Raw genomic sequence first — 56,607 nt, 5'->3', positions numbered from 1 at the left:
GCGGTGGCGGCTGAAATACCTAGAGTATTGGAACCGGTATCGGACATTTGAGCCATCGCCGGAGCGGAAAGCAGGATGATAAAGAGGACAGCGAGTTTCATCGGTAAAGCTGCGCCTCGTTGCGGACGAACTTGTCGAGGGTGCCCTGACCCCCTGAGGAAATATCGACCAATTCCACCATGACCGAGGCATCGTCGGCTGCAGACATGACAGGCTCGGTGAGAAAGAAGCTGCCGAATGCCTCGACGGGGATTCCAACGCTGTGCCCCGAAAGGTCGTTGCCCTCGGCTTCCAGTTCGTTGCAGTTGATAATGGCGCCGTAGAGAAGCCGTCGATCAATTGAGGTGATCGCCGACGGGCATGCGTTGGCAGGCGTCCCTGTTTCGCCACCAGTTGATGACTGATTTACCAGGTTCGCCGATTGCTCATACTTGTAGACGTCATACCGCGTCGGCTTCGTTACCGACCAACTGCCAGGCATGGGAGCCGACCCGAAATTGGTGCTCCAATAGGTATTTAGCGGCCAGTTCCCATCCCCCATGCGGCCGTTCATGTAGGGGGCAGACTGGTCTCTCGGCAGCCCCATGGTGCCAGCCAGACCAAAGGTCAACTGGTTCATGGCAGGGCACTGACCGGCACCGCCAGAGGTTTTCAAGGCGCCTTTTCGGACGTTGGCGGCCGGGCCATAAGCTGCGGTGTTGAAGCCGCCACCAGTGGCCCTAATACCGAACCTGACGTTGAAGGCGTCTTGGACCGGGCCGGCATTCTGACCGGTCTTGGTGTCGACACCTTTTCGGCCGTAGCAGCCTTTCGGTTTCGATGTGGCAATGGTCTCGGCAAGCGCCTGAGCGCCGTTGCCTACGCCGTCCGGCGGTTGCAGGAACCCGAAATTTCCGGGACCTGCGGCGGCACCGTTGCCGACCTTGCGAACCTCTATCTGCCGGCGGCGCAGGTTCGGATCGGCAGCGGCTTGCTGAAGTGTGTGATCGGGATCGCCTTCATACGGGTTGCAGATGAAAACAGGCGTGAAGTCGCAGACCGCCGTCGTAAAGCCTGCAACGGCTTGAGGTTGAATGTCCATGGTATCCGTGCTGCCGACGAAACTTGCGGGGAAGATCGTCGCGAAGGAACCTGCGCCGGCCGCGTTGACAGTGACTTCCGCGAAGGACACTGCTTTGGGGTCGGTGCTTGCCCAGTTGACGCCATTGGCATCGACGCCTGCCGCACCAAGAGCCGTGTCGTCGCTGGCTGGTATCCCGGTCAGATAGGTGACGGTCATATCGGCTAAAACCAGCGGATGATCCCCCGATGTCGAAAACAGGGTGTTGTTGGTGACGAGGGTTGTCACGGCCAAGTTGGCCCGGGTGATGGAATCCGATCTGCCGTCCAGTTCCGCGGCGGCGGCAAGCGCCATCGCGTCGATGCCCTTTTGCAGATCGTTGTGGAGGCTGTTGACGCGGCTCACGTCGATGGCCAGCACCGAGAAACCGATAAGCACGGGCAGCATGATGGCCACCAGGATCATCGCTATGCCGCGTTGATCGTTCCAGAAGGCTCGAATGGTCCCCAACATGACCTTACTCTCTGCTCTCTCGCGCAAGGGCCCCTCGCATGCCCAGCGCCCTCCGCATCCTTCCGTTCAGTTCACGGCGTCGTCACACCCGATCCACCGACATTGACCGTGATGGCCGGCGGTGGCGGGGGTGGCGGCGGAAATTTGTAGTTGTGCGCGACAGCGGCGGCGCGCGTGCCGTCGCCTTCGATATGCGTGTTCCTGGATGCCGGATTGAGTGGGTCGACCGTCTGCAGCAGGGAATTGTATTTCTGCGTGTCGCCCGCGGCCAAGGTCACGGTGTCGTAGTGGTTCAGATAGTCCGCGGCGCAGCCCGAAAGCGACCCGGCGCACAGAATGAGGATCAAGGCGCTATTTCTTGACATAGAGCATCTTGTCCTTCGATTTGAAGTCCAGCATGTGGCCGTACGGGCCGGTGACGCCGTCGCCTTTTTCATATTTGCGGATCATGTCCTTGTTCACTTCGAGCTGCCCGAGCAGGAAGAGCTCCGGGTCGTTGGCGGGCCGGGTCTTGTCGAAAGGCGTCGCCAGCTGTTCGCCGGGCTTCACCGGCCGCACGAGGTGCGGCGTGACGATGACGACCAGTTCGGTCTCTTCCTTCTGGCTGCTCGAGTTGCGGAACAGCGTGCCGATGACCGGCACCTGACCGAGCCACGGCACCTGCTCCTGCAGCCTGGTGATCTTGCTGGACAGCAGCCCGCCGACGGCAAAGCTCTGACCATCGCGCAACTCGACCACGGTTGACAGTTTGCGGTTGGTGAAGATCGGATCGCCGGCGCTGGTGAAGCCGGTCAGGTCGCTGACCTCAGGGGCAAGGCTGATATGGATTTTGTCGTCGTCGAGCACGACCGGCGTGAACAGAAGATTGACGCCGAATTGCTTGTACTCGATCTGGACCTCGCCATTGGCGTCGACGCTTCGGATGGGGACCTGGCCGCCGGCGTTGAAGCTAGCTTGCTCACCGGAAAGCGTGGTGAGGTTCGGATTAGCGAGCGTCCGCACGACGCCCTTCTCTTCGAGCGCTTCAATAATCAGGTCGACCTTGATGTTGCTGTCGATGATCTGGGTGATCAGTGTCGCGAAAGGATTGCTTTTCGACAGCAAACCCGTCAGCAGGGTCCCTGGGGCCGTTCCTGTTGGCGTGGTAGCTGCGATGCCCGTTCCAAAATGAGTTGCATTGCTGTCCCTGCTTCTGAACGACACACCGAGATCGCGGCCGGCGTTGCGCTTGGCTTCCAGCACACGCACTTCGAGATTGACCTGCTGGCTGTCGTCGACAGTGACGGAATTGATGATGGCGTCGGGACCATATTGCTGGGCCACTTCCATGATCGCCGACAGCGTGGCGCCGTCCTTGACATGGCCGCCAAGCCTGACCTTGCCGTTGATCGAGCCGATTTCGATGCGCGACCTCGGCGAAACCTGACGGATCGCCGCCGCCATGTCGCTGACATCGACGCCGACCTCGATCTGGATGACGCCGAGCGAGCGCTTGTCGGGCGAGAACAGGTTGACCGTGGTGGTGCCGGCGCCCTTGCCGATGACATAGAGCGTGCGGTCGGTCATTGGCTGCGCATCGGCGATCTTCTCGTCGCCGACGACGATGTCGCCGAGATTGGCATTTACCTGGATTGTCACCGATTGCGACATCGGCAGGAAAACACGATGGACGCTGGGGTTGGACACGTCGATGAAGCGGTCAGCCGCCTCGGCCACGAGGCTCGACAGCAAAAACGCCACCAGACAGGCCAACGCGCCCGCCGCCATCCTCAACCAAGTCCCCTGCATCCCCGTCTCCCAAATGCTGCTTAAGGCAGCCACCGTGTCGCGCGGTATTATGCCGCAATACTATCATGGTTGTCGCGGCACGTCATATGTCTCGAGCTTCACGCCCCGGAACACGCCTACCGACACATTCTTCGGCGGCTCAGGCTGTACATACTTGACCACTTCCTTGACGACTTCCCGCACTTCAGCTGCCGCCGCTGGAGCGGGCTTAGCCTTGCCCAGCTCGTCAAGCCGGCTTCCAACGCGCTCCACGGCCTGGGTGAGCCCGGCAATCTTGTCCTCGGCACGCTTGCGCTCAGCTTCCGCCAATGCGTCCGCGGCAGCTTTCTTCTCGAGCTCGGCCTGTCGCTTGGCGACGTCTTCTGGCATTTCGCCGGTCAGGTCGGAAAGCGTCACCCGCTCGGTGGCCTCGCCCTTGCTGGCCGCCGCCTGGCGCAGCGCCAGAGACAATTGGCCGGCGCCGGCCGCCAGGGTCAGCTTCTGCGCGTCCTTGGTGCTGACCTCGAGCGTCACTGACTTGACGACGGTCGGGCTGTCCTTGCTCACATCTGCAACCTGGTCGATGGCGAGAACCTTCATGCTCTGCAGCAGCACGTCGACGAAACTCTTGTCCGCACCGTCGTCGCCACGCACCGTGCGCGTCAGCAGAATATCGACGCGGTCGCCGGGGAAAACGAATCCAGCCACCCCAAGCACGTCGTTGACCCTGATGGAAACGGCTTTCATGCCTTCGCCCAGCACCGCCGAGAGCGTGGCGCGCTGGCCGGGGCCGGTGATCTTGGTGGCGAGGACAGGCTCATTGGTGCCGATCGCCTGCAGCGCCTGCTTTACGCCTTCGCCAGACAGCATCTCTTTCGTTGTCTTGAAAGCGCCGGCCGGAACCGCGCCCGCCGGCCACGCGATTTCGCGCAACTTGTCGTCGGTCAGCGTGTCACCGAATTTCAAAGGTACGGCCGCCACCACCACCGTATCGTGCGGGACGTCATCCGTCCGCGCCATGGCATTGCGCTGGCTGGCCAGCCAGATATTGGCGAGCACCACCGCCAGTACGCCGAACACGCCGGCGAGGACAATCATGATAAGCGTATTAGCGCGCATCTTCCCACCCCACCATCGCCCGCCGGGCGAATGTCAGCCCCTTCAAAGCGCAGAATTCTGGGCCGAAATCGAGCGATTCCGGCCCAGAAGGTTTTTAGCAAGTGCCACCGGCACTACCATCAGCCTTCAGGCCCTTGCCGTTCAGGTTCGCGCAAAGGCCGGTGAATTGACTGCCGACCCATCCGCCGATGGCAATAACCGCAATGATCGATGCCGCCGCAATGATGCCGATCAGGATCGAGTATTCCACCATGGCAGCACCGTTCTCATCATCGCGGAACTGCCTGGCTGCAATGATAAGCCTTTTCATGGCTGTATCGCCTCAGCAGGTGCCGCCAGCGGTACCATCAGCCTTCAGGCCCTTGCCGTTCAGCTTCGTGCAGAGGCCGGTGAACTGGCTGCCGACCCATCCGCCGATGGCAATAACCGCAATGATCGATGCCGCCGCAATGATGCCGATCAGAATGGAATATTCGACCATGGCAGCGCCGTTTTCATCGTCGCGGAACTGCCGGGTCATCGTCATGAGCTTCTTCATGTCAATTTCTCCCTTTGGAGGTTTGAACCCGACGAGACAGAGCCAAGGATGAACTCCATACCCAAGCATCCCCCGTCATCTCGATCCTAGGTCCCGAGAAATTGCGGAGTCAAACGGGATTAACGGTTCCTTAACTTCCCAATACATGAACTTGCGAGTTGAGAGCGGCTTTAAATTTCAGCAAGAGCTTGATTCGTCTAATTTTTCAAGCGTCCTTAACCATTCGTTCACAATTATGCGTAAGGTCTAATAAAGTGACGGCTACTTTAGATATGTAGCATATCCCTTTATATCTAGGGGGTTATAGCCAGATATGGAGTGGATTCCGATGTCGGAGCACGCAAGGGCACAGGAGGATCTAAAGCTTAGTCGCACACTCATGTTTGGCAACGCGGGGATCATAAATAAAAACGATATTTTTTGGGTGCGCTCCTTAACTATGTTGAAAGTATTGCAGGCATGTGAGGCGCCCCGGCGCTTGTGCGTCGCTTGGTTAACGTTTAGTTTCCGCTAATATGCGCTGGAGGGGTATAAGGGATTATGCTGGGGCGGTTTATCAAGGGACCAAGCGAGCAGCAGGCCGCGACAAAGGCCGAGCCGCTGACTGTACTGCCCATCGTTCCGGCTGTTTCTCCAGTTGTTGATATAGAACCCCATGGCGACGACTTCCTGACGCTGAAAGTCGAACTGCATCGCCATTTGATTGACAGGTTCAATCTATCCGCGCTCGAAACCGCGTCCAAGGACGAGATTCTGAACGAGATCCGCCCGATCGTGCGCGAGTTCGTGCGCAGCCACAGTGTGCCGCTGAACGCTCGCGAGCTTGATCAAATCACCAGCGAGACTGCCGACGAGATGCTGGGACTCGGCCCGATCGAACCGTTGCTCAAGGATGACACGATCACCGATATCCTGATCAACACCCACAAACGCGTCTTCATCGAGCGGCGTGGCCTGGTTGAAGAGACGGCCATCCGCTTTCGTGACGAGGCGCATCTGCTGCGGGTCATCAACAAGATCGTTTCAGCCATCGGCCGGCGCGTCGATGAATCCTCGCCGATGGTCGATGCCAGGCTGGAGGATGGATCGCGCGTCAACATCGCGGTGCGGCCGATCTCGGTCGACGGCCCGCTGGTGTCGATTCGAAAGTTTTCCAAGAATCCCTATTCGCTCGAACGCCTGGTGGCGCTCAATTCGATCCGTCCGCCAATGGTCGATCTGCTGCGGATCGCCGTGCAGGCGCGCAAGTCGGTCCTCGTTTCGGGAGGGACGGGCAGCGGCAAGACGACTTTGCTCAACGCGCTGTCGAGCTACATTCCGTCCAGGGAGCGCCTGATCACCATCGAGGACGCGGCGGAACTGCAGCTGCAGCAGCCTCATGTCGGCCGGCTGGAGACACGCCCGCCCAGTGTGGAAGGAAAGGGAGAGGTTCGCCAGCGCGAGCTGGTCAAGAACGCGCTCCGCATGCGTCCCGACCGTATCATCGTCGGCGAGGTTCGCGGCGAAGAGGCCTTCGACATGCTGCAGGCCATGAACACCGGCCACGAGGGCTCGATGACCACCATCCATGCCAACACGCCGCGCGATGCGATCTCGCGGCTTGAGCAGATGGTCGGCATGGCGGGAATGCCGATGACGCATGAGTCCATCAGGGCGCAGATTGCTTCCGCCATCGACGTCATCGTGCAGACACAGCGCCTGTCCGACGGCGGCCGGCGCGTGACATCGATATCGGAGATTACCGGTATGGAAGGAAATGTCGTCCAGATGCAGGAGATCTACACCTTCGTGCGTCGCGAGGTGACGGTTGACGGTCAGATCGTCGGGGAATTTCGCGCTACCGGCGTTCGCCCACGTTTTGCCCCGGAAGCGGCGACTCTCGGGCACCATTTCGCCAAGGACGCCTTCAATCCCCAGGTTGCGCTCTAATGCCCACCGGCCAGACCTTGCTCTACTTTATTTACACGCTTACGGCCGCGGCCGTCATTCTCGCCGGCGAGGCGCTTTATCTGTCTTTCGCCGATCGCCGATCCCGTGCCGGCATGATCAACCGGCGGCTGAAGCGATTGTCCGATGAGGTTCCGGCCGAAAGGACCTTGCAGGGATTGCTGCGCGAACGCGGCCTGACGGATACCGGTGATTTTCTTTTCGGCATGGTCGGCTTGAACAGGCTCTACACCCAATCCGGCATTACCGGAAACCCGCTGACTTTCGCCGCGATGTTCCTGGTCTCAGCCCTTGCGATCGCGCTGCTTTTCTCATTCCTTCTGCGTTTTTCCATATTGCCTTGCATCCTGATTTTTCTGGTGACCGGATTTGTCCTGCCACTTCTGCTTCTGCGTCGTGCGCGCAGGAAACGGATCCAGAAATTCGCGAAACAGCTCCCGAATGCACTCGACATGATCGTGCGTTCGCTGCGGGCGGGGCACCCGGCAACGGTGGCCATAGGTCTGGTCGCGCGCGAAATGCCCGATCCGATTGGCACGGAATTCGGCATCGTCTCCGACGAAATCACCTTCGGACTGAGCATCGAACAGGCGGTGCGGAAGCTTTCCCAGCGCGTGGGCTTCGAAGGCCTCCACCTATTGTCTGTGTCGCTGTCGATCCAATCGAAAACTGGCGGCAACCTGACCGAGATCCTGGCTAATCTTTCGTCGGTTCTGCGCGAGCGTCAAAAACTCAGGATGAAGATCAGGGCGCTTTCGTCGGAGGGCCGGGTGTCCGCGTGGATCATTTCGCTTTTCCCGCTCGTAATGTTCCTGCTCCTCCAGCTCGCCGCTCCGACATATTACGGCCAGATATGGCACGACCCTTTGATCATGCCGGTGTTCGTGATCTTCGGAACATGGGCGCTGCTGGGTGACTTCATCATGTATCGCATGGTCAATTTCGATTTCTGACAGGAGCGAGCCATAAACCTGCTATCGAATATTCAGGGACTGAGTTTCCTGGTTTCCACCGCGGTGTTCGTGGCGGCTGCGTCGCTGTTCCTGTTCGGTGCGCTTGTCTTCTTGCCGGCGTTGCAGACGCGCAAGCTGGTTGCCCAGAGCCTGACGTCGGAAGGCATCGTCGACCGCCGCTCGCTCGCGGGGCAGGAACAGTTGCTCAAAATCTCGGCGCAGCGTCCAGTTGACGCCTACTTTCGATCGATGGAGAAGGAACGCAACGAGCCAAATGCGCTCGAGGCGAAGCTTTTTCGCGCCGGGTTTTATCAACCCAGTGCTCCGCTCATCTACACCTTGTCGCGGCTGGGCGCGGTCTGTATCGGCTTTTTGGTTGCCTATGCCCTCCTTGTACGAGTACTCCCGCCTCAACTCCCTGCTTTCATGGCCTTTGCCGGTTCCGCGTTGTTCGGACTCGCCTGCATCGTGATCCCAGCTATCCTGCTCGACCGCTTCGAGAATGCTCAAAAAAATATCTACCGTCGCGGATTCCCCGATTTCATGGACATGATGATCACCTGTGCCGACGCCGGCATGAGCCTGGAGGCGGCGGTCGAACGTGTCGGCGCCGAACTGGCCGGCACCCACAAATGGCTGGGCATCCAGCTTGCGATCATGAACCTGCAATTACGGGCCGGCAAACCGTTGCGGGAGGCGCTGCGTGAACTCGCGGACCGCATCGGGCTGGAAGAGGCGCGCTCCCTGGCCGTGCTGTTCCGGCAGTCGGAGGAACTCGGCACCAGTCTGACGGATGCGCTGCGCGTCTATAGCGACGAGATGCGCGGACAAAGAATTCTGAGCGCTGAGGAGAAGGCCAACGCCCTGCCTGTCAAAATGATGATCCCGTTGGGATTATGCATCTTCCCGGTGGTCATGATGGTGATCATGTTGCCGGTGATCATCCGCATGAAGGGCATTTTCTTCTAAACGGTTCTATGCTTTGATTCTAAAATAGAGTCGCCGGACTCTGGGGGATAAAATGACAGGGCCAATGCGCCTCGCAACCGTCGTCGCTGCCAGTCTCTTGATGGCAGCCCTTGCCGGCTGCCAGACAAACGGCGCCGACACCACTGGCGGTGTCGTGCGCACCAATGAACCCTCGAAAGGCGATGTGACGTCCTTTGGCGATGCGTTCGACGGATTGAAGACGGTCAGCGACGTCGAATATTACGCATCGGACCAAGCCGTGGCCGAAGCCAAGAACCAGTTCCGCGCGGAAAACTATGGCAACGCCGGCGCGCTGTTCTTCAAGGCGACGCAACTGGCCCCCAATGACGGCGGCGCCTGGATGGGACTGGCCGCTTCGTGCGACCGGATCCACCGCTTCGACCTCGCCGATCGTGCCTATGGCCGCGCCTTCAAGCTGATGGGGCCGTCGCCCGAATACTACAACAATGTCGGCTATTCCGATCTTCTGCGCGGCAAACTGCAGGACGCGCGCGGCAATTTCCTCAAGGCTTATGAGCTGGCACCAAACGATCCGACCGTAGCCAACAATCTGAAGCTGCTGTCGTCGAGCGTGCAGAACATCGAGCGCTAGCATGCTGCTCGTCGAAGCGCTGCTGTTGAAGGCCCTCGCCATCCCGCTGCTCGCCAGGATTGCGTGGCTCGACTTCACGACGCAGAGGATTGCCAATCGCGATGTGCTGCTGCTGCTCTGCCTGGGAGTGGGGTCCCTGTTGCTGCTTGTGCTCCGATCCGGATCCTGGTTGGACATGGGCTTGAGCGCGGCTGCCGGCCTCGTGCTGTTTGTAGCCTTGTTCCCGTTCTGGGTCTTGCGCAAGATCGGCGCCGGCGACGTCAAGCTGATGGCGGTCGTGCCTTTTCTGACTGGCGGCGAAGACCTCGTCGTTTTTTCCGTGCTGCTCCTGGTTTTCGCCCTCGTCACCGCAGGAGCAATGAAAAATCCATTCCTGCTGCCCGCGGGCGCCTTCCGCATCTACGTCCAGCATCTCGATCGCAAAGGCGTTGTGCCGTTTGGCGTGCCGATCTCGGTCGCGGCGATCTGCACGACAGCCCTCGTGATCTATGAAAATATGGTGTTGGCGAACAGTTCTGGAATCCTGAATCAGCTTAACTAACCCCGGCAGCGCGGGCAGCCGCCATCGACCAGAAGATTCCGGTTGTGATCGTCGATTGGATGGCACCTGCGCGATCGACTGCCAAGGGGTCAACGGACATAGGCTTGGCGCCCTTGATCTGGTCCTTGCAGGTACTTCGCTTCGTTGCCGCGCTGATGGTCGTATATGTCCACGCGGCCCAGACCGCCGTTACGGCCACCGGATCCAATGGCCTTTTGCCTCACGATTTGCAGGTGGCCGGCTTCGCAGGCGTAGACATCTTCTTTGTCATATCCGGGGTGATTATTGCCAGGACGGCACCTGGCCTGACCTGGCGATCCTTCGCCTGGAGACGGTTCCGGCGCATCGTTCCGCTCTACCTGCTGATCAGCATCCCCTATGCGATCGTCGCCTACAAAACCGGCTTCGGCTGGCGGGACGCGGTGGCGACACTCCTGCTGTGGCCCGCTACGGATCAAATGACCGCGCCAGCATTGCCCGCGGCCTGGACGCTGTGCTTCGAAATGCTGTTCTACGCCGCCGCAACCATGGTTCTCGTCGACCGGCGGCTGCTTTGGGGTCTCCTCGGTATCTTCGGCCTCGCAATGATGTTTCGCTCGGCGGGTCCGGTGCTGCAGTTTCTTGGCAACCCGCTGATCATCGAGTTCGGCTTTGGCATCGCTCTCGCCTATGCACCCAAGTGGAGACCGGCGGTGTGGTGCCTGCCGATCGGCGCCGCGGCGATGATCGCCGTGGGATTCATCGGGATGGCGCCGCAAGGGGGGACGATGGAGTTTCTCGCCGGCGATAACGGGTTCCAGCGCGTGCTGGTTTACGGTCTCCCGGCGGCGATGATCGTCTTCGGCACGATGCAGATCGACGCACAGCCGAGCGCATGGACGGTTCTCGGTGATGCCTCCTATATGCTTTATCTGATCCACACTCTGCCGATAACGCTGCTTTTGATGGTGTGGACCGTTTTTCCGATTCCTGCCGACCTCATCATCGTGATCGGCACCGCAACATCAGTTCTTTTCGCTTGGCGGATGTACATCCTGTTCGAGTTGCCGCTGCGCAAATTCCTGCGCCGGTATGATCCCCAGCTGAAGACTGGCCGCCATCCAACTGGCCTGGCACTACGGGATTGACGCATGCGCTTCGACAGAAGCTGCCAGAACTCCTGTTTTCGATAGACTGTCCATGATGATCAGGGCAGCCTGGATCACCGGCATGGTTCAAGAAATATTATGTGACGGAACATCCGGGCCGCCGGTTTCTTTGACCCCCGAGGCGGTCGTTCGCCTCGATAGCCAGCCAGCCCGCTCCGCGCGCCGAAAGCGAGACAGACTTGATGCCAGATCCGAGAGAACCCGATCCCAACCGCGATGTGCCCATGCCGGCCCCCAATTGGAAGCCCGAGCCGATCGGCGAACCGGAGCCGGACAGATTGCCCGACGAGGCGCCGCTACCCAATCCCGACGAGAATGAAGAGCCCCCGATGCATGCGGCCGGCTGACCGGATTGCGCACGTCGTTGGGGTCACTCTTCGTCGAAGCGGCCGCCTTCCCTCGAAGGATCGCGTGAAATGACCGCCTCCTCGACATCGTCGGGCAATGCCTCGTCGCTTTCCTGGTAGGGGTTGTCGTCGTCTTCCTCGGGCAAGTCGCCTTCCTCCTCGGCCCCGTCTTCCACCGCCGCATTGTCGGGAAGGATTTTCGCCCCTGCGAGCGCGTCCCAGTCCTGCTGCCCCATGGCGGGACCTTCGGTTTCGTCGGGGTCTTCGGGCTGCACCGCCGGTTGCTCTGTTTTGCGGGGGTCCATCGTCGTTCTCCGAAATCCTGAGGAGTTGCCCCGGTCGCCTGGCGCCCGGGGCACAAACTTGCCACCTAGGCGGCCTGTTCCAGGGCACGCTCGTTGACGCCGCCCTCGCCAAGGCTGGAAAGGGCCTCGTCGGTCGCCATCTCCTCCTCGAGGGTCGCGTTGAGGAGGTTGACCACGTCGCCCTTGCCGAGCTGTTCGGCCCAGGCGATCAGCGTGCCGTAGCGCGCGATCTCGTAGTGTTCGACGGCCTGCGCCGCCCCAACCAGCCCGGCGTCCAGCGCGGGGGCGCCCTTGTATTCCTCGAGGATTTCCGAACCCTCCTCGAGGATGCCGTCGATGGCGGGGCAGGTCTTGCCCCGGGCCGGCTTGTCGAGAAGCTCGAAGACCTGTTCGAGGCGATCGACCTGGCCCTCGGTCTCCGCCAGATGTTTCTCGAACGCCGCCGCAAGGTCCTCGGATTCGGCGCCCTTTGCCATTTTCGGCAGCGCCTTCAGGATTTTCTTCTCGGCATAGTAAATGTCCTTCAGCCCGTCGAGGAACAAGGCTTCAAGGCCCTTCGTTGCCGCTTTCTTCGCAGTCGCCATGATTGTCATCTCCAATTGTCGTGAAGCCCACCATCGGTGTAGCTGGGACTCAACTTGCTATCGGGACGGTTGTTCCAGCCGTCTCGCAAAGAGGCTGCCTCCGGCTCGGCCCACGCGCCGCCGCGGGGCGAACTCCCTCACTGGATCTGCCGCATGGTGCACTGGCGCGGCGCCTTGTCCGGCCGCCAGCGCAACAATTTGGTGCCATGCCGGAACCTGTCGCCGGTGACGTGATCGAAGCGGACCTCGACCACCAGTTCCGGCCGCAGGGGTTCCCATTCGCCGCTGCGCTGCGCGCTCCAGCGGCTCGGTCCGCCTGGCGCCTTGCCGGTGAAGCCAGGTCCGCCACGCAGCTTTTCCAGCTTTCGGGTGACGCCGGCCCGGTCGTCCCTGCCGATGGTCGAGGTAAAGCCGACATGGTTGAGTTTGCCGCTCTCCTCGTAGAGGCCGAGCAGGAGCGAGCCGACCTCCTTGCTGCCGGCCAGATAGCGAAATCCGCCTACCACGCAGTCGGCCGTACGCAACCGTTTGACCTTGACCATCGCGCGTTCGCCAGGCCGGTAGGGGTCGGCCAGCAATTTGGCGACGACGCCATCGGTGGGGCCGTGGCCGGCCCCTTCCAGCCAGCGCCTGGCGGCCGCCGGATCGGTCGCGCTGGGCGAGAGCCGCAAGCCGGGTTTGGCGCTATCCCGAACGAAGCCTTCGACCGCCCGGCGGCGGCTCGACAACGGTTCGTCAAGCAGGATCGTCCCGTCCGGCGCAACCGGCATGTCGAACAGGATCAGCCGCGCCGGCGTTTGCACGCTCAGCTTGCGGATACGGCTTTCGGCCGGGTGAAGCCGCATCTGCAGTGCGTCGAAGGAAAGCTGGCCTTCGAGTTCGATGACGATTTCGCCATCGACAACGAAGTTGCGGGCCTCGACCTGCTGCAGCATGGCGACGAGCTCCGGGAAGTAACGGCCGAGAGGTTTGCCGGATTTCGCGCGCAGGTCGACATCCCTGTCGCCTTTGAAGGCGAGGCAGCGAAACCCGTCCCATTTGGGCTCGTATTGCCAAAGGCCTTCGCCTTCCGGGAGGGCATCGGCGGCCTTGGCCTCCATGGGAGGCGTGTCCAGGGGGAGGGCAAACCTGTCCTTCATTGAGCCGTTCAGTGGGCGTGGTGTTCGGCATTCCTCTTGCGCGTCGCCGCCGCCTTCTTTGCCGATTCGGACCGGCTCGCGGCCGATCGGGAAGCCGACGCCTTTCCGCCGCTCTTGCCGCCCTTGTGCGCTGCTGGATGGCCCGTGTGCTTGCCACGCCCGGAGCCGCCTTCCTTCTTGCCGCCACCATCGTCCTTGTTGACCGTTGCCCATGCGCGGCGCTCGGCTTCCTTGTCGGAGACGCCACGCTTCTCATAGCCTTCGGCGATATGGTCGGCCTTGCGTTCCTGCTTGTCGGTGTATTTGGATTTCTCGCCTCGTGGCATGATCGCTACTCCTTCTCGCTGGAGGTTGAACGTTAGGCCGGCGCCCGGGTTCCAACGCGGTCGGCGAACCGCCGTTCCCGGCATCGCCCATGACCGCGGCCTGGCTGCTACTCCTCGGGCGCCGTCGCTGGTGCGGTGTAGCGCCGCCGTACGGCATCGAGCACCCGTTTGCGGCTCTCTTCCGCCGAAAGCTTCCTGTCGTTTTCCGCCTCGGCGGTTTCGCGGGCGAGGTCCTTGTCCCTGATCTGGTGGCGGAACCATTTCGAATAGTCGCCCGCGCGCAGATGGAACTCCCAGGTCTTGTCGTCTATGCCTTCGGCCATCTGGGCAAAGATCATCAGATTATGGGCCCTCAGGTTCATTGCATCGTCGGGACCGCGGAAATAGAAGCTGCCGGTCTCATCGAGTTGGCCCTCGGCATATTTGCGGCTGTGGCGCTTGAGAGACTGGCGAGGTTCGATCACCTTGACCGTCGTGAGTTTTTTGCGCACCTGCGGCCGCCAGAAAAGAACCCGGTCGCCCTTGGGCGTGGGAATGTCCTTCGGTGGCTCGATGCCGGTCTCGCGGCAGAAGGCCTTCACCACGTCCTTCGCCGTCGGTCCAAGGGCGATAACGGCCGTAACCAGGCGCAGGGCGTCGGTCGAAATCGCTTCGGGATGGACGGTGATCAGGATTGTGCCCGGCAGTTCCAGGGAGAGCACGGAGCGCGTATCGTCGCGGCGCTTCGGAAGAAGATGGTGCGCTTCGTCGATGACCAGCCAATGCGGTCTCGCGGTGCGGCGGCGGAAGCTGCCAAGGCCAGGCAGCAGGTCGGCAAAGAAATCAGGCCGTTCGTTGACACGCAGCGAAAGCCCGTTGACGACGACATTGCTGTCGGCCTTGGCGACCAGATCCAGCACCTGCGCCTTTGTGGGCGCGCTCGATCCGTCCCCCAGCCGAACCGCACCCTCGAGGCCATCATAATCGCCCTCAGGGTCGAAGACGCAAAACTGAAATCGGTTCTCGACGAAGCGTTCCGTCAGCGCGGTGGCCAGGGTGGATTTGCCGATGCCCGAACTGCCGGCGATGAGCACGCTGTCGGTCGGCGACAGATAGATGTCGTCGCCACCTGACGATCCCAGAACAATGCCGTCGTGGCGCCTCGGCACGATCCCATGGTCGCGCTTGATCAGCTTGGCGATCAGTTCCTCGACGCCTTTGCCGCGTGCACCGCGCGTGACCAGGGTTGCGGTGCTCTTGACCGCGGGTATGGCATTGTCGACCGCAACGCTGCAGCCGCAGGCCTGCAGGAAGGCATGATCGTTCTCGGCGTCGCCGATACCCACCACATTATGCGGCGACAGGCGAAGATCCTCGAGCGCGGCAGCCAGCCCGGTGGCTTTGTTGACCCCGCTCGGCAGGATCATCACCGCACCCTTGTTGAAGATGATTTCGAGCTCGAGCCCCATCTTCTTGATGACTTCGAGCACGGTCGCCTGGTGTGGCTCCCAGGTGGCGACGATCGAACGTCCCACCGAAAGTGGCTTCACCCCCTGCTTTTTCAGTCTGGCGACGAATTTGGGCTCCGGCGATAGCGAGATCACCCGCTCCTCCTCGCTCGCCGGGGTGTAGATCAGGGCGCCGTTCTCGGCGACGACCTTGTCGAACAGGCCGACATCGGGAAACACGCGCTTGAGGTCGGGCAGCTCGCGTCCGGTGACCAGAAGCAGTTTACGGCCACTTTTCTTGAACCGCTCCAACGCGGCGAGCGTCTTCTTGGAGACAGCCCCGTCATGCGCGAGCGTCCCGTCATAATCGGTCGCCAAGGCAATGAAATACATTGCGATGACCTCAGTAGCCGCCGACGATCGGCAGGATCTCGCCGGTGATGTAGCTCGAGCAGTGCGGAGAGGCCAGGAACACATAGGCCGGAGCCAGTTCCTCCGGCTGTGCCGGCCGTTTCATCGGCGTGTCCGCGCCGAATTTCGAGACGTCGCCGGCTTGCTTGTCGGACGGATTGAGTGGCGTCCACACCGGGCCAGGCGCGACCGCGTTCACTCTGATGCCCTTGGCGATGAGATTGCCCGAAAGCGCGCGCGTGAAGGCATGGATGCCGCCCTTGGTCATCGAATAGTCGACCAGTTGCTTCGAGCCGTCTATGCCGGTAACCGAACCGGTGTTGACGATCGCCGAGCCCGGCTTCATGTGCGGCACCGCTTCCTGCGCCATATGGAAATAGCCATAGAGATTGGTCTTCAGCGTCGTGTCGAAATGTTCTTCGGTCAGGTCGCCGAAGTCGCTGGAATGGACCTGGAAGGCGGCGTTGTTGACCAGCACGTCGATGCGGCCGAATGTTTTGACCGTGGCCGCCACGGCATCGTGGCAATCCTGCCGTTCGCTGACGTCGGCCTTGATCAGGATGCAGCGTCGACCTTCTTTTTCGACGGCGGATTTCGTCTCTTCGGCGTCCCTGTCCTCGGCCAGGTAGACGATCGCGACATCGGCGCCTTCGCGGGCGAACAATACCGCCACCGCACGACCGATGCCGGAATCGCCGCCGGTGATGAGAGCCACCTTCTCCTCGAGTTTCCTTGATCCGAGATAATAGGGAGCATCGTAGAGCGGGGCAGGTTCGATCGCCGCTTCATGCCCGGGTTTGGCCTGATGTTGCTTGGGGAAGGGCGGCTCGGGATAGGTGCGCGCGCCTGCCTGCATGGCGTGCTCCGCCTTGCCGTTGCGCTTCGATTTGTCCTTGGCATCGACGCCGCGCTGGATATGGCGCTGCTTGGCGGCTTCACCGGCGGTCCGGGATTTCGTCTCCATGGCTGTCTCCTCGGCTGAAGAAAGTTCGCGCGCCAAACCGAAAGGTCAGCGCGACGCATAAGCTTGTCGAAATGTGTCGCCGCCCGTCCGCGTCAGTCCTTGACATAGGCGCCGGGTTGGCGGCCCGATTTTGGAGACTTCGCGTCCTTCGAACGTTCGGAGATCGCCGGGCCCGCACCGGATGTCTTTTCGGTTGCAGGGCTGGGTGTCGCCTTGCCAGGCGGGTTCTGGCCTTCGGACTGATGTGTTTTCTCATTTGTCTGATCCGCCTGTCGCGTGAGCCCCATCCCGCCTGCCGGCGGCTTGTTGCCCGCCGCATCGGGCGAGAAATCGTCGCTCGGATCCGGGCCGGTCCTGGCGGGATACTTCCGTGCGCCGGTTTCATATTCGGTCCTGTCGCGTGCCATGGCTGCCTCCGTGTTTGCCTGAACGCAAAACAGCCGCGGGCCGATCAGGTTCCGAACAAACGCCTTTGAACCGCCATGCAGGCTGTGCCGCCAGGGCAAGTGTTTCGCATCGGTCGCCAAAAACAGAATGTCGTTCCTTACGGATCGCATAGGTGCGATATAAATATCGGCTACTGGCGATATACGGGGAATTCATGGATCACGATGCCATCCTGAAGGCGTTGGCCCATCCGGTTCGGCGCCAAATGTTGAACTGGTTGAAAGAGCCGGAAATGCATTTCACGAGCCAGGAACATCCACTGGCCATGGGCGTTTGCGCGGGGCAGTTCGAACGTTGCGGTCTGTCGCAATCAACCGTGTCGGCCCATCTCGCCACGCTTTCATCGGCGGATCTGGTGACCACACGCCGCCTTGGTCAATGGGTCTTCTACAGGCGGAACGACGAAACGATCGCCGCTTTCCGCGCTTCGCTCTCCGATATCTGAACCTGCATTTGCTTGAGTATGAAAGGCCTTCCGATGACCACACTTTTCGACCCGATAGCGGCCGGCGACCTCGCCCTCGCCAACCGCATCGTCATGGCGCCGCTGACGCGCAATCGCTCGCCGAATGCGGTTCCAGGGGATCTGTCCGTCACCTATTACCGCCAGCGTGCCACCGCGGGCCTGATCGTGACCGAAGCGACCGCGATCACTCATCAGGGCCAGGGCTATGCGAACGTGCCGGGTCTTTACGCGCCAGAACAGCTCGCCGGGTGGAAGAAGGTCACCGACGCAGTGCACGCCGAAGGCGGCAAGATCGTCGTTCAGCTCTGGCATGTGGGTCGGATTTCCCACACATCGCTGCAGCCGGGAGGCGGCATGCCAGTTGCGCCGTCGGCGATCCGCGCGAAGTCGAAGACGTTCCTGGTCGCAGCCGACGGCAGCGGCAGCTTTGCCGAGACGTCCGAGCCGCGGGCGCTGGAGGAAGGCGAGATCCAGGGCATCGTGCAGGATTTTCGGCGCGCCGCGAAAGCGGCTATCGAGGTCGCCGGTTTCGATGGCGTCGAGATCCACGGCGCCAATGGCTATCTTCTTGACCAGTTCCTGCGTTCGGGCAGCAACCATCGTACCGACGCCTATGGCGGTTCGATCGAAAACCGTGCCCGCTTCCTGTTCGAGGTGGTGGAGGCGGTCGTCGATGAAGTCGGCGCCGGCCGGACCGGCATCCGGCTCTCGCCGGTGACACCGGCCAATGACTCCTCCGACCCCGAACCCCAGCCCTTGTTCGAACACGTGGCCAGGGAACTCGGCCGCTATGGATTGGCCTATGTCCACGTCATCGAAGGCGCGACGGGTGGAGCGCGAGATTTTCAGCAGGGCGAGCGGCCGTTCGACTACGCCTCCTTCAAGGCCGCCTATCGCGATGCGGGCGGCGGCGGCGCCTGGCTGGTCAACAATGGCTATGACGGGGAACTCGCGGAAGCCGCGGTGCGGTCCGGGCGTGCCGACCTGGTTGCATTCGGCAAATTGTTTATCGCCAATCCGGATCTCGTCCGCAGATTGCGGGGCGGCACCGCGTTGAACGCACCGGACAGCAATACATTCTACGGCGGCAGTTCGAAGGGATATACGGATTATCCGACGGCGGCCTGACAGTTGGAGCGGTTCGGCGATTGTGTGAAACGCCGAACCGCCCCGCCTGTCGCAGCGATGGATTGAACAATGCCGCTCGGGATGCCTTGCCCATGACAGACAAAAAGCAGTTGCGGCTCGGCGCGTTCATGCGCCCGGTCAGTTTGCACACAGGCGCCTGGCGTTATCCCGGCGCCTATCCGGATGCCAATTTCAACTTTGCCCATTTGAAGCGCTTCGCCCAGACGCTGGAGGCGGCGAAGTTCGACGCCTTCTTCATGGCCGACCATCTGGCCGTGCTAAACATGCCGATCGAAGCGCTGCGGCGCAGCCATACGGTGACGTCGTTCGAGCCATTCACCTTGCTGTCGGCGCTGGCCGCCGTCACCGATCATATCGGGCTGGTCGCCACGGCATCGACGACCTTCGACGCGCCCTATCATGTCGCGCGCCGCTTCGCCTCGCTCGACCATATCAGCGGCGGCCGCGCCGGCTGGAATATCGTCACCACATCCAATCCTGACGCGGCGCTGAACTTCGGTCTCGACGAACATGTCGAGCATGACGAGCGCTACCGGCGGGCGCGGGAATTCCACGATGTCGTGACCGGGCTGTGGGACAGCTTCGCCGACGACGCCTTCATCCGCGATCCCGAGAGCGGGCTTTATTTCGACCCGGCCCGGCTGCATGTGCTGGATCACAAGGGCGAGCATCTTTCGGTGCGGGGCCCCCTCAACATCGCCCGCCCGGTGCAGGGCTGGCCGGTCATTGTCCAGGCCGGCGCGTCGGAAGCCGGGCGGCAGCTGGCGGCCGAGACCGCGGAAGTCATCTTCGCCGCCCATGCCGACCTCGCCGCCGGCCAGCGTTTCTTTGCCGACGTCAAGGGCCGGGCGCAGAAACTCGGCCGCTCGCGCGACGACATCAAGATCCTGCCTGGAGCCTTCGTCATCGTCGGCGACAGCGTCGAGGAAGCGCAGGCCAAGCGGGCCAGGCTCGACAATCTCGTCTACTACGAAAGCGGCATCGCCTCGCTGTCTGTCGCGCTGGGGCATGATGCATCCGGCTTCGACCCGGATGCCGCCTTGCCGGAAATCCCCGAAACCAATGCCAGCAGGAGCGGCCGCGAGCGCGTCATCGAGCTGGCGCGTCAGGAGAAGCTCACCGTCAGGCAGCTCGCGCAAAGGCTGGGTGGCTATTCCGGCCTGGCCTTCGTCGGCACGCCAGGGACCATCGCCGACGAAATGGAGGAATGGCTTGTCGCCGAAGGCTCCGACGGGTTCAATGTCATGTTTCCCTATCTGCCTGCCGGGCTTGACGATTTCGTCGGAAAGGTTGTGCCCGAACTGCAGCGGCGGGGCATATTCAGGCGGCAATATGAAGGATCGACGCTGCGTGAGAATCTCGGCCTGAAACGGCCTCCCAACCGGTTCTTCGCTTAGAACGTCTGTCGAGAGGAGCCAGGCAATGTCGACGCTGACCAACACCCGCATCGTGCTTGCGGCGCGGCCGCAGGGCCGGCCGGAACAAAGCGATTTCCGCGTCGAGACCGTTGCTGTCGGTGAGCCGGGGGAGGGCGAACTGCTGCTGCAGATACTCTATCTGTCGCTTGATCCCTATATGCGCGGCCGCATGAACGCGACCAGGTCGTATGCGAAGCCGGTCGAGATCGACGGCGTGATGGAAGGCGGCACCGTTGCGCGTGTCGTCAGATCCCGCCATGCCGGCTTCGACGAGGGCGATATCGTGCTGTCTCACTCGGGATGGCAGAGCTTTGCCCTGTCCGACGGCATCGGGCTGCGCAAGCTCGATGCCGCGGCGGCGCCTGTCACCACCGCGCTCGGAGTGCTTGGCATGCCTGGCTTCACCGCCTATGCCGGCCTGCTTACCATAGGACGGCCACGGGCCGGAGAGACCGTGGTCGTGGCGGCCGCCAGCGGCGCGGTCGGATCGGCGGTCGGCCAGATCGCGCGCATCAAGGGCGCCCGTGCCGTCGGCATTGCCGGCGGCGCCGAAAAATGTGCTTTCGTGCGCGAGGAGCTCGGCTTCGACGCGGTCGTCGATCACCGCGCCGAAGATTTCGCCGAGCAATTGAAGGCAGCCTGCCCCGACGGCGTGGACGTCTACTTCGAGAATGTCGGCGGTCCTGTCTGGGACGCGGTGTTTCCGCTGCTCAACGAGTTCGCGCGCGTTCCTGTCTGCGGGTTGATCGCGCAGTACAACATCCCTGCCGATTCCGGCGCCGACCGGCTGCCGGTGCTGATGCAGCAAGTGCTGCATCGCAGCTTGACGATCAGGGGCTTCATCCAGCGCGAATTTGTCGACCAACGCCCGGCCTTCTATCGCGAGATGGCCGAATGGATAGCGTCCGGGCGTGTGCGCTACCGGGAGGATATCGTGGACGGCATCGAGAATGCGCCGCGGGCCTTTCTTGGGCTTCTCGAGGGAAAGAATTTCGGCAAGCTCATCGTTCGGGTCGCGGGATAGTCATTTCCGGGATTGGGCCAATTCGAAAGGCAGCCTTTCAGGGATGAGAGCATGGCAATGCGGTTCCGCGCCTGCCGCCGCTTCGTCCTCCGCCCGCGCCTCGCCAGGCACCGCCATGCTTCTTCTTCAGGGGTGGCTCGCATGAAGAAAAATCTTCTCCGATTTCGTCCAACGGCGACCGTCAATTCCTTTCGTTCAGCAGCAATGTCTATAAAAACTATGGACATTCTGGCAGACCGGTTCGAACAGATCACAGGGCATCCATCATGACCAATCCGGCCATTGTCGGCTTCTCCGGCAATTTCACGCGGCCCTCCAAGACCCGCGGTTTCGTGGACCATATCGTGACGGAGATCGCCGGGCGATACGGCCTCACCGCCAGCACCCATGACATCGTCGATCTCGGCCCCAGCCTCGGCAATGCCAAAGGGACGCGCGACCTTGACGAACGGGCTCGCGCCATCCTCGAACGGATCCTGGCCGCCGATGTCCTGGTGGTCGGCTCGCCCACCTACAAGGGCAGCTATACCGGTCTGTTCAAACATTTCTTCGATCTCGTCGATCCGGCGGCCCTCAGGGGCAAGCCGGTGCTGCTGGCGGCGACCGGCGGCGGCGATCGCCATGCGCTGATCGTCGAGCATCAGTTGCGGCCGCTGTTCGGCTTCTTCGAAGCCTTTGCGCTGCCGACGGCCGTCTATGCGTCGGAGAAGGATTTCGTAGACGGCGTGCTGGCATCCGAAGCGATCCGGTCCCGCGTCGGCCTTGCGGTGGACGATGTCGGCCTGGCGCTGTTCGGCCGGCAGCGCGCCAGGATCGCCGCCGAATAGCGCTCCGCGAGATCTCCAACACTGCTCTTGAGGTGCCGGCGATCGATCGCACCGGCCCGAGACCGATATCCAACCCGCCGAGGTTGCCGTGGTTGCGGCCGATGCCGTAGACAAGCGGCGGTGAGTCCTGTTGGCGGAGAAGAAGCATGTCGGATCGGATGAAAACCATCTCCACCGCGAGGTCGCATGGCGGCGTGCAGGGCGTCTATTCCCATGCCTCGGACGCCTGTGCCTGCGACATGACTTTTGCCGTCTTCGTGCCGCCACAGGCCCGTGACAGGCCGTGCCCTGTCGTCTGGTATCTCTCCGGCCTCACCTGCACCCATGCCAACGTCATGGACAAGGGCGAGTACAGGCGCATGGCCGCCGAGCTTGGCCTGATTGTCGTCTGTCCCGACACCAGTCCGCGCGGCGCCGATGTTCCCGACGAGAAGGACAATTGGCAGTTCGGCTGCGGCGCCGGTTTCTATCTCGATGCGACGCAAGCACCCTACGCCAGCAATTATCGCATGTATTCCTATGTCTCAGAGGAATTGCCGGCGCTTATCGCGGCGGAATTTCCGGCCGACATGACGCGTCAGGCGATCTTCGGCCACTCGATGGGCGGCCATGGCGCATTGACGATAGCACTGAAGAACCCCGAGCGCTTCAGGAGCTGCTCGGCCTTCGCGCCGATCGTGCAGCCCGGCACCGCCGGCTGGTCGAAGCCGGCCTTCGAAAAATATCTCGGTGCGGACGAGAAATCATGGCGGAGCTACGATGCCACCTTGCTCATCGAGGATGGCCACCGCTTCCCCGAGTTCCTCGTCGATCAGGGGACCGCGGATGGATTTCTCGATGACGGGCTGAAGCCCTGGCTCCTGGAAGCAGCTTGCGCCAAGGCCGGCATTGCGCTGACGCTGCGCATGCAGGACGGCTACGATCACTCGTATTTCTTCATTTCGACATTCATGGACGACCATCTGAGATGGCACGCCCAAAGATTGTCCGACGCCAAAGCCGCGGCATAGGGCTTTTTTGCTGTTCGGTCCGCGACCCGGCAATCCGCCGGGCGGCGAGAGCCCTTCCTCGTGGTCCCCAGACCGGTTCGGCGTTAGAGCAATTCCAGGAAAAGTGTGAGCGGTTTTCCGTCAGGAATTGCGTTAAAACAAAGAGTTAGAGCATTTCACCGTTTCCGTGAAACGGTGAAATGCTCTAGGCAATCCCGGACGGAAAACCGCTACGCACTTTTCCCTGAATTGCTCTAATCCCGCAGCAGGTCGAACATAAGCTTGAAGAAACGGTCCGCGTCGACTTCGTGGGCGATGCGGGCATTGTCCTTTTCACCGCGCTCGCCCCAGAAATCGGCAACCGTCGCGCCAAATGCATAGGTTCCCGACAGATCGACGCCGATATGGGCCGGACGCGTGCGCACCAGCGTCGGGTCGATGGCGAGCGCCAGCGCCAACGGATCGTGCATGGCGCCGCCGACGCCCATCGAGTTGCGGTGCAGCTTCTCGTAAAACAGCAGCCAGTCGTTGACGAGCTTGCCGAGCGGCGTGTCGATCGTGGCGAGTTCGGCATATTGCGGCGCCTCGATCAGCACCTGCATGGTGACATCGAGGCCGACCATCAGGATCGGCACGCCGCTGTCCAGCACGATCTTCAGCGCTTCCGGGTCGCAGAAGGCATTGAACTCCGTCGGCGTGATGATCTCGCTCTTGCGGTAGAAGACACCGCCCATCCAGATCAATTCCTTGATCTTGGGCAGCACGTCGCGATGCTTGAGGATCAGGAGGCCGATATTGGTCAGCGGTCCCGTGGCGACGACCAGGATCGGCTCGGGCGCGGCGCGAAGCTTGTCGGCCAGGAAATCGACGGCGTGCCGGTCGACCGGCTTGATCGTGGCTTGCGGCAAATAGGGCGAGCCCTCGAGGCCGCTCGGGCCGTCGGCGGTGCCGAGCACCAGCGGCCGCGCCAGGGGACGGTGACACCCTTGAGCGACCGGCACGTCGCCGGCGCCGATATATTCCAGGATGCGCAAGGCGTTGGCGGTCGTCTTCTCGACTTCGGCATTGCCGCACGTCGTGGTGACGCCGATGAGGTCGATGGCCGGCGAGCGATGCGCCATGACCAGCGCGATGGCGTCGTCGTGGCCAGGGTCGCAGTCGAACAGGATGGGAGTTGCAATGGTCATTTTGTCGGTCCTCACGCCGCTTGTTCGTAGCGCGCGATGGTTTGCTTGAAGATGTTCAGGAAGCGGCGCCCGTCGAGATCGGTGCAGATGCGCGTGGTCCTGGGTCCGCCGCCCGGGAGCAATTGCCGGCCGCGATGGGCAACCGTCTGTCCGCGTGCGAGGCGCCCGTCCAGCACGACGTCGACGAAGAGTGGCTCGGTCATCGTGGCAAGCGCCGGGTCGAAGGCCAGCGCCACGGTGATCACGTCATCCATCGGGAAGCCGACGAGATCGAAGAATTCGCGCCAGATGTCGATGTAGATCGGAAAGCTGTCGGCGATCATCTCGAAGACAGGATTCTTTCGGGCAACGGCCCGCATGTCGGCAAGGTCGTCGCGCGTCAGCATCGAGGCGGCGACGCGGTTGTCCTCGCAGATGTCGAGCGGCACCAGAATCTTGTCGACCTCGGCGTTGAGCACGATGCGCGAAGCCTCCGGATCGGCCCAGATATTGTATTCCGACAGCGGCGTGATGTTGCCGGGCGTCTGGAAGTTGCCGCCCAGCACCAGCAGGCGCTTCAGCGCCGCCGTCAGACGCGGCTCCTGCAGCAGAGCCATCGCCGCATTGGTGAGTGGTCCGGTCGTCACCAGCGTGATCTCACCTGGATTGGCCATCACCGTATCGATGATGAAATCGACCGCGTGTCCCGGCGTAGCCGGGCGTGAGGGAGGCGGCGCCGGCGGATTGAATTTCTTCAGCCGGTCGCCGAAGCGGGCAACGAGCCGTTTCTCGAAATGGACCGGCGCTTCCATGTCGGCCTTGGAATTGCCGACGATCGGTCGCCACGCGCCGGCATGAACGGGGATGTCGTCGCGCCCGGCAAGCGTCAGCGTGTTGAGGACGACATTGGTGACCTGCTCGATCGGGCCCGCCGCGCCGGTCACGGTGGTCACGCCTTCGAGCCGGACATTGGGGTGAGCCGCGGCAAACAGCACGGCCAGAATGTCGTCGCCGGCAGAATCCACGTCGAGGATTATGCGTTCCATGAGAATTCCTTCATTGGGGATTTTTGTCGGCGGGGGCGCTGTTCCTGTCCACCGAAAGCAGTTTCTGCATCGATGCCAGCGTCTCCTTGATGATTTTTGGCCGCGCCCGGTAGGAAAGTGCGAACAGGGCCGTCAGGGCCACGACGTAAGGCACGGTCAACACCAGATAGGACGGAAAACCAAAGGTCTGCAGGCGCAGCGAGAAGGCGTCGGCGAAGCCGAACAGCAGGCAGCCGGCCAGAACCTTCAGCGGATCGCCGTTGGAGAAGATCAGGATCGCCACCGCCATGAAGCCGCGGCCCGACGACATGTTCTCGGTGAACATGGTGATGTAGCCGAGTGACAGATGGGCGCCGGCCAGCCCCGCCAGCAAGCCGCACAGCAGCGAGGCGGTGTAGCGCACGCGGGTGATCGAGATGCCGAGCGCCTCGGCGGCCTCGGGCTTCTCGCCGACGACACGGATGTAGAGCCCGAGCCGGGTGCGGTTGTAGAACAGCACCAGCAGCGGCACGGCGATGAACGCGACATAGACGATCGGCGTGAATCCCGAGATCAGCGGTGCCCATGAACCAAGCAGCGCCTGCGCACCGGGTATCTGTACCTTGGGCAGGCCGACAATGCCGTGACCGACGATCGATCCGCGCGTGCCGAAGATCGCCTTCATCAGCGAGATCGTCATGCCGCCCGCGAGGATGTTGAGCGCCAGCCCGACGACCACTTCATTGGCCCGGAACGTCACAACCAGAACGGCGAAGGCGAGCGCGAACGCAAGAGCCGCGGCGACACCGCAGGCGACGCCGGCGAAGGCCGAACCCGTCCAGATCGAGCCGATGACGGCGAAGAAGGCGCCGGCCAGCATCTGTCCTTCGAGACCGATGTTGAAGATGCCGGCCTTGGTGGTGAACGACCCGCCAAGCGCGACCAGCAGAATGGGCGCGGTGGTGCGAAGCGTCGCCGCGATGAGCGCGACATTGATGAGCTTGTCTAGAATTTCCATCGCCGCTCCCCCGCCTGGCTGTCGCCGCGGCGCCTGACCAGAACCTGCGCCGATACGCTGAGGATGATCAGCGCCTGGATCACGGTGATGATTTCGCGCGAGGCGGTGGTATCGACCTCGAGCAGCAGCGAACCGCTGCGCAGCGCGCCAAAGAACAGTGCCGTGACGATGGTGGCGACCGGCGAGCCGTTGGCGAGCAGAGCGGCGATCAATCCGTCGAAGCCGAAGCCGGGAGCAAAGCCTTCCATGAACCGGTGATGCACGCCGAGCGTCTCGACGCCACCGGCCAGTCCGCCGATGGCGCCCGAAAGCAGCAGGACGACAAAGCCCTGGCGCTTCACGTTGACGCCGCCATATTCGGCGAATTTCGGTGCTGAACCGACCATCGTCACGCCGTAACCCCAACTGGTATAGCGGAAGACCAGCGCGGCACCGACCGCGAGCAGCAGGCCGATCGCCAGCCCCCAGTTCAGCCGCGAGAATGAAAAGATCTCCGGCAGATAGGCTGTCGCCAGGATCGGCGGGGTCTCCGACCAGCCGCCGGGCCGCTTGAACAGGAAGATGGTGAAATAGGAGGTGAGCAGCACGGCGATGTAGTTCGACAGGATCGTCGAGACCACTTCGTTGGTGTTGTAGCGGGCGCGGAAATAGGCGGGGATGGCGACCCAGGCGGCACCCGCAACGATCGCCAGCGCCAGCGCCGCCAGCGTATGGATGCCCGCCGGCAGGGAAAAGGTGAAGCCGACCCAGGCGGCGGCAAATCCGCCAAGGAAAAGCTGGCCCTCTATGCCGACATTGAACATGCCGCCGCGCAGGCCGATGCAGGCGGCGACGCCGCAGATCAGGATCGGTGTCGTCTGCAGCAGCGTGCCGGCAATCTTCACCTGATCGCCGAAGGCGCCGCGCAGCAGCGTCATGAAGACATGGACCGGGCTTTCGCCGACCATGACGATGATGATCGCCCCCAGCAGCAGGGCAACGCCAACGGCGATGACCTGACCGGAAACGGCGCGCAAACGGTCACTCATCATGCGGACTCCAGCTCAGGCGACACGCCCGCCATCATCATGCCGATCCTGTCCTCGTCGGCATCGTCACCGGCGACTTCACCCATGATCCGCCCGTTGAACATCACCAGGATGCGGTCGGCGAGTGCCGCCAGTTCGTCGAGCTGCACGGAAATCAGCAGGATCGCACGGCCGGCCGCGCGCTGGCGCATGATCTCGTCGTGGATAGCCTCCTGGGCGCCGATGTCGACACCGCGCGTCGGCTGGTCGATCAGCAGGAAATCGGCACCGTTGGTGAATTCGCGCGCCAGCACGACCTTCTGGATGTTGCCGCCCGAAAGCCGCTTGACGGGATCGCCAGACCCTTGCGCGCGAATATCGAAGCTCTTGATCAGCGCTCCCGCATTCCCGGCGATCGCCTTCCAGTCGAGCACGCCGCCGCGGCTCCACGGCGAACGATGCTGGCGGCCCATCAGCGTGTTTGCCGCGATCGACGCGTTGCGATCGACCCCGCGCACCATGCGGTCGCCCGGAACATGGGCAAGGCCCGCCTCGCGTATCGCGGCGGGGGAAAGGGAGGTGAGGTCCTGGCCCTTGAGCCATGCCTCGCCATGGCTTGCCGGTCGCAGGCCCGAGAGCACCTCCGCCAGTTCCGTCTGCCCATTGCCGGCCACGCCCGCGATCCCCACCACTTCACCGGCGCGGACGGTGAAATTCACGTCGCGAACAGCCGGCAGCCGGCGGTCGTCACGCGCCCACAGGCCCTTGACCTCAAGAACGGCTTCGCCGTGCAGCGCGGCGCGGGGCCGACGGTCGAAACTGACCTCGCGGCCGACCATCATGCGCACCAGTTCGTCCTTGCTGAGTTCCGATGTCGGACGGGTGGCCACCTTCCTGCCGTTGCGCAGCACCGTCACCGTGTCGGACACCTCCATCACCTCTTCCAGATGGTGCGAGATGAAGATCACCGTCATGCCTTCGGCCACGAAACTGCGCAGTGTCTGGAACAGTTCACGGCTTTCCTGCGGCGTCAGCACGGCGGTCGGTTCGTCGAGGATGATGGTGCGGGCGCCGCGCACCAGAACCTTGAGGATCTCGATGCGCTGCTCGATGCCGACCGAGAGCAGTCCGACGCGTTCGGTCGGGTCGACAAGCAGCCCGAAACGCTTCGACAAGTCACGCGTGCGCGCGATCTGCGCCGCATGATCGATCAGCCCGCGACGGCGGATTTCCATGCCGAGAAAGACGTTGTCGGCGACCGAGAGCGAAGGCACCAGCTTGAAATGCTGATGCACCATGCCGAGGCCGGCCCTGATGGCGGCGGCCGGGTCGGCCATCACCGTCGTCTCGCCGTTCAGCCGGATCGAGCCCTCGTCGGGCTGAAGCAGGCCGAACAATATGTTCATCAGCGTCGTCTTGCCGGCGCCGTTTTCGCCGATGATGGCGTGAATCTCGCCGCGGCGCACGGCAAGGTCGATGCCGTCATTGGCAATGAAGGTGCCAAAACGCTTGGTGATGCCCGTCAGCTCGACGGCCATTGCGGCACTGCTTTGTGGGGTCGCTGACCCCGGCGCGTTCGACACGATGCTCTCGCAGATTAGGGGCTCTCGCAGATTGGGGACCCTCGCGGGTTACACGCTGATCCGTCGCGGCAGGGCGCGACGGATCAGCTTAGCGCTTTCTTGGGAGAGATGCGCTGGTGCTGGCTTATTTCGCCTTGGTGATCGCGATCTTGCCGTCCACGATGCCCTTCTTGATCTCGTCCAGCTTGGCGGTCACGTCAGCCGGGATCTTGGGGGCGATATCGTCGCACACCTTGAACTCGACACCGCCCGAGGCCAGGTCGAACGTGCGGGTGCCGGCAGTCACCTTGTGGCCACCGACCTCGTCCTTGATCAGCGTGTAGACGGCGATGTCGCCGCGCTTCAGCATGCTGCCGAGCACATTCCCGGGAGCCGAGCCGCACATGTCGATATCGACGCCGATCGAATATTTGTCGGCGGCGGCGCTTGCCTGCATCACGCCTTCACCCGTGGGGCCGGCAACGTTGTAGACGATGTCGGAGCCCTGGCCGTAAAGCGCCTGGGCAAGTTCGCTGCCCTTGGCCGGGTCGTCGAATGTTCCGGCGAAGACCGAGTTTACCTTCACATCCGGCGCGGCGTGCTTGGCGCCCTGTTCGTAGCCGCCAAGGAAGTTGCGGATCACCGGGATGTCGCGGCCGCCGACGAAACCGATTGCCTTGCCGTCGCCGATCTTGGGAAATTCGCTGCCCTTGGCCTCGATCATGCCGGCCAGCGCGCCGGCGACGAACGAGCCCTGCTCCTCGGCGAAGTTGGCGTAGATCATGTTGGGATTGTCGAGCACGCCGTCGATGAACACGAAGCGCTGGTCGGGATACTCCTTGCTGACCTTCTGCAGCGAGTCCACCAGCTCCCAGCCCATCACGAAGATGAGGTCGTACTGTTTTCCCTTGGCGAGGTTCTCGAACTGCTCCTCATAGTCGAGAGCACGATTGCCGGTGTCGACCAGTTTGAGGTCGATGCCGAAATCGGTCTTGGCCTTGTTGAGGCCGTTGACGATCGAAACGCCGAAACCCTGTGCGAAATATCCCGAGATGGCGGCCACGGAAACCTTGGACTGTGCGGCGGCCGATCCCAATGAAATGGCAAGCATCGTGCCGGCCAGAAATAAACTCTTGAGCGCCCTTGTCATGTCATTCCCCTTCAGCTTTTTCAGCTTTTGAAGCCACGCTTTGACCATCCCCCATATATCGCCGGAACACCGGCGAGTTCGTTGATGGTCATATGAGTTTATGAGCGCCCAAACAGGCTGTCAATCGTCCGCCGGTGCAGTTTTCTTGGCGCTTTGTGCGCATCGCCGATGTCGGCGCTTGACAAACATCGGCGATGCATAATTGTTGGTACTCTAACGAGTTTCATTAGAATGACGGGACGAAGGAAACGCGCCATGCCGGCTGTTGTGGTCAGGAAATTTCTGGTTCAGGTCGAGGAGATCTTCCATGAGGGCGGCCCCCTCGCGGCGCGCCCGCCCAAGCGCGGCGCGATCGTGGCCGTCATCGCCAACCCTTTCGCCGGACGCTACGTGGAAGAGATCACCGGATTCATGGAGGATCTGAAGCCGCTCGGCCTCGACATGGCGCGACGCCTGATCGATGCCATGGGCGAGGGGGTCGCCGCCATCGAAGGTTATGGCAAGGGTGCCGTCGTTGGCGCCGCCGGCGAACTGGAACACGGTGCGCTGTGGCACAATCCCGGCGGCTACGCGATGCGCGAGCTTCTCGGCGACGCCAGGGCCATCGTCCCCTCGACCAAGAAGGTCGGTGGTCCCGGAACGCGCATCGACATTCCGATCGCGCACATAAACGCTTCCTATGTACGCAGCCATTTCGACGCCATCGAGATCGGCGTTGCCGATGCGCCGCGCAGCGACGAGATGGCGGTCATCCTGGCGATGACCACCGGCGCGCGTGTTCACGCCCGTGTCGGCGGCCTGGCAGCGGCGGACATCAAGGGCGAGGACGGATTGCGATGAACCCGGAAATCCGCCGCATCATCACCGTCGTCGAGGAGACCCTGATCGAAGGCGGCCGCCCCGTCGATCCGCCGACCCGGCGCGCCGCGGCGATCGCGGTGATCCGCAACCCCTACGCCGGGACTTTTGTCGAGGATCTGTCGGCGCTGAGCGCCGTTGGCGAGGCGTTGGGCGACATCCTGCCGAGGCGGGCCGTCGCCGCCCTCGGCATTGCCGGCGATCAGGTCGAGAGCTTCGGCAAGGCCGCCGCCGTCGGCGCCGACGGCGAGCTTGAACACGCCGCCGCCATCCTCCATCCAAAGCTCGGCGCCCCATTCCGCGACGTGCTCGGCAAGGGTGCGGCGCTCATTCCGTCCTCCAAGAAGCGCGGCGGCCTCGGCGTGCCGCTCGACATTCCGCTCGGCCACAAGGACGCGGCGCGGGTGCGCAGCCATTTCGACGGCATGGAGGTCCGCGTTCCCGATGCGCCGCGCGCCGACGAGATCGTCGTCGCCATCGCCGTCACCGATTCAGGCAGGCCGCATGCGCGTGTCGGCGGGCTGACCACGGACAAGATCGTCGGCAAGGACGGCGTCAGCTAGAGCAGTTCACCGTTTCACTGAAACGCCGAACTGCAATAACTCTTTGTTTCGACGCAATTCCCAAGGGCAAGCGCCACGCGCTTGACCCGGGAAAACCGCTCACACCTTTCCTGGAATTGCTCTAGCCGATGCTGATATTCAGATGATGCCGGGCCTGCGAGCGGCTCGACATGACCTCAATCTCAGCACGGCCCGGACGACCTCAGGCGGCCCGGATTTCCGGCACCCGCATCGCCGGCGGGGTGTTGCGGCTGCGGCCGGTCCGCACCTCGCCATCGATGACCACCATGCCGATGCCCGGCAAATTGCCGAGCGTCACGCTGTCCAGCAGCCCGTCGCCGGCGCCCCCGATCGCCTGATCGATGAAGATGAGGTCGGCGGCGCGGCCGACCTCGATGATGCCCCGATCAGCCAGTCCGCGCACCCGCGCGGTGTTGCCGCTGGCAAGACAGAACGCCACTTCCGGGGCGATGCCCCCCAGCGATGCCAGCATTGTCAGCGTCCTCAGGATGCCGAGCGGCTGCACACCCGATCCGGCCGGGCTGTCGGTGCCGAGGATGACGCGCGAAAGCTCGCCGCGCTGCCTTGCCAGCTCGAGCACGAACAGTCCGGTGCGCAGGTTGCCGTTGTGGACGATTTCCAGCGCCCGCGAGCCGTTCTCACAGATCCGCCGGATCTCGGCTTCGGGCAGTGCCGTCGGTCCGCCGTTGACATGCGCGACGATGTCGGCGTCGACCTCCAGCACGACATCGGCGCCAATGCGGCCGGAGCCGGGCAGGGATGGACCGCCCGTATGGGTCATCGAGGTCATGCCGTATTTGCGCGCCCAGCCGATCATCTGCCGGCCGGTCGGACCATCCTTGACGCCGCCGAGCCCGACCTCGCCGACAAGCGTCACGCCGGCTTCGGCGAGGGCATGGAAATCCTCCTCGACCAGGCCGTGCTCCAGTATGGGGGCGCCCGCCAGGATCTTCATGCCGTTGGGGCGGAAGTTGGAGAAGGTGCGCTGCGCCGCGATCGCCAGCGCCTTCAGCCCGACCAGGTCGCGCGGGCGGCCTGGCGTGTGGACCTCTCCGGCCGAGATGATTGACGTGACGCCGCCATGCACGGTCGAATCCATCCAGCCGATCTGGTTCTGCCGAGGCGTCCAGTCGCCCGCGACCGGGTGAACATGGTTGTCGATGAGCCCCGGCGCCACGGCGCAGCCCATCGCGTCGATGATCGTCGCCGCTTTGCCGTCGTCGACCTCGCTTGCCTTGCCGATGGCGCTAATGCGCCCGCCGGCAACGACAATGGTGTCGGCGTCGATGATCGGCCGGCCGAGGTCACCGCTCAGCATCAGGCCGATGTTGCGGACGACGAGCGTGTTGGCAGACGACTTGGGGTCGGACGACATCGGTTCTCACTTCTGCTGGTATGGAAAGGTCCGGACGCGGTCTATTTGCCGCTGTCGCCGTTCGATGGATCGTCGTCGTTGATGCGCTTGAGCAGGCGAAGCAATGTCGCCTGCTCGGCGGGCGAAAGCGGCGACAGGAAGCGCCGCCCAACCTCGACGCTGCGTGCGAGCCGCTCGAGCGTGTATTCGGTCCCCTTTTCGGTCAGTGCGATCATCGACAGGCGCTGGTCGGTGTCGGAAGCGCTGCGTGTGATCAGATCGTGTTTCAGCAGCTTGCGCATCACGATGCTGATGGTCGACGGGTCCATCGCCGTCAGCCGGCCGAGGTGGTTCTGCGAGACCTCGCCATGCTTGAGGATCGTGGCAAGCGCGGCGAACTGGGTCGGCGAAAGGTCTTCACCGGCCATGACCTGCTGGAAACGCAGCGTCGCGCGCTGATGCGCCTTGCGGATGACGTGAGCCGGATGGAGGTCCAACGCGTATCCGGTCTGCGCGTATTGCTGCAGCACCTGCTCGCGGCTCAGCGGCGGCGCCTTGCCGCGCTGCCGCTTCTGTGTCGCGTCTTTCTCGGATTTCTTTTCGGTCGTCAAACCGGACTCCTGTTGCCTGTCTTGGATGTTGCTCACTCCAGGGCTCAAGCCGCAACTTCAGCCGGTTGCAGTGAGGCTCCATCGCGAAGAGCCGCGACGACATCAGCCGAACCGCTGACCACGCCGAAATGAGTCGCTATATCGTAGAGCGAGCTTTCCTGCTCGCGCGGTCCCGTCGCCGCGCAGCAATCGCTCGGCACCACCACTTCATAGCCCTGGAAAAAAGCGTCGTGGACGGTCGAGCGCACGCAGATATTGGTGACCACGCCGAATATGACCAGCTGGTCGACCTGCATGTCCTTGAGCGTCAGGTCGAGGTCGGTCTGAAAGAAGGCCGAGTAGCGGCGCTTGATCACGTGGATCTCATCGTCGCGGGCACCCAGGTCCTCGATGATTTCAGGTCCCCAGCTTCCTTCCACGCAATGCGGCGTGCGCTTCACCCATTCGCGCTCGCGGCGCATGCCCGGCCGGTGCGCGTCGTGAACCCAGATCACCGGGACGCCGGCGGCGCGCGCAGCCTCGATGACAGCCAGTTGGGGTGGGACCAGCGTCTCATAGCCAGGCAGGACCATGGCCCCGCCGGGCTTGCAGAATTCATTGACCATATCGATGACCACGATCGCCGCACGGTGCCGATCGAGGCGCATCGCGTCGTCGTGCCGGTGCGAGGAAAAGACGTCCACGGCCATGGCGGTCTCCTTGGGTCGATCGTTGATGCTCATACAAAAAACCCTGGCGAATGCCAAGTCAATCCCGTTCGACGCAAAGCGGTGACCGCCAGCCTTGCGCACGTTGGTCGCACCAGCGTATGCGCTATTTGTCCGGCGCGACATGGCCTTGACAAGAGGTGGCAATCATGTGCTCGATTTGTATGACCATCAATGATAGTCAGATCGCCAAGTTTGCCGGCCGAGGGCTGTGATATGAAGACAATCATCACCGGGGCCAGCGGTCTGCTTGGGCGCCATGTGGCCGAGGCCCTGGTTGCGGCCGGCCACGATGTGCTGGGCATCGACGCGGTGGCGCCCGCCGGCGCGGCATGGCGGCACGCCACCGCCGATCTGACGGATCTGGGATCGACCCTGCAGCTGGTACGCGATTGCGATGCCGTGGTGCATGTGGCGGCGATCCCGCGCCCAACCGGGCGGGCCGGCGGCGAGGTGTTCAAGACCAACATCGCGACCGCCTACAATGTCGTCGAGGCCGCTGCCCTGGCCGGCGCCAGGCGCCTCGTCTATGCCTCGTCCTTCAGCGTCTTCGGCTATCCCTTCTTCGAGAAGACGGTCATTCCGCCTTATCTGCCGGTCGATATGAACCATCCGGTCGGTGCGCAGGATCCCTACGGCCTGTCGAAATGGCTGGGTGAGGAGATCGTCGACGCCGCGGTGCGCCGCGGCGCGTTTTCAGCCGTCAGCATCCGCATGCCGTGGATCCAGACCCCGCAGTCCTTCTTCGCCGGCGTCGGTCCTCGCCGCGCCACCGCCGACAGTGCCCGCGACCTGTGGAGCTATCTCGACGCGCGCGATGCCGGTCAAGGCTTTCTGCGGGCGCTCGAGTGGCAAGGCAGTGGCCATCTGCGCGTCCTGCTCAGCGCCGCCGACACCTTCATGGAGGAGGAAAGCGAGCCGCTCGTGCGCCGGGTCTATCCAGCTGTCCCGCTGTCGCGGCCGATTGCCGGCTTCGGTTCGGTGCTCGATACGGCCCATGCGCGCGAAACGATCGGCTTCGAGCCGCGGCACTCATGGCGTTCCTATCCAAAGCCGGAGACCCAGGGATGAAGCGGTTCGACCGGAAGAAAGTCCTCGTCACCGGCGGTGCCGGCGCCATTGGCAGCGCCGCGGTCCGGCGTTTTCTCGACGAAGGCGCGCGGGTCGCGATCGTCGACCGCAACGGCGCGGCGGCGCGGCAACTGGCCAGCTCGCTTGGCAAAAAAATCATCGCCATCGAGGCCGACGTCACCGACGAGAACAGCGTGCGCGGCGCCGTCGAAACGGCCGTCGAGGCCTTCGGCGGGCTGGATGTGGTGTTCAACAATGCCGGGATTTCCGGTGTCGTCGCTCCCGTGCACGAGCTGCCGGTGGAGGATTGGGACGCCGTCATCCGCATCAATTTGCGCGGTATCTTCCTCGTCTTGCAGGCATCGCTCCAGGCCATGATCAAGGCCGGAACCGGCGGCTCGATCGTCAATATGGGATCGTCGATGGCCGGTTGGGACGTCCTGTCAGGCGGCGCCGGCTATGTCGCGTCGAAACATGGCGTGGTCGGACTGACGCGGGTCGCGGCGCTCGATGCCGCGCCTTACGGCATCCGGGTCAACGCCATCTGTCCGGGTGTCATCGAGACGACGCTCGGCGTGCCGGCTTCTGGGGAGGGCGATTTCAAGAGCAGCGTCCAGCATTTCGCCGACCGGATTCCGTTGCGCCGCATCGGCCAACCGGACGATGTCGCCGCGGCGGTGGCTTTCCTCGCCTCGGACGAGGCAAGGCACGTCACCGGCGTCGACTGGCTGATCGACGGCGGCCAGACCCTGCAGAGTTGGGCCAACGCGCCGGCCGGCGACACGTTTCCGAAGGTTCGCTGAAGCAATTCCAGGAAAAGTCTGGCGGTTTTCCCGGGAAAACCGCGTAGCGCTTTCCCCCGGGAATTGCCTCGAAACAAAGGGATGGAACCGGTCGGCGTTTCCGTGAATCGATGGACCGTTCTAAAGCCGCTTTGGCGGCATCGCCTGGATGATCTGGACGGCCAGGTCGAGATCGGCGAGGCCGCCGGAAAGCGGCGTGCGTGGCTTTGCTGCGGCCAGGATGCAATCGGCGAAGTGTTGCCATTCGCGGCGAAACGAGGTGTCGGGGAGTCCCGGTATGACGCGCTCCGATGCCGTTTCGCCCGTCGCCTCGCGCAGGCGCACGGTTGCCGATGCATTGCGGTAATAGGGATTCTGGAACTCGATCCGCACCTCCTCGCGCTCGCCATGCACGTGGATCCACTCGTCCCACCATTCATACTGGGCGAGTGCCATGTCGAAGAGGCAGGGGACGCCGCCATAGTCGAGCACGGCCAGCAACTGGTTCGGGCCGGTCTGCCGCGCATGGACCACGCGATCCGGCGTGCCGAAGGCGCCGCGCATGACCGCGAGGTCGTGGCTGCTGAGGCCGAGCAGCAGCAGATAGAGGTCGCGGTAGCCGGCATGATCGGCGCCGAGTGCCGCCTCGACGCGTCGGGCGACCGCGTCGCGTCCCGCCGCAAGGACGTCCGCGGGCACGTCGCCGATGCGTGTCTGCGTGTAGAGCTTGCCGTAGCGGTCGAAGCGGCCCGCAAAATCATGGACATGGATGGATTTCGGTCGGCCGATGGCGGCGATGCGCTCGAGCCCGGCCTCATAGCCTGGATCGTAGAACTTCATGTAGCCGACAAGGGCGACAAGGCCGCTCCGCTCCGCCTGTTCGACCAGCGGGCGGGCCTCCCGCGGCGTGAAGGCGAGCGGCTTCTCGACGATCAGGTGCTTGCCGGCATCGATCGCGTCGGCGACCATTTCGCCATGGTCGTAGGTGCAGATCACCACCGCATCGACATTGGGATCGGCGAGCAGGGCGCGATGGTCCGTGTAGCGCGCGCTGACGCCATAATGGTCGGCGACCGTTTCGACCGTGCCCGGCGAGATGTCGCACAGGGCGGCGATGCGAAACGCCGGCAGTTCCATGAGATATGGCAAATGCATCAGCTGGGCGATCTCGCCGCACCCGATGACGCCAACGCCGATAACGCGATCCTGCATGTCAACCCTTCACTGCCCCGGCAGTCAGACCGGCGATGAACTGCCGTTGCATGGCGATGAAGACGACGATCACCGGCAGTGTCGCGATCGTCAACGCGGCGAAATAGAGTGTCCAGAGCGAATCATACTGCTGGAAGAAGGAGACCAGGCCGAGCGGGATGGTCTGCACGGAGGGGTCGCGCAGCAGCAGGAAGGCAAGGAAGAAATCGTTCCAGATCTCGATGAAGCCGAAGATCACGATCAGCGCGACGCCCGGCCGGATCAGCGGCAGCATGATGTGGATCAGGATTTCGAGCCGGCTCGCGCCGTCGATGCGCGCGGCGTCCTCGAGATCGGCGGGCAGCGTGACGAAGAAGCTGCGCAGGATGAAGACCGACAGCGGCAGCGACGTCGCCGCATAGACGAAGGCAACGCCGAGCCGGTTGTTGATCAGGCCAAGGTCGCGCGCCACCATGAACAGCGGAATGGCCATCACTTGCGGCGGCACCAGCATGGCCGCCACCGCCACCGCGACCATCAGGCCGCGCCCGGGAAACCGCAGCCGCGCCAGGGCATAGGCGCAGGGCGTTGCCACGGCGACCAGGATGATCAGGGCCGAACCGGTGACGAGGATGCTGCTGAAGATGCGCGACCCCATGCCGGCGATGCGCCAGGCATCGACATAGTTCTGAAACACCAGGCTCGACGGCGGGCCCCAGATGTTGCTCAGCATCTCCTGCTTGGTCTTGAGCGAGCCGAACAGCACCCAAAGCAGGGGATAGAGTGTCTCGATGAGCACCAGGGCGAGCGCGGCGTAGAGGCCGGCGACTTCCAGCAGGCCGCGCGCGCCGAGGCGCTTGGGACGGCGGCCCGCGTCATCGTGCAGGATGGGCGAAGGGTTGGCCGCGCCGCTCATCAGACGTCCAGCCTTTGTCGGCGCATCAGGGCGAGCAGGCCGACGCTGACCAGCCCGACGATCAGGAACAGCACATAGCCGATCGCCGCGGCATAGCTCATGGCACCGTCCTGGAAGGCCTTGCTCATCATATAGGTGAGCACCACTTCGGTGGCGTGGTTCGGGCCGCCCTTGGTCAGCACATAGACGATGTCGAAGTTGCGCACGAAGGCGCCCGAAAGGCCGAGAATGGTGTTGATGAAGACGATCGGCATCATCATCGGGATGGTGACGTGCCGGAAGCGCTGCAGCGGACCGGCGCCGTCCATCTTGGCCGATTCATAGAGTTCCGAAGGGATCGTCTGCAGCCCCGCCAGATAGATGACGGCATGGAAGCCGAGCCATTTCCAGACGTCAACGACGATGATCGAGTAGAGCGCGATGTCGGCGTCGCCGAGCCAGGACTGTTTCAGGCCGCCGAGGCCGAACAGATCGAGCGCGCCGTTGAGCAGGCCGAAGACCGGGTTGTAGATCCAGGACCAGAGCAGACCGACGGCGACGAAGGACATCGTCACCGGGACGAAGGCGGCGGCGCGAAAGAATGCGCGCCCGACCAGCGCCCGGTCGAGAAGCAGCGCCAGCCCGAGGCCCAGCACGTTCTTCAGGACGACGACGGCGACGACGAAGATCAGATTGTTGCGCAGCGCGCCGAGGAAGATGCGATCATGCGCGAGGCGTGCATAGTTGGAAAAGCCGGCCCAGGTCGGATCGGAAAACCCATCCCAATTGTGCAGGCTGAGCCAGAAACCGTTGACGAAGGGCCACAGGTAGAAAAGGCAAAAGAGGATCGCGGCGGGCAGGATCATCAAGAAGGCGACCGCGCCGTCCCCGGCATCGAAGCGCCAGCTGCCGGAGGGGCCTGAAGCGGGAGCCGCCTCTTGTGATCGCGCGATCATGCGGCCCTGGCGCCTTGCGGTGTCAGCACCAGCCCGAGCGTGTCCCTGACATAGGCGATGCTTTCCAGCGTGCTTTGCTCCGCCGTCTTCTTCGACGCGTCCAGTTCGATGATGGCGAGGCCGTCGTAGTTTGCCTCCAGCAGGACGTCGACGATGCCGGCAAGGTCGACAACGCCGGCGCCGAGTTCGCAAAAGGCACCGTAGCGGTCATAGCCCTTCAACGCCGGATCGACCCTGGTGTCCTTGAAGTGCATGTAGCGCACGGCCGACATGTAGGTCCTGACCGCGTCGACCGGATCGGAGTTGGTGTGTGCAAGATGCGCCGGATCGATGCAGAGGCCGGCGAGATCCCTGTCCAGTTCGTCCATCATGCGGTCGAGCTGGTCGCGCCGCTCGATGAAGGTGTCGAGATGCGGGTGATAGACCGTCTCGATGCCGAGGTCCTTGGTCCGCCTGCCGATATCCTCCAGGGCCCGGCAAAAGGCGCGGTAGTCGTCGGCCGTGTGAGGCCCGGCCATGGCTTCCGAGGGGCCCCCGCCGAGAACCAGGACTGGTGAGCCGAAACCCTTGAGCATCCTGGTCAGCGCCACCAGCACGTCACGCTCATAAGGCCAGGCGACCGGATTGGTGAAGATCGCGTTGACGTAGAAGGAGGAGAGCTTGATGCCATGCTCGCTCTGACCTTCCGAAAGCAGTGCGTAGCGCCGCAGGATGTCGGTGTCGGTGGTGACCCCCATCGGCGGCTGGTTGCCGAGCTGCATGTATTTGCGGGCGTACTGGTCCGAAAGGCTGGTGAAGGCGAGGATTTCGAACCAGCCAAACCCTTGATCGGCCAGGAACTTGATGGCCGGCCTGAGCGGAAGGCCGGTCAGGTCCCAGCTGTTCAGATGATAGCCGATCGAGAAGCGCTGCCGTTCGGCGCGAGTTTGCGTCATATTTTCTCTCCGATGAGCGAGGCTGCCCGCAGCGGGCGGCCCCGGTTTGTCACGCCGCGCAAATCAGCTTGGCCGGATGGGCGTGCTTTGCGCTTACTTCGGCGGCCAGTTGCCCTGGGCCTTGAGGTCGTCGAAGGTGGTCTGGATCGAGGCGGCGGCATCCTCGGGCGTCGTCGTCCCGCCGACGATGCCGGCGATGGCCGAGGCAGTGGCCGTCGCGACTTCCGACGGCCAGATCCAGTCGAGGAACTTGATCGTGCTCGGGAAGGCCTGCTTGCGCAACTCGACCGCATAGGCATCGTCGACCTGCGGGACGCCTTTGATCGAGGCGGCGATCGGCTGCTCCGGTGCAAGATAGAGCGTCGCGACCTCCGGCCTTGTCAGATATTCGATGAACTTGACCGCCGCATCGAGCTTCTCGGGCGGTATCGAAGAGGAGACGCACATGCCGTTGTCGGCGCCGCCGCCATGGCCTGGCGCTCCCGGCGTTCCGTCCATCTTCGGGAAGGCAAAGACACCCCATTTGAACGTCTTGACGCTGGTTTGCAGCGAGGGGATTTCCCAGGTTCCACCATAGTACATGGCGCTCTTGCCGGCGGCGAAGGCGGCCCGCATTCCGTCCTGGTCGACCGAAAGCGAATCCTTGGAGAGGATACCGTCGTCCACCCACTGCTTGATCAGCTTGAACCCTTCGACATCGGGCGCGTCGGTGAACTTGGCCGTGCCTTCGAGGTTCTTCTGGGTCTTGCCGACGGCGTCGCCCGAGGCCTGCGAGAAGGTCTCGAAGTACCACATCGGCCACATCACGGTGTTCGAACCCTGATGCAAAAGCGGGATCACACCTTCAGCCTTGAACTTCGGCACCGCTGCCTTGAGGTCGTCATAGGTCGGCGGAACCGGCACGCCGAGCTTCTGGAAGAGGTCGACATTGTAGAAGATCGTCGATGTCGAGAGCGTCGAGATCGGCACGCCGTAGACCTGGCCGCTGATGGTGAAGGCGCCGAGCGCCGCGGCGTCGATACGGTCCTGGAACGGCTTGATCTTGTCAGTGATCGGCATGACCAGCTTGCGCCGGACATAGGCGCCGTTGGTGTAGAAGGCCGGGCAGGCGATCAGGTCCATTTCCTGGTTCGCCAGCTTGGCGGTCATCAGGCGCTGGATCGAATCGGTCTGCGGCCCTTGCGCGTCCCATTCGACCGCGGTCACGTCGGGATTGGCCTTGAGGAAACCGTCGATGACCTGCTGCTGGATCTTCTTCTGTTCGTCCGGCGGCTGGCGCGGCGCGAGTTCGTCAAGGGCCGAACCGCCGAACACCTTGAGCGTGATCCCGTCGGCATGGGCAATGCCTGGCCCTGCGATCAGGCCGAGGCCTAACAGCGCGGTGGCAAGGATGGAGTTGGCGGGGCTTTGTTTCGAACGATGGGTCACTCTCTGCTGAACAGGCATCTGGCTCTCCTTTTCGCCAATGCCGAGGGGCAACCTCGGGACCAAGATCGTTGATGGTCATATGATCTTGGTCGCCTGTTATGATTTTTGTCAATCGGCAAGTGTGCCTATAATTTGGCCGGTCGGCAGAGGCGCCTGAAGGAGCGAAAAATGGCCCGGCCTGGCGTTCGCCTATGAAAACGACGCTCGAGCAAAAACCGATCGCCGCCTTGCCGGCTTGGCGATCCCACGGGCCGTCAGGCCGGGCGGGCTCTTCTCGTCAGAGGCCGAATCGGTCCTTCACCCGGCCCGAAAGGATCGCCGCCTTGACGCCAAGCGGCCAGAAGCGATGGAACCGGATTGGCTTCAGCCCCGATATCGGCATCGGGAAGGGCGTGGTCGCGTCGCCGCGAAGGCGATTTGCCAGCGCATTGCCCATCGCAGAGGCCATGGCGACGCCACGGCCATTGTAACCAAGGCAAATCAGGATGCCGTCCTCCGGCTCGTGAACGTGCAGGAGATGATCCTTGGTGATGGCGACCCGGCCGTTCCAGCCATGTGTCCACGCGGTTCCAGCAAGCACCGGCCAGAGCCGTAGCGCATAGTCGGTAAGGTAGCGGATGGCGGAAGCATCGCCGATGGGTCTCATCGGTCCCCGGCCGCCCATGAGAAGCCGGTTTTGCGCATCGACGCGGTAATAGACGGTGATATTGCCGGCTTCGTAAACGACGGGCCTTTGAGGGAGGATTGCGGCCGCGACCGTTGGTGACAGCGGTTCGGTCGCCGCGATGGCGCTGAACACCGGAACGAGCGACTGCTCCAGGCCCGGCCACAGGTCGCCGGTATAGCCGTTGGTCGCGACAAGGACCTTCTCGGCGCTGACAGAGCCGTCTGCCGTCTTGAGGACCCAGCGTCCGGCCTGCCTGTTCAGCGAGAGGACTTCGCTGCCGCCGAATATCCGCGCGCCGGCCTTCCGCGCGGCGGCAGCCAGGCCGAGCGTGTATTTCAAGGGATGAAGGTCGCCGCCGCGGGCATCGAACATGCCGGATATGTATCTGTCGGTGCCGGTTCGCGCCGCCATCGCCGTTGCGTCGAGCAAGCCGACCGGCATCCCCCGCCGCTTGCATTGCGTTGCCGTGGCCCGCACCGCGGCTGCCGGCTTCGGCCGGATGGCCGCGCGTATGGTGCCGTTTTGCCGGGCCTCGCAATCGATCGACAGGCGCTTGATGAGGCCGAAGGTGAAATCCGGCGCACCGTAGGAGAAGTCGATCATCCGCTGCCCGAGATCGGGGCCGAACATCGCCTCGATCGTGTCGGGATCGTATTTGAGACCGGGATTGACCTGGCCGCCATTTCTGCCCGACGCCCCCCAGCCCGGCTGATGGGCTTCGAGCACGCAGACGTCGTCGCCGGCTTCCGCCAGGTGCAAGGCGGTGGAAAGGCCTGTGAAGCCACCGCCGACGATGGCGACCCTTGCCCTGTGCGCCCCGGAAAGGGCAGGGTAATTGGCTGTGCCGCCGGCCGTATCGCGATAGAGGCTCCTGGGCGGGCTGCTTGCGGGCATGGACGAGGCTCTTACGACAAGGCGGCTGGCTTGAGATATCTGGCTTTCAATTGCCCGATATCTTGCGCGCGCGGCAGACCCAGACTTTGGTGTCGGGTACGCCAGGCAATTCTGCGTGGCGTCGGGAAATCACAACAATTGCGACAGGGCGGCCATGAAGTGGTCGTTCTCCGACGGCGAGCCGATGCTGACGCGCACATAAGTGTCGAAGCCTGCCTGTTTCCATGGCTTGACGATGACGCCGTTCCGCAGCAGCCCTTCGACGAAGGCAGTGGCATCTTGCCGGCAGTCGAAGAACAGGAAGTTGCCTCTGGACGAAGCGACTTCGAGGCCCTTGCCCGCCAGGAAACGCTCGACGCGTGCCCGCTCCGTCCTGGCCAGCGCGACGACCTTGGCCAAGTGCTCCTCATCGGCGAGCGCCGCAAGCGCGGCGGCCTGCGCGACGCCATTGACATTGAAAGGCGTGCGCACCCTGTCGAGCAACGCGCGCAATTGCGGGTCGCCGACAATGCCGAAGCCGATCCGCAGCCCTGCCAGTCCGAACGCCTTGGAAAATGTCCGCAGCACGATCCAGGGTTGATCGCGTTTGCTCAGACAGGGCAGGGACGAGACATAGTCGTCGCCTTCGGCATATTCGGCATAGGCTTCATCCACGACGATCAGCGTCTCGTCGCTGACAGCGTCCAGGAGCCTCGACAGATCGCCGCCGGAGAGCCAGCTGCCGGCCGGGTTCATCGGATTCGAGAACAGCAGCATGCGAGGCCGTTCGCGCACCGCCTCGATCAGCGCGTCGAGATTGATGCTGAGATCGCCGTTGACGGTTACACGGTTGACGCTTGCACCCATCAGCGTCGCATAGTCCTCGTGCAGCGGGAACGATGGATAGAGCGTGACGACGACGTCGCCGGGCCGCAGGACGGCACGGCTGATGACGGAGAGGAGATCTTCCGATCCGTTGCCGAGGATGACCTGATCCTCGCCGGCCGCATGTCTGGTGGCGATGGCCTGCCGCAGTTCGCGCCCGGCCGGATCCGGATAAAGGCGGAACATTTCGGAGCCGCCCTGCATCATCTTGGCCAGGGTCGGGCTAGGGCCGATCGGGTTTTCATTCGAGCCCAGTTTGGCGATCCTGGCCGGGGCGTATCGCAGCATGACCTCGGCGATGGTCAGCCCGGAATTGTAAGGCGACAGGCGTGTGACTTCGGTGCGGACCATGTCTGAAGCGTTGGACATGTCTGGTCTCCTCCATCGCCGGCCGATTATTGTCGCCAGACAAACCTCGAACAATCGCCGCCCGTGGCATCTCGTATTAAAGAGCCAGCTATGTGGTCGCGCGTGCGGCGGACGACGTCACCACTATCGCACTCGAGGCTGTTTGTATATGCTTGTATATGTAAGTCGATCTGATAGTCTCCGTGCCACGCAACCGGAGCGGCCAAGGAGGATCACATGCGCAACGCTGCTCTTTTCGACCTCTCTGGCAGGAAGGCGCTGGTCACCGGTGCCAGCCGCGGCATTGGCCGCAGCATCGCCGAGGCGCTGAGCGCCGCCGGCGCCGACGTCGCGGTCACGGCGCGTAGCGTGGACTCGCTTGATGAGACAGCGGCGGCCATTCGCGCGGGCGGCGGGGTTGCGCACGCCATTGCCCTTGACGTGACCGATGTCGGCCAGTGCCGCGCGGCTGTTGCCGAGGCAGCCCGCCTGCTTGGCGGCCTCGACATTCTCGTCAACAATGCCGGGGTGGAAGAGGTCCGGCCATCGCTCGATGTCGACGAGGCGCTGTGGGACCGGATCGTCGACACCAATCTCAAGGGGGCGTTCTTCTGTGCCCAGGCGGCGGCGCGGCAGATGCGGGATGCTGGCCGGCCCGGCGCCATCATCAACCTCTGTTCGCTGACCTCAGAAGTCGGCATTCCAACGGCGGTGCCGTATGGCTCTTCCAAGTCGGGTCTGCTCGGCATGACACGGGCTCTCGCGGCGGAGTGGGCGCAGCTTGGCATCAGGGTCAACGCCATTGCCCCGGGCTATTTCAGGACGGCGATGACGGAGGTGTTTTACGGCAATGAGGCATGGCGGCAATCCATGCTCGCCAAGATTCCGCAGCACCGTTTCGGCGATCTGCGCGATCTGCACGGCATCGCCGTGTTCCTTGCCTCCGATGCCGCCGCCTACATAACCGGCCAGTCCATTCCGGTGGACGGCGGGTTCCTTGCCTCGGTCTGACGTAGATCGCCGATGTTTCGAATTGAATGTCTTGCGCAGATGTGACCGGTCGGCACATTGCGCTCTGAACTGAAGGAAAAATCCATGTCCGACATCAGCTTCCACGATCTGTCATCCCTCGATGCCACTCGGCGGGCCGGGCTGCTGAAACGCGCCGAGGGCGATCTGTCGGTCTTCATCGAAAAGGTTCGTCCGATCATCCAGGCGGTCAGGGACGAGGGTGACGCCGCCCTGATCCGCTTCGCCAGGGACCTCGACAAGGCCAATGTGGCCGAAGGCGGACTGAAGGTGTCGGAAGCGGAGTTCGACGCGGCGTTCGACAAGGTCGAGAAGGATGTCGTCGAGAGCATCAGGTTCGGCATCGACAACATCCGGCATTTTCATGAAGAGCAGAAGCCGGAAACCATGTGGCTCAAGGAAGTCCGCCCGGGCGCCTATGCCGGCGACAGGTACACGCCGATCGCCTCCGTCGCGCTTTACGTGCCGCGCGGCAAGGGCGCCTTTCCGTCTGTGACGATGATGACGTCGGTACCAGCCGTCATTGCCGGCGTGCCGCGGATTGCCATCGTGACGCCGCCAACCCCGGATGGTTCCGTGGACGCGGCCACACTGGTCGCCGCTCGTCTTGCCGGCGTCCAGACCGTGTACAAATGCGGCGGCGCCCAGGCCGTCGCCGCGGTCGCCTACGGCACCGAGACGGTGAAGCCGGCACTCAAGATCGTCGGCCCGGGCAGCCCCTGGGTGGTGGCAGCCAAGAGCGTTCTGTCCTCGATCATCAACACGGGTCTGCCGGCCGGACCGTCGGAAGCCATCATCTTTGCCGACGACAGCGTCGACGGCGGCCTTGCCGCGCTCGATTTGCTAATCGAGGCCGAGCACGGGCCGGATTCCTCCGCCTATCTGGTGACGCACAGCCGCAAGGTTGCCGAGGCCGCCCTGGCCGCTATCCCGCAGCACTGGTCGCGCATGACCGAGCAGCGTGTGGAATTCTCGCGCGCGGTGCTGACGGGAGAGCGCGGCGGCATCGTGCTGACCGGGTCGCTGGAAGAGTCTTACCGCTTCATCAACGACTATGCGCCCGAACATCTCGAGATACTCTCGAAGGAGCCGTTCGCGCATCTCGGCCACATCACCGAGGCGGCGGAAATCCTGATGGGTCCGCACACGCCGGTGACACTTGCCAATTTCGTCCTTGGGCCGAATGCGGTGCTGCCGACCAGCCGCTGGGCGCGCACCTATGGGCCGCTCTCGGTGACGGATTTCGTCAAGCGCTCGTCGGTTGGCTATGTGACCTCGGCCGCCTATCCGGAACTGGCGCTGCATGCCCGCCGGCTCGCCCGCTACGAGGGCTTCAGCTCGCATGAAAACGCGGTTTCGGAGATCCGCGACCGCTATCTCGCCGGCTGAGGGGGACCATCGCGATGAAGGCGGCACGGCTTTATGGACCGGGGGATCTGCGCGTCGAGGATGTCGCCGCGCCAGGTATCCCGGATGCCGGCTGGGCAAAACTCAGGATCGATGCCGCCGGAATCTGCGGTTCGGACCTGCACAATTTCCGCACCGGCCAATGGATAAGCCGTTCGCCTTCGACGGCTGGCCACGAACTGACCGGCACGGTGATCGCGCTGGGCGAGGGCGTCGACACAATCGCTGTCGGCGACAGAGTCGTCGCCGATTCCCGTTTCTGGTGCGGGGATTGCGCGCAATGCCGTGCCGGCAAGCGGCATCTCTGCGCTGCGCTGGGCTTCGTCGGCGAAATATGCGACGGCGGTTTCGCCGAACAGGCGGTGTTGCCCGCACGTTTGCTCCATGTCATCGACGCCGGCCTTGACGAACGGGTCGCCGCCATGGCCGAACCCCTCGCGGTCGCGCTGCACGCGGTGCGGCGTCTGCCGAAAACGGTCGGTTCGGTTCTGGTCGTCGGTTGCGGGCCGATCGGTGGTCTTGCCGCGCTGCTGCTCTCCCGAACCTTCGCCGGAACCGTGCTTGTCGCCGACCGGAACCAGGCGCGCTGCGCCCGCGTGGCGGGAGTGACGGGCGCCACGACCGTCGATCTCGACCGCGATGCCATTGCCGCAGCCACCGCCAAGGCCCCGCTGCTGGCGGCCGTCGAGGCGACGGGCAGCATCGCTGCGTTCAACCAGTTGCTCGGTGTTCTCGATCCCGGTGGCGCGGTGGCGATGGTCGGGATATTTCATGGCCGCCTCGACATCGACCCCAATCTTCTGGTCGAGCGCGAGATTGCATTGCTGGGATGTCACGCCTTCGCCGACGAATTGCCCGACGCTGTCCGCATGCTGGGTGAACTCAGCGAGCCGCTTCTGGCCTTGGTCGACCGCGAGATAGGCCTGGACGATATTCCAGCCGCCTATGAGCGGCTGTTGGCCGGGAAGAGCGATGGCTTGAAAACAATCATCCGCATGCGGCAACCTGCCGGAAAGGATTTTTGAAATGATCGATTTGCCCGATACGGCGAGCCCCCTTTACGAGAAGGTGAAGGACTACATCCTGACCAACATCGGAACGGGCAAATGGGGCAAGGACCGCAAGCTGCCGTCCGAGAACGAGCTGGTGGTTTCGCTGGGTGTGTCACGGATGACGGTTCACCGGGCCTTGCGGGAACTGACCGCCGCGGGATTCCTGATCCGGCTGCAAGGCGTCGGAACATTCATCGCGCCACCCCGGCCGCAATCGACTCTGATCGAGATCAACAACATCGCCGCCGAGATCGTCGAGCGCGGCAACAGGCATCGCTCCGAAGTCCTGGTCCTCGAAACCATCGTGCCGACGAAGGAACTCGCGCTGTCGTTCGAGTTTGCGAAGCGCACCTCGATCTATCACTCCGTCGTCGTCAATTTCGAGAACGACCTGCCGGTGCAACTGGAAGAGCGCTTCGTCAATCCGGGCCTGATCCCCGACTATGACAAGCAGGATTTCACCAGGACGGCGACCTATGACTACCTGATGCAGAAGACCCCGGTCACCGAGGTCGAGCATATCATCTCCGCCGTCCCGGCCGACAGGGAGTCGGCGCAGCATCTGGGCATCGATGTCGGCAGTTGCTGCCTTCTCCTGCATCGCCGGACATGGACTGGGGCGGTCGTGGCCACGATCAGCAAGCTGACCTATGCCGGCAGCCGCTACTCGCTAGGCAGCCGCTACTCGCCTTCCAGGGCAAGCTGACTTCGACGAACCAATGCAAGCCGAGGCTTCGTTCAAATGTATATACATGTATCGATAAGAGTGCTTCGGCTGGTGGACGCACGGGCTTGCGGAGTCTGGGGATGACGGCGACACCGAGCCGCACGGCCCGGATACGGGCTCTCGCGCAGCATGATGTGGCCGAAGCGCAACGCGCGCTGACTGCGTTGCTGGCCGACTTGTTCGGGATGAACCCCGGCAACGTCCGCATCAATGTCGACAAATACAGCCTCAACTCCCTGAATGGCTTCTTTGACAGTGACGGCCAACCGTATTTCTTCAAATTCCATCAGGAAGAACGGGAAGAGGCGATGGCCGGCGAGTATTACCGGGCCGAAATCCTGTCGCGCGCCGGCTTGCCGGTCGACCAGCCCGTGCATATGTCCGCCCAGCCCGGCGAGCAGATCCTTGTCTATAGCCGCCGCGTGGATCCTCGATTTTCGGATGTGCTGTTCGCGCTGGACACCAAGGACGATGCCGGCAGGCGGCGCGAGGCGGTTCTTGCCGAGCGTGACCTGTCCGCCAGGCTGCTCGATGTCTATCTCGAAACGCTGCATCCGGTGACCGTCGCGCAGGTGTCGGCCGAGCCGATCCACCGGTTGTTTCATGAGCGGCTGATCGACGCCGATACGCGTTTGTCGCCAGGTGGCCGCCTGGCCGATTTCTACGTCGGCAAGTCGTTTGTCTTTCCCGGCGCGGAACTGGATTGGGATCGGTTTTCCCGGCTGAAATTCGTCATCAACGGGCAGCGCTACATCAGCAGCATCGGCGAGCTCTTCGACGCCGCCGCGGAGCGCCTGCGGCCGGACCGGCTTGCCGATGCCGGCGGCGTGGTCGCGCATGGCGACGCCCACAATGCCAATGTCTGGTACGTGGAGACGGCGGGACGGGCGGAACTGTCCTTCTTCGATCCGGCCTTTGCCGGCTCGCACATCCCGACGCTGCTGGCCGAGGTGAAGGCGACGTTCCACAACATCTTCGCCCATCCCTTCTGGCTCTACGATCCGGCCATGGCGACCCAGGCTTTTCAAGCGCGGGCGCGGCTGGATGGCGACTTTCTGTATGTCGACACGGACTGGGATTTGAGCCCGATCCGCCGCGACCTTCTGGAGGTGAAGGCGATGGAGCTGTGGCGGCCCTTGCTGCTGGAACTCAAGCGTCGCGGCATGCTGCCGGCGGATTGGCGAACGGTGCTGCGCTCTGGGCTGTTCCTGTCGCCGACCCTGGTGATGAACCTGCGGGCCGGCGCGCGCAGCCACACGCCGGTCTCGTCTCTCATCGGGTTTTCGGTCGCGGTCATGGTCGGCAGCGAGCCCGATGGCGGAACCGACCGGATGACCGGTTTTCTCGATCGGATCGATCCTGAAAAGCATGCGTAGTCAGGCAGGGGACGCGCCGGATCAACGCAAAATTTGAGTCACTTCAACTTGTATATGCATGTATGTATTTTAGCCTTGACATCCGCTTCCGCTGACGCTGAAATGTGCCAGCACTTCAACCACGAAGTGGCGGGCAAGACGCCGAGGCACAGTGCCGCAAGAGCAGAACCCGCAGTCTCACCAGACCGGATGCCTGGGTAAAAAAGCGGTCTGATCACCAAGGGGAACGAAAGATGACGCTTAACCTAGCAGGACAATTTCGCGCGTTGGTGATGGCCGTTGCCGTCGGGCTCACCGCCGCCCCGACAGCCCATGCCGCCGATGCGGCCATTCCCACGACGCCCGAGGCCGGATCGTTCAAGATCGGCATCGAGCCCTGGCTTGGCTATGGCCAGTGGCACGTCGCCGACGCCAAGGGCCTGTTCAAGACGAACGGTCTGTCGGATGTCCAGATCGTCAATTTCGCCGAGGACAAGGATATCAACGCCGCACTGGCCAGCGGCCAGCTCGACGCCGCCAACATCGCCACCCACACGGCGATGGGCATGGTTGCGGCCGGCCTGCCGGTGAAGATCGTGCTGCTGCTCGATGTCTCCATGACGGCAGACGCCATCGTCGCCGGCAAGGACGTCACCTCCATCGCCGATCTCAAGGGCAAGCAAGTCGCCTTCGAGGAAGGCACGACGAGCGACATCCTACTCAAATACGCGCTCGCCAAGAACGGCATGTCGATCGACGATGTGAAGGCCGTTCCGATGCCGGCGTCCGATGCCGGCGGCGCGCTGATCGCGGGTCAGGTGCCGGTCGCGGTCACCTATGAACCCTATCTCACCGTCGCCATGGCGCAGAACAAGGACGTCAAGCTGTTGTTCACCGCCGGCGAGGATCCCGGCCTGATCAGCGACGTGCTGGTGGTGCGCGACGAAGTGATCAAGTCGCGGCCCGGCCAGGTGCTGGCCATGATCAAGAGCTGGGACGCCGCGCTCAAGGACTACAATGCCGATACATCAGGCGGTCGCGCCATCATCGCCAAGGCGGTCGGTTCCGACGTCAAGGACCTCAACACCGCCTTTGACGGCGTGCGCTACTATTCCCTGGCCGAAAACAAGACGGCGCTCACCGGCGATTTTACCACCAAGACATTCGCCGATGTCGAAGCGGCGGCGAAGAACGCCAAGCTGCTTCAGGCCGATGTGACGCCGGAGCAGATGATCGACCCGTCCTTCGTCAAGGCGGCGGAATGACGAAGGCCGGATCGCGGTGGTAACGCAGATGTCGGGAGAACCCACCGCGAAAACCGATCTGGCCCGTTCCGCAGCGAAGCCAGTCACGAAGAAGGCCACGCGTCGCCGATCCTCCGGGATCGGCGTGCCGATCGCCCGGTCACGTTTCCTGGCGATAGCGGTGGCCGTCTTTGTCGGCCTCGGCCTCGCCTGGTGGGCGGCGACCGGGCTGGAATGGGTAAAACCCATCTTCCTGCCGTCGCCGGGCAGCGTCGCGACCCAGATCGCCAAGCTCGCGGCCGACGGCACCTTGTGGCTGGACCTCCGGGCCTCCATGTACCGCATTTCCATCGGCTTTCTTCTCGCCTCGGCACTGTCCATCCCGATCGGCGTGCTGATCGGCAGTTTCCGCTCCTGGGAGGCTGCGATCGAGCCGCTGGTGGATTTCATCCGCTATATGCCGGTTGTCGCTTTCGTACCGCTCTCCATCCTGTGGGCCGGCACCGGCGATACCCAGAAATTCCTGATCATCTTCATCGGCACCTTCTTCCAGCAGGTGCTGATGATCATGGACAATGTGAAACGGGTCCCCGCCGACTTCATCGGCCTCGGGCGCACGCTCGGCCTGCCGGACCGCAAGATCCTGACGCGCATCGTCGTGCCCAGCGCCTTGCCGGGCATCTGGGACACGCTGCGCATCAGCCTCGGCTGGGCATGGACATGGCTGGTTCTGGCCGAACTCGTCGCGGCGACATCCGGTCTGGGCTATCGCATCACCGTATCGCAGCGCTATTTCCAGACCAACACCATCATCGGCTACATCCTGCTCCTGGGCGTGCTTGGCCTCATCACCGACCAGGTCATGAAGGCATTGGAGAAGGTGCTGTTCCGGCAGGATGGCCACTCGCAATGAGGAACCGCCGATGACTGTTCCCAAATTGCGCATTGCGGGTCTCGACAAGAGCTTCGGCGCCGGCGAGCGGCGCACGGAAGTGCTGCGGGACATCAATCTAGACCTTGCCGACAACGAGTTCGTCTCCCTCGTCGGCACGTCGGGATGCGGCAAGAGCACGTTGCTGTCGATCGTCGCCGGACTGCAGGATTTTGACGCCGGCGATCTCAGCATCGATGGCGCGCCGATCGTGCAACCGGGTCTCGACCGTGGTGTCGTCTTCCAGTCCTACACGCTGCTTCCCTGGCTGACGGCGCGGCAGAACATCGAGTTTGCCCTCAAGGCCGCCGGCTATGATCGCTCCGCCTGCCGCGAGATCGCGCTCGAGCATCTCGACCTCGTCAAGCTGTCCCAAAGCGCCGATCGCTTCCCGTCCGAACTTTCGGGCGGCATGAAGCAGCGCGTCGCCATCGCCCGCGCGCTCTCCTATCGCCCCAAAATGCTGCTGATGGATGAGCCCTTCGGCGCGCTCGATGCCTTGACGCGGCACCAGATGCAGGAACTCCTGACCCAGATCTGGGAAGAGCATCGTCTCACCGTGCTGTTCGTCACGCATGACGTCGAGGAGGCCGTCTATCTGTCGGACCGCATCGTCGTCATGGGGATCGGCCCGGGACGCATCATGCAGACCTTCAACGTCGACATCGAGCGCCCGCGCCGCGAAGAGGTGATGGAAACCCCGGCTTTCATGGATTTGCAGCGCGGCGTGCACAAGGCGATCCGCGAGGCCTCAAGACGTCCCGAAATGGCGTAGTGCCGGCAACCTTCGCCGGCGCATTGGCGTTGTCGCCGATCCAACCGCTACCGATCCAACGGTGTCCGTGTTCGCGGTTCGCGGCGTGCGTGTGGCCATTATGACGGCGGTGACGCGGCATAGGTGGTGCCTTGGTGACGGCGGCATCCGCGACAGTCGCGTCTTCTCGGGAAGGACATCGAAGCAATCTTTCGTTCGAATCCGCCAGCACCGGCTCACGTCGCCTTGCCGGCCGCCGCATCCATTCCCATCTCTTCGTCGGAAATGTCGTCGAAGGAAGCGTAGTTCATGTTGTAGAGGCGGGCGTAGAGACCTTTCGTCTTCATGAGCTGCTCATGGTTGCCGCTTTCGACGATCTCGCCATTCTGCAGGACGATGATGCGGTCTGCGCCGCGGATGGTGGCCAGGCGATGCGCGATGACCAGCCCGGTACGCCCTTCGAGCAGTTTGATCAGCGCCTTCTGGATCAGCATCTCGGTGTAGGAATCGATGCTGGCGGTGGCCTCGTCGAGCACAAGGATTTTGGCATCGGCCACCAGCGCGCGCGCAAAACTGATCAGCTGGCGCTGGCCGAGCGAGAGATTGCCGCCGCGCTGCTCGAGTTCGGTGTCGTAGCCGTCGGGCAGGTCTTCGATGAAGTCGTGCGCGCCGACGGCAACTGCTGCGCGCACCACCTCTTCGCGGCTGGCGCCGGTCCTGTGATAGCGGATGTTCTCCAGCACCGTGCCGGAGAACAGGAACGGCTCCTGCAGCACCATGGCCACCTGGTCGCCCAACGAATCCTGCGTCAGGTCGCGCACGTCATGGCCGCCGACCAGGACCTCGCCCGACCAGACATCGTAGAAGCGGTGCACCAGCGCCATCGAGCTCGACTTGCCCGATCCGGTCGGGCCGACAAGCGCGACTGTCTCGCCCGGATTGACGCGGAAGGAGATGTTCTTCAACACCGGCTGATTTTGACGGTAGCCGAAGGTGACGTTCCTGAACTCGACCGAACCATCCATGTTGCGCGACAGCGCGATGGCGCCGTCCTTGTCGCTGACGTCGACGGGCACGTCGAGCACTTCGGAGATGCGCTGGCCCGAAGCCATGGCCCGCTGCATGACGCTGTACTGCATGGTGAGCGAGCGGATCGGATCGAAGAAGCGCTGGATGTAGAACAGGAACGCCACCATCACGCCGATATCGAGACTGTGCGACAGCACCATCGACCCGCCGACGACGATGACGGTCGCCATGGCGATGCCGGTCAGCGTGTCGACGATCGGCACCATCACCTGTGCATATTTCGCCGACCGCAGATGGGCGTTGAGATTGGCCATCACCTTTTCGTCGTAAAGGTCGAAATTGACATGCTGGCGCTCCAGGCTCTGCACCGTACGCACGCCGTGGATGCCTTCGGCAAGCGCGCCGTTGGCGATCGAGTTGGTTTCGTGCGCGGCCATGAAGGCGACCTTGGCCCGCGGCAGCCAGAACAGGCGCACGATGAACAGCATCGGCATGGTCGACAGCGTCAGCAGGCCAAGCCGGAAATCGAGCCAGAGCAGGACGGTGACGATGCCGAAAAGAAGCACGATATCGCCTACTGACATGACGGATGTTTCGAGGAACTCCTGCATCGAATTGACGTCGCCCTGCAGGCGCGACATCAGCCTGCCGACCTCGGTCTTGTCCATGAAACTCAGCGAGACGCGCTGCAGGTGGCTGAACATGGCGCGGCGCAAGTCGGACAGCACGTTCTCCGCCACCTTGCCGACGACGCTTTCCTGTACATGGCTGGCGGCATAGTTGATGAGGATGATCACGGTGAAGGCGGCGATCGCGGAGATCATCACCGAGCGGTCGAGCCTGCCTGGCGCCATGCCGTGATCGATGGCGTAGCGGATGACCAGCGGGATCGCCAGCTGTGTCAGCGTGAACACCAGCACGGCGGCGACCGAGATGAAAATCCGGCCCTGATACGGTCTGACGAAGCTCCAGATGCGCCTGACGATGCGCGGGTCGTAGGCCTTGCCGAAGACCTCTTCCTCATCGCGGTGCGAGCCGACGACCGCCTTGGTCGGGCGTCCGCTTGTGTCTTCCTTCTCGTCGTCGTCCTGCGTCGACATCAGGCGGCTCCCTCGAGCCGATCGTCGTCCGGCCGTAGCTGCAGGTCGTAAAGCGCGCGGTAGCGTCCGCCGAGCGCCAGCAATTCCTCATGCGTGCCGCGTTCCACGATCCGCCCGCCCTCGACGAACAGGATCTGGTCGGCATGCATCAGCGAACTCAGCCGATGCGAGATGATCAGCGTCACGCGATCCCGGGCGAAGCGCTTCATCGCCGCTCGTATACGCTGCTCGGTGCCGGCGTCGACGGCGGCCGTGGAATCGTCGAAGACCAGCACCGATGGCCGCAACATCAGGCTGCGCGCTATGGTCAGGCGCTGCCGCTGGCCGCCGGAAAGCGACGCGCCACGTTCGCCGACGACCGTGGTGTAGCCGGCTGGAAGGCCGATGATATAGTTGTGCAGCTGGGCATACTCGGCGGCCTGGCCGATGCGGGTCTCGCGCGCCCAGGGATTGCCATAGGCGATGTTGTTCTCGATCGAGGTGGTGAACAGGAACGCGTCCTGCTGGACGACGCCGACCGCCTTGCGCAGCGACTGCAGCGTGACCTTGCGGATGTCCTGTCCGTCTATGGTGATCGCGCCCGACGTCACGTCGTAGAAGCGCGGGATCAGATGCGCGATGGTCGACTTGCCGCTGCCGGGCGGGCCGACGATACCGACGGTCTCGCCCGGCCTGGCTTCGAACGAAACGCCCGAAAGCGTCGGACGCTCGCCCGCGCCCTCATAGCGGAAACCGACATTGTCGAAGCGCAGTACGCCGTCGGTGATGACGAGCTCCCTGGCGTCGGGCGCGTCCTTGATGTCGAGTTCGGCATCGAGTAGTTCGAACAGCCGGGTGCCACAGGTCGAGGCGCGCGCGAAGGAGTTGACCATCAGGCCGAGCTGGCGCACCGGCATCTGCAATATGGTCATGAAGGTGAGAAACTGGGCCAGTGTGCCGACGCTGATCTGCCCCGCGATCACCTTCTGGCCGCCGAACCAGAGAACCAGGCCCATGGCGGCCAGGAAGGAAAAGTTCATGGCGCTGGTGTTCGAGACGCGGATGTCGACGCGCTCATTGGCGAGTTCCAGCGCATCCTGCTTGGCGCGGTCGAATTTTGCCAGCTCATGCCGCTGCGCCGCGAAGGCGCGCACGACACGGATGCCGCCGAGATTCTCATCCATCACCCGGCTCAGCACGGACAGCCGCTCCTGCAGCGTCAGCCAGGTGCTGCGCAGTCGGAGTTGCGTCACCGAGGAGCGCCAGGCGACGAACGGCACGAAGCTGAGGCTCAACAACCCGAGCACGAGATCGGTGCTGATCAACAGATAGGCGCCGACGCCGATCAGCACGCCGAGCAGCACCACGCGCAGGATGCCGGTGGAAAAGAACATGCGCACGCCGTCGAGGTCGAGCAGTCCGAGTGTGATGAGATCGCCGGTATGGACCTTGTCGTGGAAGGAAAAGCTGAGCCGCTGGATCTTCTCGTAGAAGGCGAGCCGCAGCTCATAGCCGGTCTGATGGCCGACGGCCTCGCCATAGTAGTTCTGCGCCATGGTGAAGAGGCCGCGCAGGATGCTGACGGCCAGCAGTGTCAGGGCCGTATTCCAGAGCGCCTGCTCGGCCGCGGTGCCGGCCCCCGCGGCCATCACGCCTTGCGCCTGATCGATGGCGCGCCCAAGGAGGCGCGGAATGAAGAGCTGCAGCGTCGCAGCGATAAAGGTCGAGACGAGGGTGATGGCAACCTGCCAGGGATGGCGCAGCGTCATGCGCACGATGCGCAGCAAGGTGCTGAGGCCCTTGCCCCAGGAGGCTTCCGCCACATGGGCAAATGATTTGCCGCGCCTGGCCGCGCTGGTTGCATCCGTGTGCAAGGAAAATACCCAGACCGATCCGGACATTAGCCCGAACGAATGTAGCAGACTCAATCAGATAG

At 63.1% G+C, this 56,607-nt stretch carries 57 protein-coding genes (1 of these 57 cut by a window edge); 25 read left to right on the top strand and 32 right to left on the bottom strand.

The window, feature by feature from the left end:
• The 7 genes from EN850_RS17870 to EN850_RS17840 all read right to left on the bottom strand — a co-directional run.
• Positions 1-101, bottom strand: the 5' end (the start) of a protein-coding gene (locus EN850_RS17870; RefSeq protein ID WP_135881762.1) for a hypothetical protein. The gene continues 283 nt to the left of window position 1, outside the view; the window shows 101 of its 384 coding nt (coding positions 1-101); the start codon lies at positions 99-101; its stop codon lies off the left edge, out of view.
• Positions 98-1,573 (bottom strand): pilus assembly protein TadG-related protein, encoded by a 1,476-nt coding sequence (locus EN850_RS17865; protein ID WP_135881761.1) that lies wholly within the window; start codon positions 1,571-1,573, stop codon positions 98-100. Before EN850_RS17865 ends, EN850_RS17870 begins: the two co-directional genes overlap by 4 nt.
• 71 nt (positions 1,574-1,644) lie before the next feature.
• Positions 1,645-1,920 carry a hypothetical protein gene (locus tag EN850_RS17860; protein ID WP_245525071.1) on the bottom strand — a complete coding sequence of 92 codons (276 nt, stop codon included), beginning with the start codon at positions 1,918-1,920 and terminating at the stop codon, positions 1,645-1,647.
• A 4-nt stretch (positions 1,921-1,924) separates the two neighbouring features.
• Positions 1,925-3,361, bottom strand: a complete 1,437-nt coding sequence (locus EN850_RS17855; RefSeq protein WP_135864972.1) for a type II and III secretion system protein family protein — start codon at positions 3,359-3,361, stop codon at positions 1,925-1,927.
• Positions 3,362-3,424: 63 nt separating this feature from the next.
• A complete protein-coding gene (gene cpaB / locus EN850_RS17850) occupies positions 3,425-4,459 on the bottom strand; it encodes a Flp pilus assembly protein CpaB (RefSeq protein ID WP_136091916.1) in 1,035 nt (344 codons plus the stop codon).
• Positions 4,460-4,553: 94 nt separating this feature from the next.
• The gene (locus EN850_RS17845) at positions 4,554-4,769 is read right to left on the bottom strand and encodes a Flp family type IVb pilin (protein ID WP_135864977.1); all 216 of its coding nucleotides are present in this window, start codon (positions 4,767-4,769) and stop codon (positions 4,554-4,556) included.
• A 12-nt stretch (positions 4,770-4,781) separates the two neighbouring features.
• On the bottom strand, positions 4,782-4,997 hold the full coding sequence (locus EN850_RS17840) for a Flp family type IVb pilin (protein ID WP_135864980.1): 216 nt from the start codon (positions 4,995-4,997) through the stop codon (positions 4,782-4,784).
• 540 nt (positions 4,998-5,537) lie between these two features.
• Between EN850_RS17840 and EN850_RS17835 the strand changes: the two genes are divergently transcribed.
• From EN850_RS17835 to EN850_RS17805, 7 genes are all read left to right on the top strand, one after another.
• Complete coding sequence (locus EN850_RS17835; RefSeq protein ID WP_127870465.1) at positions 5,538-6,926, top strand: CpaF family protein; 1,389 nt, start codon at positions 5,538-5,540, stop codon at positions 6,924-6,926.
• Between the two features lie 167 nt (positions 6,927-7,093).
• Positions 7,094-7,897, top strand: coding sequence for a type II secretion system F family protein (locus tag EN850_RS17830; RefSeq protein ID WP_246689235.1), 804 nt, complete (start codon positions 7,094-7,096; stop codon positions 7,895-7,897).
• A gap of 18 nt (positions 7,898-7,915) precedes the next feature.
• Positions 7,916-8,866: a type II secretion system F family protein gene (locus EN850_RS17825; RefSeq protein WP_135864984.1), complete on the top strand. Its 951-nt coding sequence runs from the start codon at positions 7,916-7,918 to the stop codon at positions 8,864-8,866.
• Between the two features lie 52 nt (positions 8,867-8,918).
• Positions 8,919-9,479, top strand: coding sequence for a tetratricopeptide repeat protein (locus tag EN850_RS17820; RefSeq protein WP_167531359.1), 561 nt, complete (start codon positions 8,919-8,921; stop codon positions 9,477-9,479).
• A 1-nt stretch (position 9,480) separates the two neighbouring features.
• The gene (locus EN850_RS17815; RefSeq protein ID WP_135921402.1) at positions 9,481-10,020 is read left to right on the top strand and encodes a prepilin peptidase; all 540 of its coding nucleotides are present in this window, start codon (positions 9,481-9,483) and stop codon (positions 10,018-10,020) included.
• A 104-nt stretch (positions 10,021-10,124) separates the two neighbouring features.
• On the top strand, positions 10,125-11,147 hold the full coding sequence (locus EN850_RS17810; RefSeq protein WP_246689234.1) for an acyltransferase: 1,023 nt from the start codon (positions 10,125-10,127) through the stop codon (positions 11,145-11,147).
• A gap of 203 nt (positions 11,148-11,350) precedes the next feature.
• A complete protein-coding gene (locus EN850_RS17805; RefSeq protein WP_127281181.1) occupies positions 11,351-11,515 on the top strand; it encodes a hypothetical protein in 165 nt (54 codons plus the stop codon).
• Between the two features lie 23 nt (positions 11,516-11,538).
• Here EN850_RS17805 and EN850_RS17800 read toward each other — a convergent pair whose 3' ends face one another.
• From EN850_RS17800 to EN850_RS17770, 7 genes are all read right to left on the bottom strand, one after another.
• A complete protein-coding gene (locus EN850_RS17800; RefSeq protein WP_136091915.1) occupies positions 11,539-11,820 on the bottom strand; it encodes a hypothetical protein in 282 nt (93 codons plus the stop codon).
• A gap of 65 nt (positions 11,821-11,885) precedes the next feature.
• On the bottom strand, positions 11,886-12,404 hold the full coding sequence (locus EN850_RS17795) for a ferritin-like domain-containing protein (protein ID WP_127281179.1): 519 nt from the start codon (positions 12,402-12,404) through the stop codon (positions 11,886-11,888).
• 137 nt (positions 12,405-12,541) lie between these two features.
• Positions 12,542-13,543: an ATP-dependent DNA ligase gene (locus tag EN850_RS17790; protein WP_136091914.1), complete on the bottom strand. Its 1,002-nt coding sequence runs from the start codon at positions 13,541-13,543 to the stop codon at positions 12,542-12,544.
• Between the two features lie 8 nt (positions 13,544-13,551).
• Positions 13,552-13,869: a hypothetical protein gene (locus tag EN850_RS17785; protein ID WP_023771230.1), complete on the bottom strand. Its 318-nt coding sequence runs from the start codon at positions 13,867-13,869 to the stop codon at positions 13,552-13,554.
• 107 nt (positions 13,870-13,976) lie between these two features.
• Positions 13,977-15,689, bottom strand: a complete 1,713-nt coding sequence (locus EN850_RS17780) for an HAD-IIB family hydrolase (RefSeq protein ID WP_136091913.1) — start codon at positions 15,687-15,689, stop codon at positions 13,977-13,979.
• 10 nt (positions 15,690-15,699) lie between these two features.
• On the bottom strand, positions 15,700-16,671 hold the full coding sequence (locus tag EN850_RS17775; RefSeq protein WP_136091912.1) for an SDR family oxidoreductase: 972 nt from the start codon (positions 16,669-16,671) through the stop codon (positions 15,700-15,702).
• 92 nt (positions 16,672-16,763) lie between these two features.
• Positions 16,764-17,198 carry a hypothetical protein gene (locus tag EN850_RS17770; protein ID WP_245464446.1) on the bottom strand — a complete coding sequence of 145 codons (435 nt, stop codon included), beginning with the start codon at positions 17,196-17,198 and terminating at the stop codon, positions 16,764-16,766.
• A 74-nt stretch (positions 17,199-17,272) separates the two neighbouring features.
• Here EN850_RS17770 and EN850_RS17765 point away from each other — a divergent pair, with 74 nt between their 5' ends.
• The 6 genes from EN850_RS17765 to fghA all read left to right on the top strand — a co-directional run bounded on the left by EN850_RS17765 (position 17,273) and on the right by fghA (position 23,012).
• A complete protein-coding gene (locus EN850_RS17765) occupies positions 17,273-17,563 on the top strand; it encodes a metalloregulator ArsR/SmtB family transcription factor (protein WP_127279601.1) in 291 nt (96 codons plus the stop codon).
• Between the two features lie 33 nt (positions 17,564-17,596).
• Positions 17,597-18,712, top strand: a complete 1,116-nt coding sequence (locus tag EN850_RS17760; protein WP_136091911.1) for an alkene reductase — start codon at positions 17,597-17,599, stop codon at positions 18,710-18,712.
• 92 nt (positions 18,713-18,804) lie between these two features.
• Positions 18,805-20,130 carry an LLM class flavin-dependent oxidoreductase gene (locus EN850_RS17755; protein WP_136091910.1) on the top strand — a complete coding sequence of 442 codons (1,326 nt, stop codon included), beginning with the start codon at positions 18,805-18,807 and terminating at the stop codon, positions 20,128-20,130.
• Positions 20,131-20,155: 25 nt separating this feature from the next.
• Positions 20,156-21,175: an NADP-dependent oxidoreductase gene (locus tag EN850_RS17750; protein ID WP_136091909.1), complete on the top strand. Its 1,020-nt coding sequence runs from the start codon at positions 20,156-20,158 to the stop codon at positions 21,173-21,175.
• A 266-nt stretch (positions 21,176-21,441) separates the two neighbouring features.
• Positions 21,442-22,002, top strand: a complete 561-nt coding sequence (msuE, locus tag EN850_RS17740; RefSeq protein ID WP_136091907.1) for an FMN reductase — start codon at positions 21,442-21,444, stop codon at positions 22,000-22,002.
• 146 nt (positions 22,003-22,148) lie between these two features.
• Complete coding sequence (gene fghA / locus EN850_RS17735) at positions 22,149-23,012, top strand: S-formylglutathione hydrolase (protein ID WP_136091906.1); 864 nt, start codon at positions 22,149-22,151, stop codon at positions 23,010-23,012.
• A 233-nt stretch (positions 23,013-23,245) separates the two neighbouring features.
• Here fghA and EN850_RS17730 read toward each other — a convergent pair whose 3' ends face one another.
• The 6 genes from EN850_RS17730 to EN850_RS17705 form a co-directional block, all read right to left on the bottom strand.
• Positions 23,246-24,178, bottom strand: a complete 933-nt coding sequence (locus EN850_RS17730) for a nucleoside hydrolase (protein ID WP_136091905.1) — start codon at positions 24,176-24,178, stop codon at positions 23,246-23,248.
• 11 nt (positions 24,179-24,189) lie between these two features.
• A complete protein-coding gene (locus tag EN850_RS17725) occupies positions 24,190-25,203 on the bottom strand; it encodes a nucleoside hydrolase (protein WP_136091904.1) in 1,014 nt (337 codons plus the stop codon).
• A 10-nt stretch (positions 25,204-25,213) separates the two neighbouring features.
• A complete protein-coding gene (locus EN850_RS17720) occupies positions 25,214-26,200 on the bottom strand; it encodes an ABC transporter permease (RefSeq protein WP_136091903.1) in 987 nt (328 codons plus the stop codon).
• Positions 26,188-27,228: an ABC transporter permease gene (locus EN850_RS17715; protein ID WP_136091902.1), complete on the bottom strand. Its 1,041-nt coding sequence runs from the start codon at positions 27,226-27,228 to the stop codon at positions 26,188-26,190. Before EN850_RS17715 ends, EN850_RS17720 begins: the two co-directional genes overlap by 13 nt.
• Positions 27,228-28,745 (bottom strand): ABC transporter ATP-binding protein, encoded by a 1,518-nt coding sequence (locus tag EN850_RS17710; protein ID WP_246689233.1) that lies wholly within the window; start codon positions 28,743-28,745, stop codon positions 27,228-27,230. The genes EN850_RS17715 and EN850_RS17710 overlap by 1 nt, the downstream gene beginning before the upstream one ends.
• 169 nt (positions 28,746-28,914) lie before the next feature.
• Entirely contained in the window at positions 28,915-29,919 is a 1,005-nt protein-coding gene (locus EN850_RS17705) for a BMP family ABC transporter substrate-binding protein (protein WP_136091900.1), read from the bottom strand.
• Between the two features lie 255 nt (positions 29,920-30,174).
• Between EN850_RS17705 and EN850_RS17700 the strand changes: the two genes are divergently transcribed.
• Both EN850_RS17700 and EN850_RS17695 read left to right on the top strand, forming a co-directional pair.
• On the top strand, positions 30,175-30,759 hold the full coding sequence (locus tag EN850_RS17700; protein ID WP_136091899.1) for an amino acid synthesis family protein: 585 nt from the start codon (positions 30,175-30,177) through the stop codon (positions 30,757-30,759).
• Positions 30,756-31,340 carry an amino acid synthesis family protein gene (locus EN850_RS17695; RefSeq protein ID WP_136091898.1) on the top strand — a complete coding sequence of 195 codons (585 nt, stop codon included), beginning with the start codon at positions 30,756-30,758 and terminating at the stop codon, positions 31,338-31,340. The genes EN850_RS17700 and EN850_RS17695 overlap by 4 nt, the downstream gene beginning before the upstream one ends.
• 202 nt (positions 31,341-31,542) lie before the next feature.
• Here EN850_RS17695 and EN850_RS17690 read toward each other — a convergent pair whose 3' ends face one another.
• The 3 genes from EN850_RS17690 to EN850_RS17680 are packed head-to-tail and all read right to left on the bottom strand — an operon-like array spanning position 31,543 to position 34,015.
• The gene (locus tag EN850_RS17690) at positions 31,543-32,736 is read right to left on the bottom strand and encodes an amidohydrolase family protein (RefSeq protein WP_136091897.1); all 1,194 of its coding nucleotides are present in this window, start codon (positions 32,734-32,736) and stop codon (positions 31,543-31,545) included.
• Between the two features lie 41 nt (positions 32,737-32,777).
• A complete protein-coding gene (locus tag EN850_RS17685) occupies positions 32,778-33,326 on the bottom strand; it encodes a MarR family winged helix-turn-helix transcriptional regulator (RefSeq protein WP_136091896.1) in 549 nt (182 codons plus the stop codon).
• Positions 33,327-33,370: 44 nt separating this feature from the next.
• Entirely contained in the window at positions 33,371-34,015 is a 645-nt protein-coding gene (locus EN850_RS17680) for an isochorismatase family cysteine hydrolase (protein WP_127276138.1), read from the bottom strand.
• Between the two features lie 234 nt (positions 34,016-34,249).
• Here EN850_RS17680 and EN850_RS17675 point away from each other — a divergent pair, with 234 nt between their 5' ends.
• Together EN850_RS17675 and EN850_RS17670 are read left to right on the top strand one after the other, a co-directional pair.
• Positions 34,250-35,104, top strand: coding sequence for an NAD(P)-dependent oxidoreductase (locus tag EN850_RS17675; RefSeq protein ID WP_127870484.1), 855 nt, complete (start codon positions 34,250-34,252; stop codon positions 35,102-35,104).
• Positions 35,101-35,907, top strand: a complete 807-nt coding sequence (locus EN850_RS17670; protein WP_127870485.1) for an SDR family NAD(P)-dependent oxidoreductase — start codon at positions 35,101-35,103, stop codon at positions 35,905-35,907. The genes EN850_RS17675 and EN850_RS17670 overlap by 4 nt, the downstream gene beginning before the upstream one ends.
• 120 nt (positions 35,908-36,027) lie before the next feature.
• Here the strand turns inward: EN850_RS17670 and EN850_RS17665 are convergent, their stop codons facing one another.
• From EN850_RS17665 to EN850_RS17635, 7 genes are all read right to left on the bottom strand, one after another.
• Positions 36,028-37,098 carry a Gfo/Idh/MocA family oxidoreductase gene (locus EN850_RS17665; protein WP_136091895.1) on the bottom strand — a complete coding sequence of 357 codons (1,071 nt, stop codon included), beginning with the start codon at positions 37,096-37,098 and terminating at the stop codon, positions 36,028-36,030.
• Between the two features lies 1 nt (position 37,099).
• Positions 37,100-37,993: a carbohydrate ABC transporter permease gene (locus tag EN850_RS17660; protein WP_136091894.1), complete on the bottom strand. Its 894-nt coding sequence runs from the start codon at positions 37,991-37,993 to the stop codon at positions 37,100-37,102.
• The gene (locus EN850_RS17655; RefSeq protein WP_136091893.1) at positions 37,993-38,928 is read right to left on the bottom strand and encodes a sugar ABC transporter permease; all 936 of its coding nucleotides are present in this window, start codon (positions 38,926-38,928) and stop codon (positions 37,993-37,995) included. Before EN850_RS17655 ends, EN850_RS17660 begins: the two co-directional genes overlap by 1 nt.
• Positions 38,925-39,863 (bottom strand): sugar phosphate isomerase/epimerase, encoded by a 939-nt coding sequence (locus tag EN850_RS17650; RefSeq protein ID WP_136091892.1) that lies wholly within the window; start codon positions 39,861-39,863, stop codon positions 38,925-38,927. Before EN850_RS17650 ends, EN850_RS17655 begins: the two co-directional genes overlap by 4 nt.
• A 93-nt stretch (positions 39,864-39,956) precedes the next feature.
• Positions 39,957-41,309 (bottom strand): extracellular solute-binding protein, encoded by a 1,353-nt coding sequence (locus tag EN850_RS17645; RefSeq protein WP_136091891.1) that lies wholly within the window; start codon positions 41,307-41,309, stop codon positions 39,957-39,959.
• A gap of 259 nt (positions 41,310-41,568) precedes the next feature.
• Positions 41,569-42,852 carry an FAD-binding oxidoreductase gene (locus EN850_RS17640; RefSeq protein WP_136091890.1) on the bottom strand — a complete coding sequence of 428 codons (1,284 nt, stop codon included), beginning with the start codon at positions 42,850-42,852 and terminating at the stop codon, positions 41,569-41,571.
• A gap of 129 nt (positions 42,853-42,981) precedes the next feature.
• Positions 42,982-44,085, bottom strand: coding sequence for a histidinol-phosphate transaminase (locus tag EN850_RS17635; RefSeq protein WP_136091889.1), 1,104 nt, complete (start codon positions 44,083-44,085; stop codon positions 42,982-42,984).
• A gap of 216 nt (positions 44,086-44,301) precedes the next feature.
• On the opposite strand from EN850_RS17635, the gene EN850_RS17630 reads away from it, so the two are divergent.
• From EN850_RS17630 to EN850_RS17595, 8 genes are all read left to right on the top strand, one after another.
• On the top strand, positions 44,302-45,075 hold the full coding sequence (locus tag EN850_RS17630; protein ID WP_127870488.1) for a glucose 1-dehydrogenase: 774 nt from the start codon (positions 44,302-44,304) through the stop codon (positions 45,073-45,075).
• Positions 45,076-45,159: 84 nt separating this feature from the next.
• Positions 45,160-46,482 carry a histidinol dehydrogenase gene (gene hisD / locus EN850_RS17625; RefSeq protein ID WP_136091888.1) on the top strand — a complete coding sequence of 441 codons (1,323 nt, stop codon included), beginning with the start codon at positions 45,160-45,162 and terminating at the stop codon, positions 46,480-46,482.
• 14 nt (positions 46,483-46,496) lie between these two features.
• Positions 46,497-47,525, top strand: coding sequence for a zinc-binding dehydrogenase (locus EN850_RS17620; protein ID WP_136091887.1), 1,029 nt, complete (start codon positions 46,497-46,499; stop codon positions 47,523-47,525).
• Position 47,526: 1 nt separating this feature from the next.
• Positions 47,527-48,258 carry a histidine utilization repressor gene (gene hutC, locus EN850_RS17615; RefSeq protein ID WP_127870491.1) on the top strand — a complete coding sequence of 244 codons (732 nt, stop codon included), beginning with the start codon at positions 47,527-47,529 and terminating at the stop codon, positions 48,256-48,258.
• 101 nt (positions 48,259-48,359) lie between these two features.
• Positions 48,360-49,655 (top strand): hypothetical protein, encoded by a 1,296-nt coding sequence (locus tag EN850_RS17610; RefSeq protein WP_189591134.1) that lies wholly within the window; start codon positions 48,360-48,362, stop codon positions 49,653-49,655.
• A gap of 233 nt (positions 49,656-49,888) precedes the next feature.
• On the top strand, positions 49,889-50,899 hold the full coding sequence (locus EN850_RS17605) for an ABC transporter substrate-binding protein (protein ID WP_127276159.1): 1,011 nt from the start codon (positions 49,889-49,891) through the stop codon (positions 50,897-50,899).
• 28 nt (positions 50,900-50,927) lie between these two features.
• On the top strand, positions 50,928-51,791 hold the full coding sequence (locus EN850_RS17600; protein ID WP_127276161.1) for an ABC transporter permease: 864 nt from the start codon (positions 50,928-50,930) through the stop codon (positions 51,789-51,791).
• A gap of 10 nt (positions 51,792-51,801) precedes the next feature.
• A complete protein-coding gene (locus tag EN850_RS17595) occupies positions 51,802-52,584 on the top strand; it encodes an ABC transporter ATP-binding protein (RefSeq protein WP_136091885.1) in 783 nt (260 codons plus the stop codon).
• Positions 52,585-52,799: 215 nt separating this feature from the next.
• On the opposite strand, the gene EN850_RS17590 is transcribed toward EN850_RS17595, so the two are convergent.
• Entirely contained in the window at positions 52,800-54,692 is a 1,893-nt protein-coding gene (locus tag EN850_RS17590; protein WP_136091884.1) for an ABC transporter ATP-binding protein, read from the bottom strand.
• Complete coding sequence (locus EN850_RS17585; RefSeq protein ID WP_135865017.1) at positions 54,692-56,545, bottom strand: ABC transporter ATP-binding protein; 1,854 nt, start codon at positions 56,543-56,545, stop codon at positions 54,692-54,694. Before EN850_RS17585 ends, EN850_RS17590 begins: the two co-directional genes overlap by 1 nt.
• Positions 56,546-56,607: the final 62 nt, after the last annotated feature.

The sequence above is a fragment of the Mesorhizobium sp. M8A.F.Ca.ET.207.01.1.1 genome (assembly GCF_004794715.1).
Taxonomy (GTDB): domain Bacteria; phylum Pseudomonadota; class Alphaproteobacteria; order Rhizobiales; family Rhizobiaceae; genus Mesorhizobium.
This window is presented reverse-complemented; position numbering and strand designations above follow the sequence as displayed.

Coding starts and splice junctions, on each gene's coding strand:
- EN850_RS17865 (WP_135881761.1), bottom strand. CDS start 1,573: ATGTTGGGGACCATTCGAGCCTTCTGGAACGATCAACGCGGCATAGCG.
- EN850_RS17855 (WP_135864972.1), bottom strand. CDS start 3,361: ATGCAGGGGACTTGGTTGAGGATGGCGGCGGGCGCGTTGGCCTGTCTG.
- cpaB (WP_136091916.1), bottom strand. CDS start 4,459: ATGCGCGCTAATACGCTTATCATGATTGTCCTCGCCGGCGTGTTCGGC.
- EN850_RS17845 (WP_135864977.1), bottom strand. CDS start 4,769: ATGAAAAGGCTTATCATTGCAGCCAGGCAGTTCCGCGATGATGAGAAC.
- EN850_RS17840 (WP_135864980.1), bottom strand. CDS start 4,997: ATGAAGAAGCTCATGACGATGACCCGGCAGTTCCGCGACGATGAAAAC.
- EN850_RS17835 (WP_127870465.1), top strand. CDS start 5,538: ATGCTGGGGCGGTTTATCAAGGGACCAAGCGAGCAGCAGGCCGCGACA.
- EN850_RS17820 (WP_167531359.1), top strand. CDS start 8,919: ATGACAGGGCCAATGCGCCTCGCAACCGTCGTCGCTGCCAGTCTCTTG.
- EN850_RS17815 (WP_135921402.1), top strand. CDS start 9,481: ATGCTGCTCGTCGAAGCGCTGCTGTTGAAGGCCCTCGCCATCCCGCTG.
- EN850_RS17805 (WP_127281181.1), top strand. CDS start 11,351: ATGCCAGATCCGAGAGAACCCGATCCCAACCGCGATGTGCCCATGCCG.
- EN850_RS17800 (WP_136091915.1), bottom strand. CDS start 11,820: ATGGACCCCCGCAAAACAGAGCAACCGGCGGTGCAGCCCGAAGACCCC.
- EN850_RS17795 (WP_127281179.1), bottom strand. CDS start 12,404: ATGGCGACTGCGAAGAAAGCGGCAACGAAGGGCCTTGAAGCCTTGTTC.
- EN850_RS17790 (WP_136091914.1), bottom strand. CDS start 13,543: ATGAAGGACAGGTTTGCCCTCCCCCTGGACACGCCTCCCATGGAGGCC.
- EN850_RS17785 (WP_023771230.1), bottom strand. CDS start 13,869: ATGCCACGAGGCGAGAAATCCAAATACACCGACAAGCAGGAACGCAAG.
- EN850_RS17780 (WP_136091913.1), bottom strand. CDS start 15,689: ATGTATTTCATTGCCTTGGCGACCGATTATGACGGGACGCTCGCGCAT.
- EN850_RS17775 (WP_136091912.1), bottom strand. CDS start 16,671: ATGGAGACGAAATCCCGGACCGCCGGTGAAGCCGCCAAGCAGCGCCAT.
- EN850_RS17765 (WP_127279601.1), top strand. CDS start 17,273: ATGGATCACGATGCCATCCTGAAGGCGTTGGCCCATCCGGTTCGGCGC.
- EN850_RS17760 (WP_136091911.1), top strand. CDS start 17,597: ATGACCACACTTTTCGACCCGATAGCGGCCGGCGACCTCGCCCTCGCC.
- EN850_RS17755 (WP_136091910.1), top strand. CDS start 18,805: ATGACAGACAAAAAGCAGTTGCGGCTCGGCGCGTTCATGCGCCCGGTC.
- EN850_RS17750 (WP_136091909.1), top strand. CDS start 20,156: ATGTCGACGCTGACCAACACCCGCATCGTGCTTGCGGCGCGGCCGCAG.
- msuE (WP_136091907.1), top strand. CDS start 21,442: ATGACCAATCCGGCCATTGTCGGCTTCTCCGGCAATTTCACGCGGCCC.
- fghA (WP_136091906.1), top strand. CDS start 22,149: ATGTCGGATCGGATGAAAACCATCTCCACCGCGAGGTCGCATGGCGGC.
- EN850_RS17730 (WP_136091905.1), bottom strand. CDS start 24,178: ATGACCATTGCAACTCCCATCCTGTTCGACTGCGACCCTGGCCACGAC.
- EN850_RS17725 (WP_136091904.1), bottom strand. CDS start 25,203: ATGGAACGCATAATCCTCGACGTGGATTCTGCCGGCGACGACATTCTG.
- EN850_RS17720 (WP_136091903.1), bottom strand. CDS start 26,200: ATGGAAATTCTAGACAAGCTCATCAATGTCGCGCTCATCGCGGCGACG.
- EN850_RS17715 (WP_136091902.1), bottom strand. CDS start 27,228: ATGAGTGACCGTTTGCGCGCCGTTTCCGGTCAGGTCATCGCCGTTGGC.
- EN850_RS17710 (WP_246689233.1), bottom strand. CDS start 28,745: ATGGCCGTCGAGCTGACGGGCATCACCAAGCGTTTTGGCACCTTCATT.
- EN850_RS17705 (WP_136091900.1), bottom strand. CDS start 29,919: ATGACAAGGGCGCTCAAGAGTTTATTTCTGGCCGGCACGATGCTTGCC.
- EN850_RS17700 (WP_136091899.1), top strand. CDS start 30,175: ATGCCGGCTGTTGTGGTCAGGAAATTTCTGGTTCAGGTCGAGGAGATC.
- EN850_RS17695 (WP_136091898.1), top strand. CDS start 30,756: ATGAACCCGGAAATCCGCCGCATCATCACCGTCGTCGAGGAGACCCTG.
- EN850_RS17690 (WP_136091897.1), bottom strand. CDS start 32,736: ATGTCGTCCGACCCCAAGTCGTCTGCCAACACGCTCGTCGTCCGCAAC.
- EN850_RS17680 (WP_127276138.1), bottom strand. CDS start 34,015: ATGGCCGTGGACGTCTTTTCCTCGCACCGGCACGACGACGCGATGCGC.
- EN850_RS17675 (WP_127870484.1), top strand. CDS start 34,250: ATGAAGACAATCATCACCGGGGCCAGCGGTCTGCTTGGGCGCCATGTG.
- EN850_RS17670 (WP_127870485.1), top strand. CDS start 35,101: ATGAAGCGGTTCGACCGGAAGAAAGTCCTCGTCACCGGCGGTGCCGGC.
- EN850_RS17665 (WP_136091895.1), bottom strand. CDS start 37,098: ATGCAGGATCGCGTTATCGGCGTTGGCGTCATCGGGTGCGGCGAGATC.
- EN850_RS17660 (WP_136091894.1), bottom strand. CDS start 37,993: ATGAGCGGCGCGGCCAACCCTTCGCCCATCCTGCACGATGACGCGGGC.
- EN850_RS17655 (WP_136091893.1), bottom strand. CDS start 38,928: ATGATCGCGCGATCACAAGAGGCGGCTCCCGCTTCAGGCCCCTCCGGC.
- EN850_RS17650 (WP_136091892.1), bottom strand. CDS start 39,863: ATGACGCAAACTCGCGCCGAACGGCAGCGCTTCTCGATCGGCTATCAT.
- EN850_RS17645 (WP_136091891.1), bottom strand. CDS start 41,309: ATGCCTGTTCAGCAGAGAGTGACCCATCGTTCGAAACAAAGCCCCGCC.
- EN850_RS17640 (WP_136091890.1), bottom strand. CDS start 42,852: ATGCCCGCAAGCAGCCCGCCCAGGAGCCTCTATCGCGATACGGCCGGC.
- EN850_RS17635 (WP_136091889.1), bottom strand. CDS start 44,085: ATGTCCAACGCTTCAGACATGGTCCGCACCGAAGTCACACGCCTGTCG.
- EN850_RS17630 (WP_127870488.1), top strand. CDS start 44,302: ATGCGCAACGCTGCTCTTTTCGACCTCTCTGGCAGGAAGGCGCTGGTC.
- hisD (WP_136091888.1), top strand. CDS start 45,160: ATGTCCGACATCAGCTTCCACGATCTGTCATCCCTCGATGCCACTCGG.
- EN850_RS17620 (WP_136091887.1), top strand. CDS start 46,497: ATGAAGGCGGCACGGCTTTATGGACCGGGGGATCTGCGCGTCGAGGAT.
- hutC (WP_127870491.1), top strand. CDS start 47,527: ATGATCGATTTGCCCGATACGGCGAGCCCCCTTTACGAGAAGGTGAAG.
- EN850_RS17610 (WP_189591134.1), top strand. CDS start 48,360: ATGACGGCGACACCGAGCCGCACGGCCCGGATACGGGCTCTCGCGCAG.
- EN850_RS17605 (WP_127276159.1), top strand. CDS start 49,889: ATGACGCTTAACCTAGCAGGACAATTTCGCGCGTTGGTGATGGCCGTT.
- EN850_RS17600 (WP_127276161.1), top strand. CDS start 50,928: ATGTCGGGAGAACCCACCGCGAAAACCGATCTGGCCCGTTCCGCAGCG.
- EN850_RS17595 (WP_136091885.1), top strand. CDS start 51,802: ATGACTGTTCCCAAATTGCGCATTGCGGGTCTCGACAAGAGCTTCGGC.
- EN850_RS17590 (WP_136091884.1), bottom strand. CDS start 54,692: ATGTCGACGCAGGACGACGACGAGAAGGAAGACACAAGCGGACGCCCG.